This window comes from bacterium, assembly GCA_041648665.1.
GTDB lineage: Bacteria > UBA10199 > UBA10199 > 2-02-FULL-44-16 > JAAZCA01 > JAFGMW01.
Window position 1 is genome coordinate 1 of sequence record JBAZOP010000001.1, and the last position, 57671, is coordinate 57671.

Annotated in this window: 58 protein-coding genes; 2 read left to right on the forward strand and 56 right to left on the reverse strand. The window is 54.5% G+C overall.

The features are described from left to right. Nucleotides 1–1279 (forward strand): sigma 54-interacting transcriptional regulator (locus WC683_00005; protein ID MFA4970961.1); only part of this gene is annotated, 1279 nt, incomplete at its 5' end. On the opposite strand, the gene WC683_00010 is transcribed toward WC683_00005, so the two are convergent. The 23 genes from WC683_00010 to WC683_00120 all read right to left on the reverse strand — a co-directional run bounded on the left by WC683_00010 (nucleotide 1280) and on the right by WC683_00120 (nucleotide 18016). Further along, a complete protein-coding gene (locus WC683_00010) occupies nucleotides 1280–1837 on the reverse strand; it encodes a tetratricopeptide repeat protein (GenBank protein ID MFA4970962.1) in 558 nt (185 codons plus the stop codon). A 20-nt stretch (nucleotides 1838–1857) separates the two neighbouring features. Continuing rightward, nucleotides 1858–2784 (reverse strand): hypothetical protein, encoded by a 927-nt coding sequence (locus tag WC683_00015; protein MFA4970963.1) that lies wholly within the window; start codon nucleotides 2782–2784, stop codon nucleotides 1858–1860. Between the two features lie 8 nt (nucleotides 2785–2792). Further along, nucleotides 2793–3434: a tetratricopeptide repeat protein gene (locus WC683_00020; GenBank protein ID MFA4970964.1), complete on the reverse strand. Its 642-nt coding sequence runs from the start codon at nucleotides 3432–3434 to the stop codon at nucleotides 2793–2795. Nucleotides 3435–3515: 81 nt separating this feature from the next. Continuing rightward, a complete protein-coding gene (locus WC683_00025; GenBank protein ID MFA4970965.1) occupies nucleotides 3516–4517 on the reverse strand; it encodes a hypothetical protein in 1002 nt (333 codons plus the stop codon). Nucleotides 4518–4763: 246 nt separating this feature from the next. Continuing rightward, entirely contained in the window at nucleotides 4764–5663 is a 900-nt protein-coding gene (locus tag WC683_00030; protein MFA4970966.1) for a flagellar biosynthetic protein FliR, read from the reverse strand. A 17-nt stretch (nucleotides 5664–5680) separates the two neighbouring features. Continuing rightward, the gene (fliQ, locus tag WC683_00035; protein MFA4970967.1) at nucleotides 5681–5947 is read right to left on the reverse strand and encodes a flagellar biosynthesis protein FliQ; all 267 of its coding nucleotides are present in this window, start codon (nucleotides 5945–5947) and stop codon (nucleotides 5681–5683) included. Nucleotides 5948–5961: 14 nt separating this feature from the next. Continuing rightward, on the reverse strand, nucleotides 5962–6741 hold the full coding sequence (gene sctR, locus WC683_00040; protein ID MFA4970968.1) for a type III secretion system export apparatus subunit SctR: 780 nt from the start codon (nucleotides 6739–6741) through the stop codon (nucleotides 5962–5964). After that, on the reverse strand, nucleotides 6738–7091 hold the full coding sequence (gene fliO, locus WC683_00045) for a flagellar biosynthetic protein FliO (protein MFA4970969.1): 354 nt from the start codon (nucleotides 7089–7091) through the stop codon (nucleotides 6738–6740). Before fliO ends, sctR begins: the two co-directional genes overlap by 4 nt. An 18-nt stretch (nucleotides 7092–7109) precedes the next feature. Further along, nucleotides 7110–7568, reverse strand: a complete 459-nt coding sequence (locus WC683_00050; protein ID MFA4970970.1) for a FliM/FliN family flagellar motor switch protein — start codon at nucleotides 7566–7568, stop codon at nucleotides 7110–7112. Nucleotide 7569: 1 nt separating this feature from the next. Beyond that, nucleotides 7570–8493 carry a hypothetical protein gene (locus WC683_00055; GenBank protein ID MFA4970971.1) on the reverse strand — a complete coding sequence of 308 codons (924 nt, stop codon included), beginning with the start codon at nucleotides 8491–8493 and terminating at the stop codon, nucleotides 7570–7572. Nucleotides 8494–8555: 62 nt separating this feature from the next. Continuing rightward, nucleotides 8556–9326: a flagellar hook-length control protein FliK gene (locus tag WC683_00060; GenBank protein MFA4970972.1), complete on the reverse strand. Its 771-nt coding sequence runs from the start codon at nucleotides 9324–9326 to the stop codon at nucleotides 8556–8558. Between the two features lie 15 nt (nucleotides 9327–9341). After that, entirely contained in the window at nucleotides 9342–9857 is a 516-nt protein-coding gene (locus WC683_00065; GenBank protein MFA4970973.1) for a hypothetical protein, read from the reverse strand. Further along, complete coding sequence (fliI, locus tag WC683_00070) at nucleotides 9857–11221, reverse strand: flagellar protein export ATPase FliI (protein MFA4970974.1); 1365 nt, start codon at nucleotides 11219–11221, stop codon at nucleotides 9857–9859. The genes WC683_00065 and fliI overlap by 1 nt, the downstream gene beginning before the upstream one ends. A 6-nt stretch (nucleotides 11222–11227) precedes the next feature. Next, nucleotides 11228–11899: a type III secretion system stator protein SctL gene (gene sctL / locus WC683_00075; protein ID MFA4970975.1), complete on the reverse strand. Its 672-nt coding sequence runs from the start codon at nucleotides 11897–11899 to the stop codon at nucleotides 11228–11230. A 15-nt stretch (nucleotides 11900–11914) separates the two neighbouring features. Further along, entirely contained in the window at nucleotides 11915–12958 is a 1044-nt protein-coding gene (locus WC683_00080; GenBank protein ID MFA4970976.1) for a hypothetical protein, read from the reverse strand. Nucleotides 12959–13064: 106 nt separating this feature from the next. Beyond that, nucleotides 13065–13559 carry a hypothetical protein gene (locus WC683_00085; GenBank protein ID MFA4970977.1) on the reverse strand — a complete coding sequence of 165 codons (495 nt, stop codon included), beginning with the start codon at nucleotides 13557–13559 and terminating at the stop codon, nucleotides 13065–13067. Between the two features lie 3 nt (nucleotides 13560–13562). After that, nucleotides 13563–14438, reverse strand: coding sequence for a sigma-70 family RNA polymerase sigma factor (locus WC683_00090; GenBank protein MFA4970978.1), 876 nt, complete (start codon nucleotides 14436–14438; stop codon nucleotides 13563–13565). Nucleotides 14439–14687: 249 nt separating this feature from the next. After that, a complete protein-coding gene (locus WC683_00095) occupies nucleotides 14688–15020 on the reverse strand; it encodes a hypothetical protein (GenBank protein ID MFA4970979.1) in 333 nt (110 codons plus the stop codon). 13 nt (nucleotides 15021–15033) lie between these two features. Beyond that, entirely contained in the window at nucleotides 15034–15456 is a 423-nt protein-coding gene (locus WC683_00100) for a hypothetical protein (protein MFA4970980.1), read from the reverse strand. Between the two features lie 136 nt (nucleotides 15457–15592). Then, nucleotides 15593–16546 carry a hypothetical protein gene (locus tag WC683_00105; GenBank protein MFA4970981.1) on the reverse strand — a complete coding sequence of 318 codons (954 nt, stop codon included), beginning with the start codon at nucleotides 16544–16546 and terminating at the stop codon, nucleotides 15593–15595. A gap of 2 nt (nucleotides 16547–16548) precedes the next feature. Continuing rightward, on the reverse strand, nucleotides 16549–16959 hold the full coding sequence (locus WC683_00110; protein MFA4970982.1) for a tetratricopeptide repeat protein: 411 nt from the start codon (nucleotides 16957–16959) through the stop codon (nucleotides 16549–16551). A gap of 102 nt (nucleotides 16960–17061) precedes the next feature. Then, the gene (locus WC683_00115) at nucleotides 17062–17589 is read right to left on the reverse strand and encodes a hypothetical protein (GenBank protein ID MFA4970983.1); all 528 of its coding nucleotides are present in this window, start codon (nucleotides 17587–17589) and stop codon (nucleotides 17062–17064) included. A 142-nt stretch (nucleotides 17590–17731) separates the two neighbouring features. Continuing rightward, nucleotides 17732–18016, reverse strand: coding sequence for a hypothetical protein (locus WC683_00120; protein MFA4970984.1), 285 nt, complete (start codon nucleotides 18014–18016; stop codon nucleotides 17732–17734). 130 nt (nucleotides 18017–18146) lie between these two features. On the opposite strand from WC683_00120, the gene WC683_00125 reads away from it, so the two are divergent. Next, the gene (locus tag WC683_00125; protein MFA4970985.1) at nucleotides 18147–19034 is read left to right on the forward strand and encodes a DUF4349 domain-containing protein; all 888 of its coding nucleotides are present in this window, start codon (nucleotides 18147–18149) and stop codon (nucleotides 19032–19034) included. A 6-nt stretch (nucleotides 19035–19040) separates the two neighbouring features. Here WC683_00125 and WC683_00130 read toward each other — a convergent pair whose 3' ends face one another. From WC683_00130 to WC683_00290, 33 genes are all read right to left on the reverse strand, one after another. After that, a complete protein-coding gene (locus tag WC683_00130) occupies nucleotides 19041–19916 on the reverse strand; it encodes a YitT family protein (GenBank protein ID MFA4970986.1) in 876 nt (291 codons plus the stop codon). An 81-nt stretch (nucleotides 19917–19997) separates the two neighbouring features. Then, on the reverse strand, nucleotides 19998–20894 hold the full coding sequence (locus WC683_00135) for a hypothetical protein (protein MFA4970987.1): 897 nt from the start codon (nucleotides 20892–20894) through the stop codon (nucleotides 19998–20000). 137 nt (nucleotides 20895–21031) lie between these two features. Continuing rightward, a complete protein-coding gene (locus tag WC683_00140) occupies nucleotides 21032–23707 on the reverse strand; it encodes an MMPL family transporter (protein ID MFA4970988.1) in 2676 nt (891 codons plus the stop codon). 170 nt (nucleotides 23708–23877) lie between these two features. Beyond that, nucleotides 23878–25044, reverse strand: coding sequence for a Wzz/FepE/Etk N-terminal domain-containing protein (locus WC683_00145; GenBank protein MFA4970989.1), 1167 nt, complete (start codon nucleotides 25042–25044; stop codon nucleotides 23878–23880). A gap of 210 nt (nucleotides 25045–25254) precedes the next feature. Beyond that, entirely contained in the window at nucleotides 25255–26385 is a 1131-nt protein-coding gene (locus WC683_00150; GenBank protein MFA4970990.1) for an SLBB domain-containing protein, read from the reverse strand. A gap of 152 nt (nucleotides 26386–26537) precedes the next feature. Further along, on the reverse strand, nucleotides 26538–28370 hold the full coding sequence (locus tag WC683_00155; protein ID MFA4970991.1) for a nucleoside-diphosphate sugar epimerase/dehydratase: 1833 nt from the start codon (nucleotides 28368–28370) through the stop codon (nucleotides 26538–26540). Then, nucleotides 28345–29397, reverse strand: coding sequence for a glycosyltransferase family 4 protein (locus tag WC683_00160; protein ID MFA4970992.1), 1053 nt, complete (start codon nucleotides 29395–29397; stop codon nucleotides 28345–28347). Before WC683_00160 ends, WC683_00155 begins: the two co-directional genes overlap by 26 nt. A 5-nt stretch (nucleotides 29398–29402) precedes the next feature. Continuing rightward, nucleotides 29403–30380 carry an SDR family oxidoreductase gene (locus WC683_00165; protein ID MFA4970993.1) on the reverse strand — a complete coding sequence of 326 codons (978 nt, stop codon included), beginning with the start codon at nucleotides 30378–30380 and terminating at the stop codon, nucleotides 29403–29405. A 580-nt stretch (nucleotides 30381–30960) separates the two neighbouring features. Continuing rightward, nucleotides 30961–32484: an oligosaccharide flippase family protein gene (locus WC683_00170; GenBank protein ID MFA4970994.1), complete on the reverse strand. Its 1524-nt coding sequence runs from the start codon at nucleotides 32482–32484 to the stop codon at nucleotides 30961–30963. Nucleotides 32485–32512: 28 nt separating this feature from the next. Beyond that, nucleotides 32513–33532: a sialate O-acetylesterase gene (locus tag WC683_00175; protein MFA4970995.1), complete on the reverse strand. Its 1020-nt coding sequence runs from the start codon at nucleotides 33530–33532 to the stop codon at nucleotides 32513–32515. Next, nucleotides 33529–34728, reverse strand: coding sequence for a glycosyltransferase (locus WC683_00180; protein MFA4970996.1), 1200 nt, complete (start codon nucleotides 34726–34728; stop codon nucleotides 33529–33531). The genes WC683_00175 and WC683_00180 overlap by 4 nt, the downstream gene beginning before the upstream one ends. Before the next feature lie 12 nt (nucleotides 34729–34740). Further along, nucleotides 34741–35853, reverse strand: a complete 1113-nt coding sequence (locus WC683_00185) for a DegT/DnrJ/EryC1/StrS family aminotransferase (GenBank protein ID MFA4970997.1) — start codon at nucleotides 35851–35853, stop codon at nucleotides 34741–34743. 2 nt (nucleotides 35854–35855) lie between these two features. After that, nucleotides 35856–36941 carry a DegT/DnrJ/EryC1/StrS family aminotransferase gene (locus WC683_00190; protein ID MFA4970998.1) on the reverse strand — a complete coding sequence of 362 codons (1086 nt, stop codon included), beginning with the start codon at nucleotides 36939–36941 and terminating at the stop codon, nucleotides 35856–35858. Nucleotides 36942–36964: 23 nt separating this feature from the next. Then, on the reverse strand, nucleotides 36965–37795 hold the full coding sequence (locus WC683_00195; GenBank protein ID MFA4970999.1) for a GNAT family N-acetyltransferase: 831 nt from the start codon (nucleotides 37793–37795) through the stop codon (nucleotides 36965–36967). Beyond that, nucleotides 37792–38439: a YdcF family protein gene (locus WC683_00200; protein ID MFA4971000.1), complete on the reverse strand. Its 648-nt coding sequence runs from the start codon at nucleotides 38437–38439 to the stop codon at nucleotides 37792–37794. The genes WC683_00195 and WC683_00200 overlap by 4 nt, the downstream gene beginning before the upstream one ends. Nucleotides 38440–38464: 25 nt before the next feature. Beyond that, a complete protein-coding gene (locus tag WC683_00205; GenBank protein MFA4971001.1) occupies nucleotides 38465–39889 on the reverse strand; it encodes a radical SAM protein in 1425 nt (474 codons plus the stop codon). Beyond that, entirely contained in the window at nucleotides 39886–41148 is a 1263-nt protein-coding gene (locus WC683_00210; GenBank protein MFA4971002.1) for a glycosyltransferase family 4 protein, read from the reverse strand. Before WC683_00210 ends, WC683_00205 begins: the two co-directional genes overlap by 4 nt. A 3-nt stretch (nucleotides 41149–41151) precedes the next feature. After that, complete coding sequence (locus WC683_00215; GenBank protein MFA4971003.1) at nucleotides 41152–42309, reverse strand: glycosyltransferase family 1 protein; 1158 nt, start codon at nucleotides 42307–42309, stop codon at nucleotides 41152–41154. After that, entirely contained in the window at nucleotides 42306–43415 is a 1110-nt protein-coding gene (locus tag WC683_00220) for a glycosyltransferase (GenBank protein ID MFA4971004.1), read from the reverse strand. The genes WC683_00215 and WC683_00220 overlap by 4 nt, the downstream gene beginning before the upstream one ends. Nucleotides 43416–43435: 20 nt before the next feature. Then, complete coding sequence (locus WC683_00225; protein ID MFA4971005.1) at nucleotides 43436–44566, reverse strand: glycosyltransferase family 4 protein; 1131 nt, start codon at nucleotides 44564–44566, stop codon at nucleotides 43436–43438. Nucleotides 44567–44611: 45 nt separating this feature from the next. Continuing rightward, nucleotides 44612–45298: a methyltransferase domain-containing protein gene (locus tag WC683_00230; GenBank protein MFA4971006.1), complete on the reverse strand. Its 687-nt coding sequence runs from the start codon at nucleotides 45296–45298 to the stop codon at nucleotides 44612–44614. Then, nucleotides 45295–45882 carry a hypothetical protein gene (locus WC683_00235; GenBank protein ID MFA4971007.1) on the reverse strand — a complete coding sequence of 196 codons (588 nt, stop codon included), beginning with the start codon at nucleotides 45880–45882 and terminating at the stop codon, nucleotides 45295–45297. Before WC683_00235 ends, WC683_00230 begins: the two co-directional genes overlap by 4 nt. Before the next feature lie 55 nt (nucleotides 45883–45937). Then, a complete protein-coding gene (locus WC683_00240) occupies nucleotides 45938–46537 on the reverse strand; it encodes a CatB-related O-acetyltransferase (GenBank protein ID MFA4971008.1) in 600 nt (199 codons plus the stop codon). 120 nt (nucleotides 46538–46657) lie between these two features. Then, on the reverse strand, nucleotides 46658–48088 hold the full coding sequence (locus WC683_00245; protein ID MFA4971009.1) for a surface carbohydrate biosynthesis protein: 1431 nt from the start codon (nucleotides 48086–48088) through the stop codon (nucleotides 46658–46660). 57 nt (nucleotides 48089–48145) lie between these two features. After that, the gene (locus WC683_00250; GenBank protein MFA4971010.1) at nucleotides 48146–49366 is read right to left on the reverse strand and encodes a polysaccharide pyruvyl transferase family protein; all 1221 of its coding nucleotides are present in this window, start codon (nucleotides 49364–49366) and stop codon (nucleotides 48146–48148) included. Between the two features lie 99 nt (nucleotides 49367–49465). Then, nucleotides 49466–50590 carry a UDP-N-acetylglucosamine 2-epimerase gene (neuC, locus tag WC683_00255; protein MFA4971011.1) on the reverse strand — a complete coding sequence of 375 codons (1125 nt, stop codon included), beginning with the start codon at nucleotides 50588–50590 and terminating at the stop codon, nucleotides 49466–49468. Further along, entirely contained in the window at nucleotides 50583–51620 is a 1038-nt protein-coding gene (locus WC683_00260; GenBank protein MFA4971012.1) for an N-acetylneuraminate synthase family protein, read from the reverse strand. Before WC683_00260 ends, neuC begins: the two co-directional genes overlap by 8 nt. A 22-nt stretch (nucleotides 51621–51642) precedes the next feature. Then, nucleotides 51643–52752 carry an N-acetyl sugar amidotransferase gene (locus WC683_00265; GenBank protein ID MFA4971013.1) on the reverse strand — a complete coding sequence of 370 codons (1110 nt, stop codon included), beginning with the start codon at nucleotides 52750–52752 and terminating at the stop codon, nucleotides 51643–51645. 47 nt (nucleotides 52753–52799) lie between these two features. Beyond that, a complete protein-coding gene (locus tag WC683_00270) occupies nucleotides 52800–53513 on the reverse strand; it encodes an acylneuraminate cytidylyltransferase family protein (protein MFA4971014.1) in 714 nt (237 codons plus the stop codon). Nucleotides 53514–53868: 355 nt separating this feature from the next. Further along, nucleotides 53869–54267, reverse strand: a complete 399-nt coding sequence (locus WC683_00275) for a hypothetical protein (GenBank protein ID MFA4971015.1) — start codon at nucleotides 54265–54267, stop codon at nucleotides 53869–53871. 9 nt (nucleotides 54268–54276) lie between these two features. Next, complete coding sequence (locus WC683_00280) at nucleotides 54277–55599, reverse strand: hypothetical protein (protein MFA4971016.1); 1323 nt, start codon at nucleotides 55597–55599, stop codon at nucleotides 54277–54279. Nucleotides 55600–55647: 48 nt separating this feature from the next. Then, a complete protein-coding gene (locus tag WC683_00285; protein MFA4971017.1) occupies nucleotides 55648–56673 on the reverse strand; it encodes a hypothetical protein in 1026 nt (341 codons plus the stop codon). Continuing rightward, the gene (locus WC683_00290) at nucleotides 56663–57577 is read right to left on the reverse strand and encodes a nucleotidyltransferase domain-containing protein (protein ID MFA4971018.1); all 915 of its coding nucleotides are present in this window, start codon (nucleotides 57575–57577) and stop codon (nucleotides 56663–56665) included. Before WC683_00290 ends, WC683_00285 begins: the two co-directional genes overlap by 11 nt. Nucleotides 57578–57671 lie beyond the last annotated feature (94 nt).

Genomic DNA, 57671 nt, shown 5'->3' on the forward strand with positions numbered 1-57671 from the left:
TAAGATCACGCTCAACAAAAATCTGATCAAGATCGGCAAGCGCGAGACCAACGACCTGGCGCTAAAGGACAAGGCGGTCTCCAGAAACCATCTCGAGATCGAGTACATGTCGGACAGTTTCCTGCTGCGCGACCTCGGCTCCACCAACGGCTCGTTTCTCAACGGATCCAAGGTCAAGGAGGCCTACCTCTCGCCCGGAGATCTAATCAAGATAGGCAACACGAACCTGGAGTTCGTCGCATTCGACGAGAAGGTGTCGATCGAGCCCTCGGACAAGGAAGAGTACGGCCAGATGGTCGGCAAGAGCCGCAAGATGCGCCAGATATTCTCGATCCTGGAAAAGATATCCCCCACGCACGCCACGGTCATCATCGAGGGAGAGACCGGCACGGGCAAGGACCTGGTCGCGCGGGCGATACACGAGAACAGCCAGCGCAAGGAGCAGCCGTTCATGGTCTTCGACTGCTCCTCGGTCGCGCCGAACCTCATCGAGTCCGAGCTCTTCGGCCACGAGAAGGGATCATTCACCGGAGCTGTCCGGGCGCGCGCCGGCGCCTTCGAGGTGGCCAAGGGGGGCACGGTCTTTCTCGACGAGATAGGCGAGCTCACCTCCGAGCTGCAGCCCAAGCTCCTCCGCGCGCTGGAGCAGCGCGAGATCAGGCGCGTCGGCTCCAGCACCCCGGTCAAGATAGACGTGCGCGTGCTCTGCGCCACTAACAAGAACCTGCGCCACGAGGTCAACGAGGGCCGCTTCCGCGAGGACCTCTACTACCGCCTCTCGGTGGTCAAGGTCGCCCTTCCTCCGCTGCGCGACCGTGCCGAGGACATCCCCCCGATAGTCGAGCGCCTCCTCATGATCGGAAAGTTCAACAAACAGCCCAACGGCGCGTTCAAGGTCAGCAAGGTCGAGGACGACGCGCTCAAGATGCTCATGCGCTACGGCTGGCCGGGCAACGTGCGCGAGCTCTCCAACGTGATCGAGCGCGCGGTCAGCTTCGTCGAGGGGGACACGATCACCAAGGCGCACCTGGACTTCATCTTCGCCGAGATGGGCCACGGCGGCGAAGAGCGCACCGAGCGCATGGACATCGACACCGACATCCCCTTCAAGGACGCGAAGCAGCAGATCGTGGAGAAGTTCGAGAAGGAATACCTGCTCGAACTCATCCGCTCGCACAACGGCAACCTGTCCAAGGCCGCCCGCGAGGCCAAGATCGACCGCAAGCACCTGCGCAACCTGCTCAAGAAATACGGCATCGACGCGAAAGACGAGGACTGATCAGCGGCGGGGCGGGGCGATCTTTGGGCGACGGGCGTCCGCCTCCATCGAGCGTTTGATGGCGATCACGAGCGAACGGGCGCGGTTGGACCACATGTTCGCGCCCGACATATCCAGCAATATGGCCTGTCTGAAGTCCTCGGCCGCCTTGCGGTAGTTCTTGTGCCGAAGGTACAACTCCCCGCGGTTCACGTACGACGCGATGTCCTTCGAATTGATCTTCACCGCCTGGGTGTATTCCAGGATCGCCTCGATGGGTTTGCGATTTTTCTGATGGACCGCGCCCATCATGGCGTGGAAGTATGCGTTGCGGTGGTCCAGGAGCGTGAGGGCCTTGAATATCTTCTCCGCCTCGTCGAGCCTGCCGTGTTTGAACTTGGTGTAGCCGGCCTCGGAGAGTTTGAAGAGGTCGTTGCGCGATATTCCCTTGAGCTCCGCGAGCGAAACCTTGTCGTTGAGGAACGCGTACAGGACTTCCGTGAGATGCTTCTTGCGGTCGGGTGTGGGGTCGAGGATCTGAGTCCGCTTCCCGCCCTCTGTCTTGACCTCTTCCGCCATTCAACCCCCGCAGACCGCCCTTAGCCCTGGGCCGAGTACTTCCTGATGATCTCCATCTTGGTTTTGTCGATAGCGCTCAAAGTGCTGTGCACGAACTCGAGCGTGCTGGAGACGTCCTGCATCACCTTCTGGATGTCCTGTGTGAGCAGGTTGAGATCAAAGCCACCCTCGCGCGTCTTGGCGTTCGCCGTCGTAAGGAGGCTGAAGTCCGAGCCGCCGCTGTCGCTAAGTTCCTGCGCCACGTTGTTCATAGACTCGTTGATATGGTAGGCCTTTTTGCCGAGCCAGGTCATGAGGCAGCCGTTCTTGGTCTGGTTGACCTTGGCCAGCGCCAGCAGCACGAACTCCGGGCCTATGGCGCCCGACTTCGCCAGGGCGATTATGCGCTGAACCTCGGCCTGTATCTCGCTCATGCGCGAGCGATAGTCCGCCATCATCTGCTGGTCGAAGATCGTGCCCCACGTGTCCTCCAGGAACACATCCCAATCATCGAGCGTGCCCTGGGCCATGCTGGCGACGTCTTCAGCCTCGGTCGTGCCGTCGACCAGATCGCTCGTGAAACCCTCCGTGTCCAGCGTCGATGCCTTGAATTTGTTCTTGGAGAGGAAGTCGGACATCGACTGGCTGAAGGCCTGTCCCTCCTCCGCGTTTATGCTCACACCCTTGTGATGCATGGGAAACTGCTCCATCGAAGGCTCGTGGTAGGAAGCCTCCTGTGATTTGATCTCCGCTTCCTGCACGATCTGGCCCTTGAAGTTCTTCCATTGGCTGGCGAAGAAATCGGAGAAATCTCCGATCTTGAAGACCTTGGATTTGGCGAAGACCTCGTAGATGTTGCCGTGGCGGAGCTCCTCGATCATCTGATCGCGCTCGAGCCCGGTGCGCATATCCGCGTCGCGCAGCAGAAAGTCCTTGTCGGAAACACCGGGGGTTTTGCTTATGGGCATAGTCTACCTCACTTGCCTTTCCTCTGTGGAGCACCCCCCGTTTTTTCCTGACCCCTCTTTTTCTGGATCTGGTCGAGCAACATCCTTGCGCGGTTGGCGAAGCGGTTCTCTCCCGCAGGGTCGAGGACGATCGATTTCTTGAAGTCGGCCTCGGCATCGTCGATGAGCCCGTGCTGCATGAATATCTCGCCGCGGTTGGTGAGGCTCACGATGTCGTTCGCATCGACCTCTATGGCCTGCGAGTACTCGGCGATCGCCTCGCCGTACCGCTTCTCCCTCTGAAGTATGGAGCCCATGACCGAATGGTAGTAGGGATTGTTCCAGTCGAGGACGGTCAGCACCTTGAAGACCCGTTCTGCGTCCTGGTAGCGTCCCTGCTTGAATTGCGCGAAGCCGTATTCGGCCATCTGGAAGAGCATCTCGGGCGTGAAGTTCATGACCTCGGCCCAGGAGATCCTGCCGTCTATGAAGCTTTTGACCTTCTCCGCGCCCCGCTCTATCTCCTCCTTCGGGATGTCCTTGGTCTTCTCTTCAAGGGCCGCGAAGAAGCGCTCCATCTCGGCGGTCGCCTCCTCCTTGGTGTACTTCACGCCGTCGTCGGAAGGATTCTCCGCCTTTTCGGTGATCTCTTTTTCTCTCTTTTTGACCATAACATCTAAAAATTACCATCGGACGGCCCCTTGGGCAAGGCTTTTCCCGGGTCCCCCGTTCGATCTCCCCTTTTTCACCCCTTACCCGATCCTCGATATGCTCCTGAGGATGCGGCCCTCGGTGTCAAGCGCCGCCTTGGTCGTGTTCTGCAGCGTCTCCACGACCTGCGAGAACTCCTCCATCATCTGGCTGATCAGTTTCTGGGACGTCGCGATCTCGTCTGTCTCGGCCTTGACTATGGTCATGGTCTTCATGAGCTCGTTGGATGCGTTCGGGTCGCTCGAATCGGTCGACAGGTTGAGCAGCTTGTTCGTCCACTGTCTGGATTGCTCCTGCAGCTTGATCAGCTGTTTGCCCATCTCGATCTGCTGTTTGGCCTTGTCCTTGGAGACTATGTAGGTGATGAACTTCATGAACTGGTATATGGCGCCCATGTCCCCGGACTCGGCCATCTTGGAATAGTAGAAAAAGAGCTGCATCAGCTGCTTTCCGCGGGTGGTGTTCTTGTTGATCGAGTCCCATGCCGACATGATGCTGCTCTCCGTGGCCATGGTCTGCGCGTAGGCCGCGCTGTCGAACTTGAACGATGAGTCGCTCAAGGTCTGCGCCTTGCCGCTGTAGACGGTCTTTTGTCCGCCCTCCTGGTCGGTGAGGACCTGAGCATTTGCCTCGCCCATGAGCGGGTTCTTCTCCCCAGTCCCCGCCATATTCTTATAGCTGCCAAGCTCGAAAGAGGCGTTCTTGGCCTCAGCCTGCTTCACCAGGGCCGCGAGCTCGTTCTGTTTTGCCTTTATCAATTCCTTTGCAGCGTCCTGCTGCTGGAGCTCCGCTATCTTCTCGACAAGGGCATCCATCTGCCCCTTGAGCACAGTCTCGGAGGAGGCCGACTCGCCTGACTGGGAGACCTGCGCGTTCAGCGCATCCTTTGTGATGGATCCCAGATCCGAGGCGCTCAGCTGCTTTATGAGGTCTCCTTTGCCGTCGATCACCTGGACGTCTTTGCCGGCCTTGAGCTCAGCCTCGATCTTCTTCCACTCCTGCTGATCGATTCCGTTGTTGCCGACGTTTATTATCTTTACCATCTTGTCCTCCGGTCTATCTCCCTTTGGTCCGACAGGCTTATGCTCTGCCGTCGGTAATTATATATGCAATCAAGGTGCCAAGACCCCTCCATAAAATACGGCCCCTCCTGAATCATTTATCATTATAAAACAATGGGTTATAAAATGGAAGGGACACATATTCACCCCTGGCCTGATTTTCACCCCTTTAAACCGGGGGCTTCATTCCCCAGCCTGGGAACTCCATTATCATCGCATCAGGGGAGGTCACTCCACGCTCTTAACATGAGGGATCTCCGACGGCGCCCCCTCTTCCGCAGGCTCCAGGGTGGGCGCCCCCTCGGGCACCTTCCCCTGCATGAGCTCTATGGATTCCTTGATGAGCTGATTGGACCTCTGGGAATACCTCTCGATCTGGTCCGTGACCATGGTGAGCGAGACGAAGAGCATGAGGAGACCCAGCGTGCCCTTCAGCGTGAAGCCCATCATCCAGACGTCGATCTGCGGGGCGATTCGGTTTGCGATCCCGAGCACGATGTCCGCCAGGAATATGGCTATGATCACCGGCATGGAGAGCTTCATGGAGATGAGTATCACCTCTCCGGTGAGCGTCATAATCATGTCCATCAGCGGGAACATCCCGGGTCCCACCGAGGGGAACTCGAGAACGGGCAGGACCCTGAAGCTCTGGAAGAACGCGTCCAAAAACGCGAGGTGGCCGCCGATCGCCAGAAATATGACGAGCGCCAGCTGATACAGGAAGATGCCCGTGATCGAAACCTGCTCGCCCAGCTGCGGCAAAATCGCGCGGGCGATCGAGAGCCCGCGCTGGTTGTCGATCATAGTGCCGACAGCGCTCATCGCGTGAAAGAAGATGGAGGATATGAAACCGATCGCGGCGCCGTAGAACGCCTCCTTGAGGTACAGCACCACCAGGAGCATGCGGTCCTCGGAGAGAGGGGGCGGGGTATCGGGCACGGTGTTGATGTAGATGAAGAGCGCCAGCAGCACCGAGGCGCTCATGAGGACGTAGCGGGGCACCGGTTTACCGAAGAGAAAAGGACAGACGGCTCCCATCGCGACAACCCTGACCCATATGAGGGAATAGAATACGAGCTGAAAGGATACGTCTATGTTTACGCCGAGCTTTTGTAATGTTTCTTGCATAGAAACCGGGATTCAGGTCACGAGACATACATCGGGAACGATTCGTATATCGACGCCGCGAATGCGATCAGCTGCGCGAGCATCCACGGCCCCGCGATGGCCAGCACCGTGACCACCGACACGAGCTTGGGCACGAACGTGAGGGTCTGCTCCTGGATCTGGGTGGTCGCCTGCAGGATGCTCACGGTGAGGCCGACCATGAGCGCAGTCATCACCGGCGGCCCGGTCAATATGAGGGCCAGGAACATCGTCTGCTTCGCGACCGCCACGAAATACTCAGGCATTGATCACTTCCTTCTTATACGTATCCGAGTATCAACCCCTTCGCTATCATGTGCCAGCCGTCCACCAGCACGAAGAGCAGGAGCTTGAACGGGAGGGATATTGTGATCGGCGAGATCTGGAACATGCCGAGCGAGAGCAGTATGTTGGCTATGACGAGGTCGATGACCAGAAACGGCAGAAAGATTATGAAGCCGATCTGGAAGGCCTCCTTCAGCTCGCTCACGACGAACGCGGGTATGATGTTCACGAAGTCCGCGTCCGTGATGCCCTGGCGATCCTCCTCCTTGACCCTGAGCTTGAGCGCGAGGTTGTAGAACAGCGCGCGCTCCTTGGAGTGAACGTTTTTGATGAGGAAGGCGCGCACCGGCTCCTTGCCCTCGTCCACCGCCTGGGCGAGGAGCTTGAGCGAGGCCTGAGAGAGCATCGGCTGATTGGTCCCCTGGTTTATGGTCTTGCCGGCCGCCCTGTACACGTCATAGCCGACCGGGACCATTATGTAGACCGTGAGGATCATCGCGAGTCCGGCGACGATCATGTTGGGCGGGACCTGTTGCGTGCCCAGCGCGTTGCGCACCAGCGCCATGACCACCGCGATCTTGACGAACGAGGTGATCATCATGACCACGAACGGCGCCATGGCCAGCGCCGCGAGCATGACCAGGAGCACCAGCGGCTTGGAGACGCCGGCCTCGCCGGCCTGCGCCCAGGCGACGGTCGAGCAGAGGAGCGCGGCCGCGGCCAGGAAGCCGGCGCACACGCCCTTTTTGCGCCTTTTGATGAATGAGAGGATCACGGATTTTCCTCCACGCCCGGGATGTCGAGCCCCTTCACATCCTCCGGGGAGAGTTCAGCAAGCAGATTTATAGCATGATCCGCAGAGCCGATCACCAGATATCTTTTCCCTATCCTCACGAGGTAGAGATGCTTGCGCTGATCTATGGACTGCCTGGCCAGTATCTTTGCGAACCCGGAGGAGGCCATCTTTCGGAAGATCGGCAGCCTCGGCGCGCCGAACTTGAGCAGAAGGATCGCGACGATGCATACGATTGCGAGCAGGAGCAGCATCTTCACGAACAGCCAGGTGAAGTCCATCGCCGTGGCCGGGTTCGCCGGCACGGTGGGGACTTCCGCCGCCAATGTCATCAGGACAGTGAGCATATGTCATTTCACCAATTTCAGAATCCTCACCCCAAGCGTCCCGTCGATGTCCACGAGTTCGCCGCGCGCGATGAGTCTGCCGGCCGCCACCACGTCCACCGTCTCCCCCGGCGGCCTGCCGAGCTCCACGACGTTGCCCTGTCTGAGCTTGAGCAGATCGCCCACGCTCGTGGTGATCTTACCTATGACCGCCACGAGGTTCACCGGCACGTCGGGGGCAAGCCCGCTGAGCGCGTCCGGAGATTCCTCCTCTGCGAGAGGCCCTTCAGCAGACGCGGGTTTATCCGCCTCCATCTGTTCGAATCCGGAGAATGCGATCTCCTCCTCTTCAGCGGGCGCTGGTTTTTCCTCCTGCAGGGGCGGGACGGTCTCTTCGGGCCCGAGCTCATCTTCCCACTCCTCGAACGCCTCGAGGTCGTTGATCTGAGTCTCCTCTCCCCGCTTATCCTTTGACTTTGCCATGTCAGTCTCCCCTGTGAATTCCTCTGATGCAGGCGTGCGCCCTCTTCTTGTCGAGAGTCACGTCCGCGTCGAGCCCTGCGCCCAGGCCCTGGCCGATCCGGAGCACCACGCGGCCCAGAGAGCCTCCCGACAGCGCCAGGTCCCCTCCCTCCAGCATGACCACGTCCCCCTCTTCGAGCTGGCCCAAATCAGCGGGTCTCACGCTCGTGCGGCCAGCCTCGGCCCACACGGTCGCGCGGACGTAGGAGTATCTCTCCAGGGCCCCCATGAGCCGCTCGCGCTCCACGACCCTCGTCTCGCCCGGCGCCTCGACCTCCAGCATCGCCTTGAGGACGAACGGATCCGGGAAGATCAGGCGCACGAAACCCGCGTGTCTGCCGATGTCGGCGCGGTACGCGAAGAGCGCGCACGGCGTGTCGTCCTTCGCGACACCGGTCACCTCGTCGGGCGAGAGCGCGAACCGCTCGAAGCGGAAGTGCACGCGCTCGTCGCCTTTGCAGCTTCCGTGAATCTTGAGGAATAATTTGGCGATGAGATACTGCACCACGCCCTGCTCGGTCTCGGATAGAGGCCTCGGCTCGGGCAAGGATTTGGCCTGCCCGCCCAGCAGACGCTCCACGGCGAGCATGGCCAGCACCGGGTCTATCTCGCAGACTATCTTGGCGGAATAAGGCGCCAGCCCCACGATCGCGACGATCGGATGATGCGGGAGCCTGTCGATGAACTCCGAGAAGGGTCCCTGTGTCACCGCCTCCAACCGAAGCGAGATCGCCTCCCCTATCTCGTCCGCAATGCCCTGGCGAAGCCCCTCCATGAACCCTTCGCGCATGCCTGTGTCAGGGAGATATGAATAGACCGCCTCGAGCATCCTCTGCTCTTTGCGCGAAACCTTCTTCAGCTTGAGTTTATACGGCTTAGAGGTCATTATTCACGTTATAACATTGAGTTACGACTAAGACCAGTACGAAGTGGCTTCCTACTGGTCATTCAAGCAACCGTTATCTCCGAGACCTCGATGCCCTTCTTGGCAAGGGCCTCGCGGATCTGATCCGAGTTCTTCTCCAGGGCCGCCCTGCCCTTGGCGTCCGCAGTCCTGAAGTGCACGCCCACCTTGCCCTCGCTAGAGGTGATCCTGAGCTTGAGCCCCCTGAATATCCGCTCGTTCAAGTCGATCTGGATCTCCTTCTCGCCCGCGCGGTTGATGCCCATGCGCACGTGCTGGATGATCTTGTTCAGCACCTGCTGGGTGAGAATTGCCTGGGAGGGGTTCTTCGCTGCCTGGGCCTGGATGAGCCTGGCCGCGAACTTCTTCTCAAGATCGGCCGGCAGCGTCTTCACGCCCGCGTCGGAGAGCTTCTTCGAAAGACCGCGCCTGCCTGCGGAGCTGTCGAAGCCCCCCTTGCCCTGTCCGCCGCCCCCGCCGCTCTCCCCGTGTCCGCTCTTTCCCACGATCCCCCTGTCCGTGATCACGCTGCTGTCGCGCTGCTCCTGCTGCTTTGTCTCCTTCTTGTCCTTGCGCTCCTCGCGCTCCTTCAGCCTCTGCTCCGCCTCGCGCTGCTCGCGCTTCGTCGCCTCCTGCATCGCCTGCTCGGTCACCGGCTTCTGCGTGAGTTTCGCGACCGTGGCCTGCTGCTGCATCTGACCGGTCTTGAGCAGCTGGTCGAACTCGCTCCCCTGCTGTTTGGGTTTTGCCTTCTCCGCGGCCTGCTCGCGCATCCGCTCCTCGCGCGCGAGATCGCTCTTTCTGACTTCATCCACCATACGTCCTCCGTGTCACGTCTCGAAGACCGATTTTTCCCCGCGCCAGCGCTTCAGCTGATGGATCGTAGTGCTCAGCTCGTCCATCTCGCGCTCCTCCTTGCGGGTGAGCTCATCCCTCACCTTCTTCGCCCAGAGATCCTTGTGCTTCTCCATTATCTGCAGCTGCTTCGACGCGTCTATGTATTCGCGCCTGGCCTTGGCCACGGCGGTCTCGCAATCCTCGACCACCGCCTTCTGATCCTCGATCTCCTCCTCTTTCTTCTCTTCGTCCTCCTTGAGCTTCCGGAGAAAGTTCACATGCACGTTGCCCTTCTTGACCACGATGCCGGCGGAGAGATCCCTCCGCATCTCCTGCCGCGCCTCGCGCCAGCGCTCGACTATTTTCTTCTTCTCCTCCTTCAGCTCCTCCAGCTTCTCCCTGGCCTTCTTGAGCTCTATGAGGGCCCTGGCGAGCGCAACCTCGGCCCGCTTCTTCAAGCGGGCCTTTATCCTGAGGAGGGCCTCGAGCCTGTACTTGGGTTTCGGCATTACTCGAATATCTCTTTAAGCAGGGCGACCGCCTCCGCGAAGGTGATCTTGTCGTCCACCGCCTGCTTCAGGAACGTGTTCACCTCTTCGATCTTCTCGATCGCGTAGTCGACCTTGGGGTCGGAGCCCTCCTCGTACGCACCGATGAGGATGAGGTCGCGCTCCTTCTCGTAGTTGGCGACCACCTCGCGGAGCTCCCTCGACGCGGCCTTGTGGTCCTCGTCGATGATCGAATCCATGACGCGGCTTATGCTCTCCGATACGTCGATCGCAGGGTAATGGTTTCGGGCCGCGAGAGCCCTGGACAGTATGATGTGGCCGTCGAGTATGGAGCGCGTCTCGTCGGCCACGGGCTCGTTCATGTCGTCGCCCGCGACGAGTATCGTGTAGAACGCGGTGATGGAGCCCTTGTCCGAGTTGCCCGAGCGCTCGAGGAGGCGGGGCAAGGTGGAGAAGACCGAGGGCGTGTACCCCTGCCTGGCGGGCGGCTCGCCGACCGCGAGCCCCACCTCGCGCAGGGCGCGGGCGAAGCGCGTGATCGAGTCCATCATGAGGATCACCTTCTTGCCCTGGTCGCGGAAGTACTCGGCGATCGCAGTGGCGACGTACGCGGCCTTGAGCCTCACCAGCGACGGCTGGTCGGACGTGGAGACCACGAGCACCGAGCGCTTGAGCCCCTCGGGCCCCAGATCCTGTTCCAGGAAGTCGCGCACCTCGCGGCCTCGCTCTCCCACGAGGCAGATCACGTTTATCTCCGCCTCCGTGTTGCGCGCGATCATGCCGATGAGCGTGGATTTGCCGACGCCCGCTGCGGCGAAGATGCCGATGCGCTGACCCTCGCCCACGGTGAGCATCGCGTCGATCGACTTGATGCCGACCGAGAGCGGTCTGGTCACCCTCTCCCTGCTCAGCGCCTCGGGGGGGTTCGCGGTGACCGGATACTCGGTCGTGAACTGCAGCGGCCCCTTCGTATCCGCGTCGAGCGGATCGCCCAGGCCGTCGAGTATCCTTCCGAGGAGCCCTTCGCCCACCCTCACCGTGAGCGTGTGCCCGGTGGGGATGACGTCGTTGCCGAGGCCGATCCCCTCGAGCTCGCCCAGCGGCATGAGGAGCACTTCCTGGTCGCGGAAGCCCACGACCTCGGCCTTGATCGGCGGCCTGTTGTGATGCGGGACTATGAAGCAGAGCTCCCCGATGCGGACGCCCGGCACGACCGCGCGCACCACGATGCCCGTTAGCTCGGTCACCTTGCCCTTGATGCTGTAGGTGGAGACCGACGACAGCAGGTGGCGGTACTTTGCGAAGTCCACCACCGGGAGCTCATCCGTTCGCGACGCCTGCTTGATCTCTTTGTCTTTGTCCATTTGTGATCACGCCATCAAGGCCTTCTTTATGGCCGCCATCTGCGTCTCCAGCTGTCCGTCTATGGTGCCCACTTCCGTCTCGACTATGCAGCCGCCCTTTGAGATCGCCTCGTCCTCGCGGAATGAAAGCCTCTTCGTGCGATCGAGGACCTCGCGGAAGTCGTGGTCCGATTCCATCAGCGACTTGTAGTCCTCCGGGTTCACGCGCACCGTTATCCGATCTCCCAGGCTGCGCTCGAGCGCCTGGCGCACGACGCTCCTTATCATCTCCGGATTCTCGCGCACCATCCTGCCCACGATCTTCTCCGCGATATCGAGCACGAGGTTCACGACGTCGGATTCGGCGTTGGTGTAGAATTCCTCCCTCAGCCGCTCGACCGCCATGAGCTTCTCGGTGACCTGGGCCAGGCCCTTGGTCTCCCCCTCGGCGTATCCGCGTTTCACCTCCTGCGCCGCCTTGGCCCTGGCCTCTGCGAGCACGACCTCGGCTTCCTTCCTCACCCTGCCGGCCTCGCCATCGGCCTTCTCGAGGATCTTCGCAGCCTCCTCGCCCGCGTCCATGACGCGCCTGTGAACGATGCCTCCGCTGTCAGGCAACATCTCGGCGCCGGGCCGCGTCCTGGCCTGCTCGCCCACCTTTGCCTTCACATCGCCCTTCTTCAGTATCTTTCCCGCCATCGATGACCTCGTTGTTCAAATCTTCATTGATATCGTCTCTTCGTCCCATTTTTCCGAGAGCCTGCCCTCTTCGTCAGGCCTATAGTCGGGGTGGAACTTGCGCCATTCCGGGTTGATCCGGCCGTCCTCCGCGAGCTGCGCCACCAGGCCTTCCACGATCCCGCGCCTCTGCGCCGCGACTGCCGGGTTTTGATTCTTGCGGCGTTCGTCGATGAAGCGCTTGAGCAGATACGCCTCGAGCGGCGCGAGCTTCTGCCGCAGGAGCTTTGCTGAATTATCGTGCTCTGCGCCGAAGCAGGAGGCCAGCGCAGCCAGCCCCACGGAGGAGAGCATCTTCTCCGAGCCCTCGTGGCGCCCCTCGATCTCGAGCAGGTTGTAGCGCGCCTGTCTGTGCAGCTCCGACGATACGCCTTCGAGGTGCTTCATCCTCTTCTGCAGGCGCTTCGCGTCCTTGAGGTCGAGCCTGTTGAAGACCATGTGCAACGCGCGGTTCTCCATGCCGGCAAGCGCGATCGACATCTCATAGAGCCCCAGCTCCCGGATGAGCTCGGAGAGCTCCTCGGACTTGAGGTAATACAGGTGCTCGAAACCCGGGTGCGTGACCGAGCGCGTGACCCTCATCGGCAGGAACCCGGCCTCGAAGCGGCGCCTGATCAGCTCCAGGACCTCCGGCTTCACCGCGAACGACTCCATGATGTTGGGCACGCACTCGCGCAGCATGGGCGGCAGGTTCTTGAGAAGATACCTCACGTGGCCGGACGGGAGCGCTCGCAGGATGAGGCCGACGACCCGGGGCGTCTCGCCCTTCAAATGCTCGAGGATCCACGCGGGGTGCACCTCGGCCAGGGAGCTGAAGTGCTCCGACGCGGCCATCTGGGCGATCAGGCTGTCCATGGCGACATCGCCCGATGGGTCGGAGACATAGAGGTCGACCACTGATTTCGCGGACTGAGCCTCCCCCGAACCGAGATATTCGAGCAAGACCGCGGCCTCGTCGCCCACCCCCCTGACCGCCAGGGCCGCGAACATCCTCTGCCTTATGTTTGAACCAGTGGCCATAATAACCATGACAATAAAAAAGAGGGGATGCCTGGCATCCCCCTGTATCTCCCCTGATGGGACGCGCTGCCTCACCATTATAGCGCGCCCGTTTTTTTATACAACCTTACTGGACCTGCGTGTTGAGAACCGATTTCAGCGCTGAGACGCCCTGTTCGGCGACCTTTACCGTGAGTTCGGTCATCTGGGCGAAGTGGAACACATGAGCCTGGATGACGAGGAGCTCCTGGTTGGAGAACTTCTTGCCGCTGTAGAGGATGTGGTTCACAAGGCCGTCCATCTGCATCTGGCCCTTGTTGACCTCGCCCAGCATGTCCAGAACCTTCTCCGAGGCCTCGGGACTGGAGGTCTGGGAGACGTCGATCTCCGGCGTATAGGAGACCTCGCCGGCCTCCATGGTCTGCATCTGGCTGGTGGGCGTAACGTCGTTGTTCATCATGCCCATGGAGTCCGCGAATTCCGTGCCGCTGTTCATCTGCTCGGCCAGCACGTCCTTGAACGGGCTGCCCTGTTCAGAGATCTTCGACATACCCTCGGAATTGGTCACCGCCTTGCCGAGGGCGCTGGAATTCAGCTGAGAGACTACCGCTTCAATAGCCATTGTCTACTCCTCCTCACCATCGTTATCGTCAGGTTTCGACGTCGCGCGATTTCTTATCCTCTTGAAGAGCAGCGAGAGCGCGCGAGCGTGCAGACGCGAGGTCCACGACTTTGAAAGCCCCAGCTTCGTGCCGACCTCTTCGAGCGTCCTATTCTGAAAATAATACATCATGATCAGAAGCTTCTCCTTCTCGGGGAGCGTGCTGATTGCATCCCGCATATGCCGCCTGACCTGCATGAACTCGGTTCGCTGCTCGACGTTGCCAGACTCCGTATCCTCGACGTCCATATCCTCTGTAGCATCCAGAGATATGATGTATATCGAAGCAAGGCTGTTGACCGTTTCGGCGACCGAGTTGTCCTCGACCTTCTCGTGGGCGTTGCGCTGATTTGCGTTCTCTGCGGCGTTTCCCAGCGAGCGGTTCTGAAGGTATTCGTTGGCCGCCTCTTCGAACTTGATCCTCGCGTAAAGCGTTCTGGGAAGCCAGCCGCTGCGGCGGAGTCCGTCGTAAATCGCACCCTTGATGCGGTAATAAGCAAAGGTTCGGAAATCGACTTCCTGGTTGGTGTCAAAGCGCTTTGCAGCCTCCAGAAGTCCCAGCCTCGCGTTGCAGAGCACTTCATCATAATCGACCGCTGCCGAGAGGCTCTGGCAAACCCTGCTGGCGATCGACGCGGCGTAGGGCATGTACTGGCTGATGAGGCCATCTCTGGTCTTGACTGCGCTGGCCTCTTTCTTTGTGAGTATCGTGCCATCTATCGCCCTTACCTTTGCCCCAGCGGCCGCTTTGACGGCCTCTGCCTTTGCCTTTGCACGCGCCTGGGCGGCTATCTCGCCCTTTGTCGGCTTTATCGCCTTTTTTACCGCTACCTTTGACATCTTGCCTCCCCCTGTGGTCGCATATGCGCGTAAGGCGACCCGTTCGCACAGATAAGATGCAGAATCCGTGCCACGTTTTCTGAAGATGGCCGTACGGCTAACCAGTTGATTTATCGTATCTTAAGGTCAGACGGAGCAAATGGACATGGTGATAAAGGTCGCAGAATCGAGTCAAATCGGGGTCTTGAAACCCCAATAAAAAAGGCGCCCGAGAAGAGCGCCTATGGTTATCATCATATTGATTGATTCTTAAGCAGGGGCCTTGCCGGTGAACTCCATGACCTCTTTGAGCAGGGCCTCAGCTGCGCTATAGGCGTTCTTGCCATACACCGAGATCACCTCATCCTTGCAACCCTCCAGCGCCCTCATGAATGATGCCCTTTGGGCAGGGGTCATGTCGCGGTACATATCGCCCCTGGCCGCAAAGAGCGGATTGCCGGAGAGCCTCACCTGGGGGGCATGGGGCTTGGAATCCTTTTCAAATGCAACTGCAGGTTTACCGACGGATGCCGACTCCACAGGGGTAAGTCCCTTGAGCTCCGCGGTCCTGTTTACGACCTTTGTATCGACAACCCTTACCATCCGTCCCTCCGAATTAAAGGCCCTGGGCCATGCTTGTCATCGAGTTACCCCTCGCCCCCAGCACCTGCATCACCTGCTGATCCCTTGCAGACATATCGAAGGAGGCCGGCTGCGCCGCCATGCCCTCGATCTCCAGCCCTGGAAACGCGGCCTGCTGCGGCCTCTCGCGCTGCATCTTCTCTGCAGCGTTCGCGTACGCCTTCTGCTGTACCTGGTCGCCGATCGAGCCCACGCCGTACATGCCGGCTGCCGCCAGCGCGGCGGGCGGGAATATGAACGACAGCGGCATAGCTACGCCGCCCAGGATCTTGCCCACCCCTGAGAGAAAGCGGCCGAACGCACCGGGCTTCTTCTGCTCGCGCACATTGGGATCGACACCCTGGACCATGCGCATCTCGTATCTCACCATATCCGGCTGTATCGTATTCAAAGACATAATTACCTCGTCGTTCTGATAAAACCCCTCTCACCTATATTATCGGGCAGAGACAACCCCGAAGTTGCTTCCCGGACCAAAAATATCTCACCAAATTATCTTATAATATCAACTGGTTATCATGAACTCACGGATTTTATAATTCATCCTCGGGCGGTCCCTCTTCGAGCCTCGGCGGCCCCTCCTCCATGACCTCCCCGTCTATCGCAGGGTGGTCCCCAGCAGGGCCCTTGAGCGCCGCCAGCGTGCGGCGCATGCGCGCCCCCTGCACGATCACAACGATGAGCGCCATGGAGAGCAAGACGAGCACGAAAAAAAAGACGAGGACATAGGCCTTGAGCTTGTCCTTTGATTCCGCGTCGAGCTTGAGTCCGATCAGCTCGTGTTCGACCGCCGGTGCCAACACCGGCGACATCGCAGCCCCCGGCGTTTCGCCGGGCATGGTCATGACGTCGCCCGACTTCGCCTTGCCCGAGGAAGACAGGTAATTGATCATGACCGTGACGTCGCGCGGGTTGAGGCCCTCGACCGCGTTGGCGATAAACTGCTGCATCTTCGCCTCAGTGATCGGCGTGAGGCCGGACTCGTCCGGCTTCACGCGGATCACGGCGGATGCGGTCGGCCTCTGCTGATGCTCCTGATCGGCGCTCGCGAACTCGTCCTTGGTCGGCACGTTGAGCACCACGTCAACATCCACGACCTGCGGGATGCGCCTGAGCGAGTTTATGATCTCGCCCTTGAGCGCCAGCAGATACCGCGCCTTCTGCTCGTCGGGCGTGGGGATGAGCCCCTTCTCCTTATAGACCCCGGTCAACCCCAACTCCTTGCGACGCGGCAGGTTGTGCTGCAGGAGGAGAGAGCGCGCGCGGACCATGTCGCTCTCAGACACCTCGATCGAGTAGGAGATCTCGTTCTGGACGGTCGTCTTCTTCTTGACCGCTTTTATGTTGTTCTCTGAGAGCAACACCAGCATCTCGTTCGCGTCCTCCTCCGAGAGGTTCTGGTAGAGCTCGATCCTGCTGCAGGCTGCGAGCAGGAACACGCAGATCGCAATTGCAAAACACGCGCGCATAAGATGATCGGTCTTCATTTTCACCCCTTCTTCGCCTTCAGCGGCTTGGGCTCGAACCCGGCCTTGATCGCGTCCAAAAGCGCGTTTGCGAACTGCCCCGCCCCGCCCCTGTCCGCCTTCGAGACTTCCTTGAGCAGCGCCAAACCCTCGCTCTTCTTGCCCGCGAATATGAGCGCCTCGCCTAGGTACACCTTCGCGAACACGCTCTTCGGGTCTATCGCGAGGGCGCTCTCGTAGCGCTTCATGGCTTGCGACACGCGGTTCTCGCAGAAATCCACATTCCCCAGGGCCACCAGCGGCACGTCGCTGTCAGGCGCAAGCACGCATAAGCCTTCGAAGACCGCCCTGGCCTCCTTGAAGCGGCGCATGCCGAGGTACACATAGCCCGCCTCCATCATGACCGTGAGGTGTTTTTGATCCATTTCGATCATCGCTGCCCCCCGTCTCAACCGACCACCCGCAGCCGATACAAAACCGCGGACTGCATTTTATGCAATCCGCGGCCAGATTTCCATCCCTTATTTGTGGAGGCTTTAGCCCCTTGCCGTGAACTTTTCGATCATCGCCATGCGGGCGCGATGGTCGGCAGAGAGGATGTTCGACTTGGTGTTCCATCCCTGCATGTTGTTCTGCATAGTAGCCTGCAGCTCCAAGAGCTGGAGGTTGTTCTGGTTCATGGTGTTGATCATGTCCATCTGCGAAAAACCATCCGTGCCGGATATCACGGAGCTGCTGCCGTCGGTCAGGGTGCCGAAGCTGCTGGAGCCGCTGATGGTCTGAGCGCCGTAGCCGCCGGAAAATGACGGGGTCCCGGAGGTCATCGCGGCGTCGGCGCCTGAGCCGAAGTTGGCCGCGCCTGCGGATATGCCGGAGAAGGCCGCAGCAAGGACCGCTGCCGAACTGTTATTGCCGTAGAGCGAACCCGCCGTGGTGGCGACACCGCTCATGGCGCTGGCTGCATCCAGCATGCCGCTGAAGTCCGTGCCCATTGCCTTGGGGCTGGATACCTTGCCCGCCTTGGCGTTGGTCTTTAACAGCTGGCTAAGATTTTCTACCGTCATAAGATTCCTCCTGAATTACCTTTCACCCTTATTATCGGTATGGGGTTCAGGCAAAGTTGCGTGGCGGGAGAAAAAAATCGAGATTGAAAATTATTCAGTGATTACAAGAGATTGGCCGGCTCTCGGCTGATGGTTTATGGCCTTACTGTTGTTTTTGTGCCCTCTTCGCCGCCTCCTCCTGGAGCCTGTACTTTATGGCCAGTAGCTCGCGGAAGAGGTCCAGGGTGAGTTCCAGGGAGCGCATGGCGGTCCTCGCATCCTTCTGGGTCTTGAACCCCTTCTTTTTCTTGGCGATCTGATCCAGCTCGCCGTAGGCCTTCTCAAAGGCCGAGTTGATCTCGTTGAAATCCTCAGTATCTATTAGACGTTCAACCGCAGGGTACCCTGCCTGCCCATACTTGCTTTCAGCCTTCTTATGGATAGCCATGAGAGGAAAGTAGCAAAAAGCCTCAAACATGGCAAGGCTCGCCCATATCCATGACCATTACGAAGCCGCTTTATTGGCAGTTGCGATATGAACGATGAACTAATAGTCTTGCCCGGCATAAGGGGGAGACATGAAGATCCGATCATATCTATTGATAGCCTTCATCGCCTTGATGTCGTTCGTCGCCTCGTGCGGCTGGGTTAACCGGCAGTTCGGCGGAGATGGCGGCGAAGAGTTCATGGCCATGAGCGACGCAGGGCCGGATGTCATGCGGCCCGGCCTCATGCGGGCAGCCGCGCCAGAGATGGCGCCTCCGCCCGCACCCATGCCTTCGGCCCAGAAACTGATGCGCAGCGCCTCCCTCACCGTGGAGGTGAGCGACATTGGCGATGCGTCCGACGAAGCAAGAAAACTGGTGGAAGAGATGGGCGGGAACGTGGCCAACTCCTCGGCATATGAGGACAACGCGGGCGTGAAATCGCTGCATCTCACGCTCAAGGTCCCCTCCGACAAACTCGACGCGGCGATCGCAGCCCTTAAAAAGATGGGTCGCGTCCGCACGGAGGACACCTCGGCAATCGACGTGACCGAGGAGTACATTGACATGGAGGCCAGGCTCGCCAACTCAATCCTCCTCGAGAAGAGGCTCGTCGAGCTGCTCAGCTTCAAGACCAACAAGCTGAAGGACGTGCTCGAGACCGAGAAGGAGCTGGGCCGCGTGCGCGCGGAGATAGAGAGCCTGCAGGCGCGGAAGCGTTATATGGACGGCCGCATCGACCTCGCCACAATCGAGGCCACGTTCGTGGAACCGCAGGGATTCGGCAGGGGGATATTCCAGCCGCTCTCCGGCGTCCTGCAGAAGGCGCTCGGCGCGTTCACCGCTTCGTTGGCCGCACTCGTGATCGTGCTCTCGGCGCTCATCCCCTGGATCGCCATCTTGATACTCGCGGGCTGGGTGATGATCAGGCTGCTCAAGATCTACCTCAAGCACAAGAGGCAGAAGAAACAAAATCAGTGACGGCCTTCAGATCGGCATTTGTTTGAACCCTTCGCCGGAGACCTCGTTGACGTCGGCGACGGTGACGAACGCCTTCGGGTCCGAAATCCTCACGTAGTGCTTCACGCGCGCCAGCTGCCTCAGCGTCACCACGCAGTAGATCACGCGCTCGCGGCGGCCGGTGTAGGCCCCCTCGCCGTCGAGCAAGGTGACCCCTCGGCCGAGCTTTTCCATGATCATGTACGCTATCTTCTCCGGCTCGGCGCTGATCACGAACACCCCGCACATGGTGTCCAGCCCGCGCATCACGCGGTCGAGAGAGAGCGCGGAGCACAGATACGATATGACCGTGTAGAGCGCGACATGCAGGCCGAACACAAAGCCGAGCGCAGTCACGACCGCGAGATTGACGATGAACGATACCGTGCCCATGGTGAGCGACCAGCGCTTCTTCACTATCGCGGCCACGATGTCCATGCCGCCGTGCGAGCTGTTTGCGCGGAGCACGAGCCCAGTGCCGCCGCCCGAGAGCGCGCCGCCTATGATGGCCGAGAGCATCCTCTCCGGCGCCCAGCCCGTGTGCGCCATCCACCCGGTGGCGTAGAGCGAAACCGAGAACGTGAGCATGCCGACCGCGCTGCCGACCACGAAGACGCGGCCCAAGGTGAACCAGCCCATGATGAATATCGGGATATTGAACAATAGCACGTAGGTCGCGACCGACAGCGGGGTCATATACGAGAAGAGCTGCGATACGCCGGTGACGCCGCCGGAGAGAAACTTGTGCGGCACCAGGAACGCGTTGATGCCCGCCGCGCTGATCACGGAGCCCAGCACCACGAGAAATAGATTGAGCGCCATCTCCCTGCCGGTTATCTTGTCCAGCCCGAACAACCTCTTCACGGTTCACCTCAAAAAGAAAGCGCCCCTCTCAGGGCGCCGTTTTTCTATCTCAACAGCCGACCGATGTAAATACTCAACGCGTCAGCTTCCGTCCCATCCGGCAAGGCGCGCAAGCAGCCACCAGAAGGCCTTCCCTTTCTGGTAACAGTTGAAGCAATGCGAGTGAGCACAGTCGCTGCAGGCCGGACACGCGTTCGCCCCGCACCAGTCCGTGCACCAATTGCAGCCAGCGTGCGCCGGATCGGCGAGATGATCCGCGCCCGAGGGATCGAAGGTCTCGATATCGGCGAAATCGAAGAGCGCCCTGTCGTTGGTCTCGGCATATGCACGGATCTGGTCGTTGCGGACGTTGAGGTTACCGGCTTCGCCCCCGCCGTCCAAGTGCCCTGTCATGTAGACGAAGGCCACGTCAGGATAGTCGACCTCCAGTGCCGCCATCGTGTCTATGTAATCCTGTATATCCGACGCGGACGCGCTCGAGACCTGGCCGCACCACGACCAGATCACCAGGTTGCAGTCCGGATGGGCAGTGAGATACGCGCGCGTAGTCGCCCCCCATGCCGAGTCGCCCAGGTCCGTGCCTTCTTCGTAGTAGTTCGGCGGCGTAGCATACTTCACCGCATCCTCCGCCGCGAGCATATCGAGGCCCGTGCTCAACTGACTCCCGTGCGAGGTGTGTCCGTAGAATATGTTGAAGTTGGTCCTGACCTGGCCGAAATACTCTTCCGGTATCTGATCGAAATCAAATGCGGAAGCGTGATCCGCAATGAATCCTGAATAATTCGCCACAGGCGTATCGCCGTCAGCGACATCGTCTCCATCGTCATCGCCGCTTCCGCCGTCGTCACCGGACCCGTCGTCGCCGACTTCACCGCTCTGATCGTCCGCGTCGCCTGTGCCCGTGGTCTCACACGCGCAATAGAGACCGATGATGAGCGCCAGCGGTACGACAATGATGATGAACCTTTTCCAATTCATATACGAATATTATAGCATCTGAACGCCGGATCTATCGGTCAAAATATAGATAATTTTTAAATAACAAGAGACTGGGGACGTTCCACCCTATCCCAAGTCGCCGGAATCACGAGAATATAAAGGACAAGTTGAAAAAGTTAGTCACCAGTCACGGACTTACTCCGGCCCCAGCCGAGCCACCTGGCCACCGGCGGCGTGGGGATGATCGCGGCCAGAAGACAGCAGACGCACCCCAGCGCCAATATCTTTCCCAGGCTCGCCACGCCGCGGTGATGCGCGATCATCATGGCGCCGAAGCCCACGCCGTTGGCGATCGCGGTCATGATGAGCCCCTTGCCTGTGGAGGTGCCGAGCGCTGCGAACGAACCCTCCTGCCTGAGGCGGTGCACGACCTGCACGCCGAAGTCCACGCCCGTACCGATGAGTATGGGGATGGCGAAGAAGTTGGCCATGTTGAACCGGATGCCGGCGAGCCCCATGCCGCCGAACAGCCAGACCATGCCGAAGCAAAGCGGCATGATCGCGAGCGCGGACGCGCGCAGCTGCCGGAAGTCCAGCCACACGAGCAGGCAGATCACAATGAACGCGAGCACGGCGGAGCGCGCGAAGGTCTCACGCATGAGCCTCCCTGACTCGTGCACCTCGATCGGCGTGCCGATCACGGTCGGGTCCACGCCGCGGATCTCGCCGACAAAACGCTCCAGGGCTGGCGGGTCCCAGATGTTCTCTTTGGGATAGATCATGAGCGAGTAACGGCCCGTATTCGGGCTCACGAACCTGCTGCGCACATCCTTTGGCAGGTCCTCGAGCGAAATCGTCGTCGGCTCCATGCCCGTGGCCAGGATCTCGAGGTTCTTCCTCAGGTCGCCGAAGAACGCTCGCTGCATATCGCCCAGGCCCTCCAGCCTTGCGTCGTCCGCCGCGTCTATCAGGGCGACGAGCTTTCGCATCTTGCCCGCAAAGAGCCCCAGTTCCTCGACCGCATCCACCCTCCCGCTCTTGAACGCCTGCTCCTCCAATCTCTCGAGGCCGCCGGCCAGCCGCCCAAGCTCGAACATGAGCCTCCCGGCTTCCACGGTCCCGCCCACATCCGCGAACGCGAGCCCCTGGAAGGCCGGGGCCATCTCGCGCACCGCAGCGATCTTCTTCTCCTGATCCTCCGGCACGATGCGCTCCACGTCGTCCACGCCCCTGACGGTCGAGAGCTTTCTCAAGTCATCCGCCTTCTTGTGCGATTCCGCGACCGTGTCCGCCGTGGCGCGCGCAAACCACGTGGTCTCCGAAGACTTCTCGATTATGAGGTGCTCATACTTCACGGACTCCATGCCACGGGCCTGGAGGTTCAAGAGGTTGTTGTCGAATGAGGTGCGGAAGATGAACGGCGCGACCGCGAGCGTAGCGATCGCCGCAGCGGCGACAAGCACGCCCGGCCTCTTGTACAGCGGAAGCAGCCCGGGCATATCGAACGCGCGCACCTTCTTCAGCGCCTCTTCAGCACGGCCCTGATCGCGAAGCATGAGGAGCGCGGGCAAGACTATGAGCATGGCGCCAAGACAGAGGATTATCCCTGCTGCGGAGATGACGCCGAGCTGTGCTATGGCGATGAAATCGGTCCAGATCAGGGTGAGGAACGCGGCCGCGGTGGTGAGCGCGCTGGTCATGTTCGCCATGCCAGTGGTGGAGAGCATGCGCGCGATCGCCTCGGCTGGACGACCGGATTTAGCGAGTTCCTCCTCGTAACGCGCGACGATGTATATGGAGTACTCGATCGAGGCGGCGATGAGCAGCAGCGCGAACACGCTGGAGAGAATGTTGAGCGTGCCGACGGCCAGCGCCACGAAACCGAAGGTCCACGAGATTCCCATCACGAGCGCCGCCACCGCGAGCAGGGGCCTGGCCACGCCCCTGAAGAACACGATGAAGATGAGGGAGACGAGCGCCAACGCGAGCATCGTCGCGACCGTCATGTCGCGGTTCGAGGTCTCCATCTCGTCCGCGTTGAGCACCGGCCTCCCGGTGACGCCTGCGTCGATATCAGGAAACTCCTGCCTGGTCTCAGCCAACGCCGCGCGCAGGTCCGCCAGCGGCTTCTCTATCACGGCCGCGGTGGCGTAATCCTTGGCAGGCATGACGAGCATGAAGAGGAGCGAGCCGTTCTTCAAAAACCCGTCCGGGTCGAATGTTTCGCCGTCGCCGAAAAAGAGGGCCTGCAACCTCGACCGATAGGGAGCTCCCTTCTCAATCACGGCGATCATGTCGTCCAAGAGACCGTCTATGAACGTGAATCCGGTGGAGAGCTCGGACTCGTCCTCAGTCGAGACAGGTCCGGCGATCCGGTCCGCCAGCGCGCCGAACATGGGCGCGAACCCCTCCCACGTGGCGATGTTGCGCACGGAGAACGGACCCCTGGTCGTCATCGCGGCCAGGACTTTGAGCTGCTCCGGCGTGAGATAGAGCAAAAAGTTGCGCTCCAATGCCGGATTCTCGATCTTCCAGATCACCTGCTCGAGTCCCGGGTTGCCCTTGAGCCTTGCGCCCAGCGCCTCCAAGAGCTGTTTTGCGCGCGGCAGGTCGTCGCTTGCGTCGACCACGACATAGAGATATTCCTCGTCGCCGAACTCCTTCAGAAACTCGATGTAGCGGCGGTGATAGTCGAGCTTCATGGAGACCAGCTCATCGAGGTTGGCGTTGAGCTTTATGTGCGTGGCCGCGTACGCGCCGCATGCGATCGTGAGCAGAATTGCGGCCGCCACGATCCTGCGCGGGTGGTGAGCTGCAAACTTCGCCAATAAAGTAAAAAACCGTTTACGCATTTATGATCAACCTCCCCGCCATTCCATTGCAGTTTGGACTTTCTAACACCTTCGATCGAGTTAGAAAATACTTTTTAATATACCATTCTCGCACAAAAACGGTGCGACCGTTGGGCCGCACCGTCATCACTCTCTCAACCTTTTTCCTTTGACGACCATCAAGCGCTAATTCACGCCTCCGCTCTATTCTGATGCAACTTCTTCATGCGCCCCAGGTAATCACGGAAGAATGCGAGGAAGACTGCGCCGAAGAGGGCGGCCATGAAGGACATGATGCAGATCTGGGAGCGTTTGGGAGAGGCCTTCATGACAGGAGGCACCGCGCGGTCGATGACTTGGAATGAGAGCTCTTCCTTCGACTCTTCGATCTTCGCCATCTCGTACTGACTCGTCAGCAGCGCATTGACCTTGGCGAGCAACTCACGGCGGAGCATCAGATAGGTGAGATAGACCTGCTGCGGCACGTCCTCGACCACCCGCACCTCTGCGATCTTCTTCTCTATATCGGCCTTTTGCGAGATGAGAGTATCCAGCTCTGAGCCAGGGACCAAGGACCCGGCACCGGGAGAAGAGACAACCTGTTCCGGATTCCGGGTTGTTATGGGGACATCCACCTGGGCCTCCGAACTCGACACACGGCCGCCATGGTAAAACGCATTGATCTCCTTGCCGGCCTCCAGCAGATCCGCCTTGTTCTCCGCGAGCTGGCCCTCTATGAACAGGCGGTTGCGCTTGGCCGTGGTAAGCGCATTGGCGTTGATGAAATTCTGGAGTTCTTCTATGTAATAGTTAACAAAACTTGCAGCCAACTCAGGTGTTCTATATGTACCTGTAATGGTAATTGTCTTCTCTTTTTTTTCATAGCTAACCTTAACTGCGCCCTTCATTTTCCTGACCGCAATCTCCATATTAGGTATTTTTTTCGGGTCATTCGATTTCCACTTGCCGGCAGCCGCATCCCACGATTTTTCAAAAAGGATCGGCATAAGGTTCTTGCGATTTATGACGTTTTCGACAATGGATCTGCTCTTTAGAATCGCCATCAACTTATCGGCATCTCCCACAGCTCCACTTGGCATTTTAACACCCGCCAGCTTAGCAAATCCACCAAGATCTCCCGCCAATGCTGATATGGCACCACCGCCTCCACTGGATGATACTGGTATAATTACCGCTTCTGCTTTATACGATTTTGTCATCAGAAGGCTCACCACCACCGCCACCACCGACGCCGCCATCACGATCCCGGCGATCATCTTCTTGTGATGATTGATGACTTTGTAATAGTCGAGGAGGTTGATCTCGTCTCTGTGGCCGGCGTTATCGTCATGATGCATAGAAGACCTCCGTCTTATCGTTTGACACTTCTGATCGCCTGTTGCTCATTCCAAAGCACTTCTAAAAACCTCTGATTCATAAGAATTGTCATTCCCGCGAAAGCGGGAATCCCTTGTAAACACTGGATCCCCGATTAAAGCACTCGGGGATGACAAACTAAAAGACAGGTTTTTAGAGGTGCCCTCCAATCAACCAACTTCCGGTCCCGGCTATTTCGAAATCGCAATCACCGTCGCGCTCGCAGAGAGCCCGAAGCTGGCGATGCCGAGCGCAAAACCCATCCACGCCGCAGGGCTCATCCAGCTCTGCTTGACCATGATCGTGTCTCCCGGATTCACGCGATGGTTGCCCTTTGTATGCTTTGATTTGCCGTCGATGTGTATGACCTTGTATTTCTCCTTGCCGCGGTCGTTGAGGCCTCCGGCCAGGGTGACGTATTGGCTGACGGTGTAATAGGGACTGAATGCATAGGCGCCGGGGAACGCCACGCCTCCCAGCACAAACACCCTGTCCTCGTACGATGGATAGAAGACCTGATCGCCGGGTATCGATGCAACGTTGTAGTCAAACTTGGTGTCCTTGGTGAGGAGGTCCGGCACGAATATGACGTCGCCGCTGTTGACGGCAAACTCCTTGATGTTCTGTTCTTCATCTACAACATCAGTGACGGTCTTCTCGCCGTTGCTGAAGCGGATGATCTTTATCGGCATGCCCTTTGCAGCCGCCGTGCTGAAACCGCCGGCAAGGCTGATGACGTCGCTCAGGTTCTTCTCATTCCTCAGCTCATAATAGTCCGGTCTCTTCACAGCGCCCACGACCTGGATCACGCTCTTGCGAAGGGGGACGAATATCGCGTCGTTGTCCGTCACGTACGGATTCTGATCGAGCTTGCCCAACAGTTTGAAGGCGAGCAGGTCCACGACCTGAACCCCTCCGCCCCTGCGCCTGAGCTCGATCCAGCGATCGGAACCGTTCAACGCCAACCCGCCGGCCTTTTTTATCACCTCGGACACCCTGTCTGAGGCCGTCACACGATACGTGCCCGGATTCATGACCTCGCCCAGCACGTGCACCTGATAACCGAGATTGATGAGGGAGGAGCCTGAATCCATTCCCATAGCGCCTGAAGCTCCGCCCTGGGCAGAAGGCAAAGGTATGTAACCTGAGCTGCCCTGCTGTATCGGAATTTGGTCAGGCAGACTCTGTCTCTCGCCGCCGCGGAAGCTCGGCGCAGGCCCGAGTTCCTGTTGATTCACTTTCGTTCGATACTGGGAAAATGCCGGAGAGGCCGGGGCCAATACCACCAGCAGACAGAGGAATAATGCGATGATGCGGTACATGCGGAAATCTCCTTTACTCGGAACCCGAGACCGGTGACCCAAGAAAATCATGGGTGTGGATATAAACCTGAAAAGCGTTTCACTTTCAATGAATTATTAAGAAAAATGCGAAAAAATCCCTGTATTCTCAAGTGAGATATAACCTTTTAATATCAAATGGTTATCCGTGCGCCTGTCGGGTTGTATTCCGGGACCAGATTCTTGAGGATCGCGCGTATTTGAGAGGCATCGCCCCTTGCAGCAACATCCAGCAATGAGCCGAGTTCCGCACGCAGGATTTCCGGTTCCACGTGGCCCACCCTGCCGATGTTGATGTCCTTGAAGCGAGTGGTCCTGTCTATGTCGCCGAGGAAGAGCTCCTCATGCAGTTTCTCGCCCGGCCTCAGCCCCGTGTACACGATAGGAATTCCCGAATGAGGCACGTGGCCCATGAGGGAGATGAGGTCCTCGGCCATCTCCGCAATACGCACGGGCCTTCCCATATCCAGGACAAATATTTCGCCGCCTTCGCCGATGCTCGCAGCCTGCAGCACGAGTTCCACCGCCTCGGGTATGAGCATAAAGTAGCGGGTGACATCCGGATCGGTGACTGTGACGGGACCGCCGTCTTTTATCTGAGAAATAAACTTCGGCACCACGCTTCCGGAACTCGCGAGCACGTTGCCGAATCGCACGCCGCAGCATTTTATCTTGCCTCGGCCGTTGGCCGCCTGGATTATGAGTTCGCCGATACGCTTTGTAGCGCCCATGACATTGGTCGGACGGACCGCCTTGTCGGTGGATATGAACACAAACTTGGAAACACCGTGCTTTTCAGCTGCCTCCACCACGTTCTTCAGCCCCTCGACGTTGTTGCGCACGGCCTGCCTCACGTCCTGCTCGAGTATGGGCACATGCTTATAAGCCGCGGCATGGAATATAATCTCGGGCTTGAACCTCGCGATCACATCCTCGACGAGATCGGCGCATTTGATATCGACAAGCGTGAAGAGACACCTGTTTTTGTACGGATGTTTTGAGAACTCCTCGTCCAGCTGATAGAGCCCGTATTCCGAATGATCCAGCGCCGCCAAAGCCGACGGCTCAAAATCCAGCACCTGTCTGAAGAGCTCGGAACCTATCGAGCCGGCGGCCCCTGTTATCAGCACACGCCTGCCTCGCAGAAAATCGCCTATCATCCCCTTGTCAAGGCTGCGCTGCGGCCTGCGCATGAGGTCAGCGATGTCGATGTTCCTGACGATATCCTTGCCGGATATGACATCATTCATTCCCGGCACTATCCTGCAGCGGACATTGTATTCACGGCACACCTTGAACAGATCCTTGACCAGGTCGCCGTCAGGGTTCGCGAACGAGACCACCAGTTCCTCGACCGAATATTTCTCTATGGCCTCGCGCAGATCGCCGACACCGCCCAGCACAGGAATGCCGTGGATCTTCTTGCCGTTCTTTTCAGGGCTGTCGTCTATGTACCCCACTACCCTGTAACCCAATTGATCGTTCAGCGTCAGATGACGGGCGACGGCCGCTCCATGTTCGCCTGCGCCGTACAGGAGCGTGTTCTTGCCCGACGATCTGGACAAACGCCCCTCTTTCACATACCGCCAGCCGAATCGCGACGCGCCGATCAAAATACAACTCACCATCCAGTCCACCATGAGCACGGGCATCTCAATCTCGCGGCGGAACACGTGTATGACGCTTATTGCGATCAACGAGCCGAAGACGGTGAGTTTCACGAGCTTCACCGCAAAATTTATGCTCACATAGCGCACCAGCTCCCTGTAGAACCCGCTCTTCACGAATATGAAGAGCTTGACGCCCAGAAGGACGCCCAGCATCCACAGATATTCGTACCACGAATAATGTATATCCGCTATCTCGCGGCTGGCGAGCTGCAGAGCAAGATAGAAGGACAGCATGATGATGATCGAATCCGTCGCCATCAAGATGCCCTGCCTAAGATGTTCGCGGTTGACGGTCATGTCTCACCTCTCCTTTAAAATTGTCGTCTACCCCAGCCTCAAACCTGATGGCCAGCAAGATCAGGGGGGCATAAGCGATAACTGCAAATAGCGCCCCCATTGCAGGCCGGAGCCAGGCAGCCACCGCCCAGGGCAAGAGCCATAGCACGTTGATGACGGTCACAGCCATGGTTATCTTGCCGTGGCTGTTGAAACGCGACACGGCATGCTGATAGGCATGGCTCCGATGGGCGGCATGCCAGCGAGCCCCTTTTAACATCCGCCTGAAGACCGTCACCGTCGCGTCCGTCATAAAAGAACCGAAGAGTATCGCCCACACCCACATATTCAATGCGCCGTTGCCGGCAGTCAGTATCGCCATTGCGCCGAGGATGAGCCCAAGGAAACCGCTGCCCACGTCGCCCATGAAGATGCGCGCCGGAGGGAGGTTCCAAAACAGGAAACCGGCCGCGGCCGCGCAAAGGACAAGCGCCGCCAACGCGAATTCATGCGCCCCGCCCAGGAAGAGGAGTGCGGCAGCCGCGCCGGAGATGAAGAGGGCTTCGGCGCCGGCGATGCCGTCGATGCCGTCCATGAAGTTATACGCATTGAGGAACCAGACGAGCGCCACGAGCCAGAAGATATTCTGGAGCACGCCCGATACCGTTACGCCGGAATCGAGTGCCGGGAAACCTCCGAGCCAGAAAAGAACCCAGGCGGCCGCAAAAAAATGGACCAGGATGCGAACAGCAGGCCTGACTCCGCCATGATCATCCCAGAACCCTACGGCAGCCGCAAGAAAAGCGCCGCCCGCAAGCGCGACAAACTGATGCGAGGTCAGGAATGACCGACTGCAGAAGAAAAACATAATGCCCGCAAGGAATACCAGCGGCAACGATAGCCCGCCGCCGCGAGGCGTGGGGATATCATGCGAGCTGCGTTCATTGGGCACATCGACGAGGCAGCGGCGCGTAGCGTAGGCAAGCATCGCGCGAGTGAGAAGAACAGATGCCAGAAGCAGAGAAGCTAAGAAGCTGAGATAAAACATCACAATCATTTCCTCCTTCGACAGGAGTCGGCATACCACTTCGCCGTGCCGGCAAACCCATCCACAAGGGAGATGCTGGGTTGCCAGCCGAGCACCCTTCTCGCCTTTTCAGAACTGACCTGAAGCGAATTGCACAAACGGTCCACGACATCCTCCATGCCGAAGAGGGCTGCGCTCTTGCGCAGCACGCCCACCGGGCAGGGAAGGATGCGCGCCGGCCGGCCGAGGAGAGCCGCGATCCTCTGGATCAGGTCCGGCGTCGACAGATCCTCTCCGTCCGCAACCAGGAACGTCTCACCGGCCGCATCAGGGTGCTCCACGCAACGGACGATGAGATCCGCCAAATTGTCGATGCCGATAAAGCTCCTCAGGTTGTGAATGCTTCCCAGCGGCAGGGGCCACCCCTTGTCGGCCCAGCGCATGAGCCGCAGGAAATTCCCGCCGACGCCGGGGCCGTAGACCAGCGGCGGCCGAACGACAACAAGTTCCAAACCGCTTTTTTGGGCGATTCGTCGCAAAACGACTTCAGCTTCCCATTTTGATATTGCATAGGGGCTATGAGGATTTGCCTCGTCGTCCTCAACGTATGGTCTCTCATCGGTGGAATTGCCGTGGATGCTGATCGAGCTGATATAAACGAACCTGCGGACCCCCGCCGATGCCGCCAGCTTGGCGAGGCGCCCTGTCCCCAGGACATTCACCGATCGAAACGACTCAAGGGGATTTTTCGACACCTCCTGAAGGATGTGAACGCGGGCGGCCAAGTGCATTACGACGTCGACCCCATCCAAAGCCCTCGACCAATCGGTGCTCCCATCTATATTCCCGACGCAGATGACGTCATCGATCACCTGTTGTATGAAATCGACGCCGTTTTCATTCATATCGCGCACAGCGGCCCTGACTGCATACCCGCCCTCTTTCAACGACGAGCAAACCCTTCTGCCGACAAAACCATTTGCACCCGTAACCAAAACTTTCATCATAGGGACCTTTCAGTCAATCATTCGTTATTGTCAGGCAAACTCGACACACATGAAGAACCAGTGGCCCTGTGACCAATGGGGCGCGCAGGGACCCCAGCGACGATTGAATAGGATTCCACGTCGCGGTTCACAACTGCACCTGCCCCTACGATACTGCCAGTGCGTATCCGCACACCCTTCGTTATTGTCGCGTTGGCACCGATCCAGACATCATCCTCAATGACAACCTTACTACAGACCCAGGGCTGCTGAACCATGGGTCTCGTCAGGTCAGCTACGCCATGCTCAAACGCGACAATTACACATCCGGGTGCAATCATGACGTTCCGTCCAATCTCAATCCCCTCGTGCCCTCCATTGAGGCAAGTGTTATCAGAAACCGAACTGCCGGCACCAATACTGATCCTACCTACAAGATTGACATTCCGATAGAGAATTGCATCTCTGTCGATGGCAAAACCGAGCCAGCGATGGAATCGGACCCTAGCGCTACAGAAAAGCCGATCATTCGGCCCGCTGACAAGGATGAACCTTACAAGGTTGACGACTATTCGGCCTAATGACCTTATATGTCGCATCACGCCTTTCTCTTCGCAAGCCAGCTCATCGGCCACTGCGACCAGCCGAAGGGACGTGGAAAACCGGGAAGCAGGCACGCCCCACAGATAACGGAGAGAACCACACCTCCCGCGGCGACCGCAATGGTCAGAATCGACGAATCCCCCTGCGGAAACAGCATTTTCATCAGGTAACCAATGACGAGGGCCACTGCCAAGGGAACCCCCACTGCCTCAGAGTAAAAAATATGCGCATGCTCCGGCATGAATCGTCTGTGCAGAAGGGTGATATAGGGGAAAAAAATGATCACATTCAACAATGCCCATGCAACCGCGCCCCCAATGGCACCGTATCGCGTTATCAGCACGATCATCAAGGGCACGAACAACGCGAGCGAGCAGACGCTGACCACGATGTTGATCCGCACATAACTGTGAGCCAGGGCCAGCTGAAACGGAATATACATGATGGCCTGAATGGCGAAACCCGCGACGAACCATCCCACCATAGGAGCAGCATTGGCCGCAACCTCGGAAGAATGCGTCCAGGCGAAGATCAATCCTGGCGCAAAAAACCAGATCATCACGCCGACGGATATGGCCAGCAGTGAAACCAGCTGGCACGCTCGACGATACAATGATGCCATTGCGTTCAGGTCTCCCATGGCCACCAGCGCCGTAAGCCTGGGGAACACGGCGGTGGAAATAGGGCCTGCCAGCAGGATGGGAACCTGCGAAATCATACTCGCCAGCGAGTAATACGCGAACACCTTCAAGGGGAGGAGATTGGCGACCACGAGTTTGTCTACCTGCATGGCGAGGACTGAAAGCAGGGCGATGGTCGCCATCCCGGCCGCATATTTCCAGACGTTACGCACGCTTTGCAAGGTGAACGAAGGTCTTTCCGGGACCGGTCCACGAAGCGACTGCCACAGGCACACCCCCAGCACCACGGAATACAGGGCATTGCAGAAGATGTGCCAGCGAAAGAAGTCCTGCAAGGTCGGCGAAACGAAGATCAGGACCAGGACGCCGCCGCCGTTCCGTATCACGCTCCAGGAAATCTGAAGAACATTGGCGAGGACCTGCCGCTGCAACCCTAACAATCCGCCCTGATAGAGCGATGAGGGAAGCTGCAGGACGACCGCCCAGATCATCAGTCTCAGAGCGCCGTCCACGACCTCTGGCGACAGCGATCCGGGATTGATCCACGTGATCAGGACCGGCTGCAGAAGGGCCTGCAGGAGAAGCCCGAGGGAGACGGCGATGGTCCAATAGATGACCTCGATCGTGCGGACAAGGTTGTGCCTCTCTTTTTCCCTGCCCGGCAGCGCCGACAGTCGTGCTAGCTCGCGATTGAGCGTCGCCGTCAGACCGGCATCGGCGATGATGAGGACGCCCTGAAGGACTGCGTAAAAGCCAACGATCCCGTACGCTTCGATTCCCAGATAGCGAATATAAAACGGGATGAATAGATAAATGGAAACGACCGCCCAGAAGCGGCCGATCACGTTTGCTAAAATATTTGAGTAAACTTTGTTCACAAAAGACAACCTCATTTGACAGCCGACATCATTGACTCAGGAAAGTCTCGGCCATCAGAGCCAAGCGCGAGCCTATACGCTGGTATACATGAGTCGGATGGAGACATCCCTCCGGAGTCAGATCGACCGATCCGACGAGGAAGACATTGGGGACTTTCTCAGCAATGCGGTACTGCGCCGCGCGCACGATTTCCCACGATGACGGCTCCGACGATTCCGGCGTCTCCTGGTAGTGCTGCAGTTCCACAATGAAAAATGGCAGGTCCGGGTCCTGAAACTGTTCCCGCCATTGCTCGATGAGCATATCGAGCTTTGTCTCGTAGCCAGCAGGGCCAGCATCTTGGATCTGCAGGGCCTCAGTCTCACCCTGCCACAAGAGCACGCCGTCGATGTGCTGCTGCGTGAACGGCAGGACGTTCTTGTCAAAACAATCGCCCGACTCCATCCAACAGGAAATCGAAGTCGCCCCTTCTGCAACCGCCACCACATAAACTGATTCTCCTAGTTCCTTTGCTAGATCGATCGCAAAGCTCCCTCCGACCACTGAAAAACAGGCGACGCTGGCAATCGGATTCCATTCATGACGGACGTATTCTCCACCCTTGAATGCAGAATAAGTCAGAACTTCAACATCGACATCTGAATCATTGAATGAGTCGCATGCCTCCATGTTCGACTGGCCTGCAGCTAGCCAAACAGTGCCATCCAACTGCCACAGCTCCCAGCAAGAAACTTGTATATCCCGTATGTCCTCACCTGAAACAATCCCCACACCTTTACTATCGATTGTGCAGTACTTATTTTCGGGCAGAGCCGTTACGGTGACGTCATAACGATCGCCATCAGCAATTTTTGATGAAAAGGCAAAGGCTCCATCCCCAGATACAGCAATATCGTCTTTCCCATTGTTCTGCAAAATCACCGTTTCACCAGCAGCCAGCCCATCCAAAAAACCCCCAATCGTATGACTGTCTTCGCACGCAATCAACCCAATCGCAAGAAACGCCAGACTGACTGAGAAGATCCTGCGATACGAGCTCACGATCATGCCCTCCCCAAGAAATTCTCTTCTGACAATTTGAGCTCGACACGCCTCGAACAAAGATGACGTTCCATCATCCGCAAAGCACCCCGCGTGTCCGGAATTCCGCCATATTGGAAAGCAGCGCCCCCAGGCTTACCCCGGAGAAGCGTCTTCATCAATCTTACGACAGTCGTGGAAATCTCTAAGACGAGTTGTCGCATCACCTTACCCAGCGCCGAAAGAACACCAACGTCCTGCGCCCATACTTTCCAGGCGGCCATTGTTTCCCTTACATGCCCAGGAGATCGAAGCAGGCACTTTGCGTAAAGACTCTCGAAGGAAATAGACTTGCTGTATCGTGGAGTCAACGCCACTGCAGCCAGATGAGTGAATGCCCAAACAGTATAGGGGGAATAAAAGCAGGGGACCATCGGATCCCAATCTAACTGCTTGAACCGTTGTATATGTTCGGTGCTCCTGATGGAGCCAACATCGGTTCGGGCTGCACGCTGTGCCGATGTGCTCGCGGAGAAAGCCCCCGGGATTACGAAGGGAAAATCTACTACCGCGCTTGAGCGCGACTCCTCGGCAATGAGATGACTGCTGAAGATGTCTGGGCTGACACCGCCAAAAACACTGCCATATTTTGCTCGAACACGCGCCAGCAGTGATCGCGCCACGATACCAAGATAGACCCGCGGCAACGACATAGGACCGGCACCCAGATCGCTAAGCGCCTCTTCGATGTCACTGTGATGATCCACCATTTGCGTCGTCCCCGTAAAACGTGAGAGCACGAGGCTTCCTGCCAACGCTTTCCCCCATCGCTGCGACCGCACGCCGGGCCAGAAATAGTGAAGCACCGTACCCTGATGCTTATAGTTGACCGTCTCAATACCCAGCCGCTGTGCCCACTTGACTATGCGCATTATTTCAGGGCCCACCGTGTCGTCGTCGCCCAAAAACATAACATACTCGCCAATTGCGAACTGAAGCGCCCGCTCGAAGTTCTCCACAACGCTCATGAGCTCAGGCGTGTAGATATAGATAACACGGGGATCCTCTGCCAAGTCACAGATCCGCCCCCGCAACTCGTTTGTATCGCTGTTGTCGGACACCACAACCTGGACGTCATGGCACTCCTCTAGCGCCACACGGATCGCGAACTCTGCACAACTCTGGCGATTGCGAGTCGGGATAACGAGCGAAAGCATCGGCATATACGCAAATCCTCAGAATGATGTGATCATTGAGGCCACAAAACCGAGATCTTCAGCCGTGAGCCACCATCCGCAGGGAATGGCAAATATAGAATCCATGAGTTCAGAGCTTCCGGGCAACTCCGGGGCCTTCACCTTGAAACCGCTGTAACGCATGTTGAGGTAATGGTGTTTCGAGGCACCCACGCCCACGTGCTTCAGCGTCGCTATAAGCTCGTCACGGTGCGCGGCACGGATGAGATAGCTCCAGTAACTCGGTGCCGCTCCGGGGAGGGGGTCGACTGAAGAGATCGACCGCGAGCCCGCGAATGCTTCATCATAGAACCGTGCATTTCGGCGCGCCGCTGCAACACGCTCCGCTACCGTGGCAACCTGTTCAAATGCCAGCGCAGAACAGAGGTTGTTGAGGGTGGATGCCCAGCCGACCTCCGGGATGTCGCATGCAGGATCGATCTCTCCGTCCGCACCGCGGAACGCTCTGAGGTCGATACCGAGCCGCCGCAGCCGGATGGCCCGCTCCGCATCGCGTGGGTCGCTGCAGGCAAGCGCGCCACCCTCGCTCGCGTTGATCTGCCGGTTCGGATAGAAGGAATAGATGGAGAATCGCCCCCACTGCCCTACTTGTTTTCCATGAACCGTAGCAAGCAAGGCATTGTCGCAGTCTTCGATTAGAACGATGCCATACTCGTCGCAGAAAGCTTTCACCTCTTCCACCGGTCCCGGGTAACCGGCAACGTGGTAGAGCAGCAGGGCCTTGCACCGGGAGGTGACTGCGCGCCTCATAGAATCGAGATCAATCGTAGCGGTATGAGGGTCCACGTCGACCCACACCGGCCGGGCGCCGGATGTCGCAATCGGAGCATTGGTAGACATACAAGCGAATGGCGTCGTAAGAACTTCGTCGCCTTCGCCGACACCCGCCAGTCGCAGCGCAATTTGGATCGCACTCGACATATCGTTAGTCGTCACGACATGAGGGCGCTCGATCAACTCCCCAAAGGCGCAGCTAAATCGCTCATTGTAACTTCCCACTGCAATCGCGCCGGAACGCAGCACCTCTAGGGCCCTGACCTCCATGGCGGGCGTATGATAGACGCGAAAAATCGGAACGTTTCTTTTCTCCATGCTCACCCCTTGTGCAGCGTCTCGACGATACGCTGTCTTGTCTCGTCGTCTACCCACCACCCGCAGGGGATGTGAAGCAGCCGGTCATAGAAACTCGCGAGTCCCGGCAGGTCTCGCGAACTGGAGCGGAAAATGGAATGGAGATTGTTGGGTTTGTGCAGCTTCGAAGCCATCACACCGACGCTCTCGAGCGCCCGCGCGGCGCCACCCGCATCATCGCAGAGAAGCGTATAGAGCCAATATGTCGGTCGGGCCTTCGGATCGAAGCGGGCGGGCGAGAACCCTGGGATGCGCGCAACTTCCGCATCGTAGTAACGACCGTTCTCAACATGTCTTGAGATGAGACTTTCGATGCTCGAGAGCTGCGAGAGTCCCAGGGTCGCCCCGACGTTGGTCATGTTGTACTTGTAGCCTACGGCCGTAATATCGACTTCCGTGCGGGACACCCCTTTCAGCATCCCGAACCAGCGGAATTTTTTCGCGTCAGGTACCTTGCCGGCGTCCTTGAGCACCAAAGCGCCCCCGTCCACCGTGGTCATGTGTTTGATCGCCTGGAAGGAGAAGATACCGTAATCGCCGATGCTCCCGACGCTCAAACCATCATAGGAAGCACCGAGGGCATGGGCGCAGTCCTCGATCACCGGGACGCCCTTTTCCTCCGAAATCGCCATGATCTCGTCCATGCGCGCCGGATAGCCCGCATAGTGGACTACCATGATGGCACGGGTCCTCGACGTAATGCGGTCGCGCACTGATTGAGGATCTATTGTGCCATCGAGCGGACTCACATCGGCCCACACGGGAGAGGCCCCCGAATGCAAGATAGCGAGGTTCGTGGGCTCGGCTGTCATCGGTGTGGAAATGACCTCGTCGCCAGGCCGCACACCTGCAAGCACCAGCGATGTATGCAGAGCAGCTGTGCCACTGCTCATGCTGAGGGCATTCGGCAGCTTGAACTTATCAGCAAACGCAGCCTCGAACCTGTAGACGACCTCCCCCTCAGCGATCATGCCACTGTAGAGCGTCTCCTCCAAAGCGGGCATCAGCAGATCTTTGGGCGGCATCGCGACCTTTACCAGCGGTATCATTGATACGCTCCTCTCATTCCTGTTCAGATGCGGTCCAGGACTGTAAAACGTCCGAGGTCCGCAAGAACTTTGGGTGCGAACTCTTCACTAAGGGAAATCCACATCTGCAGATGCACCTGTTCCAGCTCTATTTGCCAGCCCTTATGCCGCAGGAGCGACAGGATCGGATCGCCCATAAGGGCGTTCATGCGCCACCGCCTTGGCATTGCCGACCCGAGCAGTTCTACAACGTCATCTGCCTCCCCGCCAGTTTCGGCAAGGATAGGACCAACATTGTCAGCAACAATAGTGGCAGCGGCGTTTCCATTCCGGAGAATCACGCCCGCCGAAGCAAAGGGCGGAAGTGCGATATTCATGCTTTTTTCGCACACCGTTCCATCGCACGAGCAATCGTAGACAAACGGATCGACACCATCTGAAGCATCCGGGTTGACCACCCAACCGAAAAGCGAGCGGTCCTCGAGTTGAAAACCCAATCTCTCATAGACCTGTGGCTTGCCCGTCCAAAGCGTAAGAGCATCGTACCCGTCACCACGCGCACGCTCGATTGCTGCCGTGAGCAGCTCCCTGCTGAACCCTCTTCCGCGATACTGGGGTCGTACACATACGAGCCCTATCAAGGCAACGCGGGGAAATCGACCCCGCATACAGTATGTACCATCTTTCATCACGAGTCCGCTGATAAATTCAGAGCCTTCCTCAATCCGTGCATATAAGGTGCTTGCGGATGAATCCGCAATCCATGGAAAGTGAGCACGAAGTGAACAGCCTCGATTGCGCGCACGGAAGAACTCATCCCAGACTAAGTCAAGGAATCGCGGGTCGGGCGTTGTGGAGAACGAAACCAGATTCATATCCATCGGCGAATCAATCCGTACCAGAGGATTCCTGCATATTCGTGCAGCATTGTTGACAGGTCGAGCTGCCGCAGCATCGGCAGCCAGACGACAAGTTTCTCAGAAAGTTCCGGCGAGAAAAAATACGACGGAGCCGCCGAGACGTCCGGGAACACACGGCGGAATTCGATCAAAGCCCGCCGCAGGTGCCACGGCGAAGTAACCACTACCAGACGCGACTCTGAGTCGAGAAAACCCATCGCCTTGAGTCGGATTGGATGTTCCTGCGTATTGAGAGACTCTGTCTCCATGACAATGCGTTGCTGCGGTATACCCATGGCCACCGCCAGGTCGCGCATAAGCTCGGCGTGCCGTTCCTTGCGTGCCCATCCTAGACGACCGCTTACCACCAGCCACTTAGCGTTGCACTCCTGAAAAACCTGCACACCCTTGGCTAATCGCAGTATCGATTCGCCATTAAGACGATCTGCCTTCGTATAATATCCCGCTCCCAGCACGACGACGGCATCCACCGGGCAAGCGAAGTTATCCCGCTGCCCGACACCAAGGAAGCCCCACAGCGCCGCCTTGGTTTGCGCCAGCCAGCAGGCAGTAGAGCACGTGACCACCAAGACAAGCACAACAGCGAGCCACCTCTTCACGATTCACCTCTGCGTCGCTGTGCAATCATGAAAAGAGAATCCTCAGCGCCAACCTCGTCTTCTTCATCCATCCCTTGAGCCCACGAGTTTCGTGAATCTCACGCCAGATAATCCGGGGGCTCCAGTAGAACGACCGCTGCATGGCGTTCTGCATTCGCCGCAACTCCTCTCCGCTGAAAAGGCTGCTGGCAAAACGCGTGCGGAAAGCCGGGTCGGGACAGCGCGCAAAGGCACGCCAGTAATCCTCGATGACCACGCCCTGCTCCATCAGGTTGTGATACAATTTTGTTTCGGGCATCGGCGTACAGATAGAGCACTGCAGGTGTCGCGGCCGAAGCTCTTTTACAAATCTACGCGTCTGCTCGATTTCCTCTTTTCCCTCGTCAGGTATTCCGATCATAATATAGGCACAGCAATCGATGCCATGGACCTGAGCGAGCCGAAAGGTGTCACGCGTCTGCTGCAACGTGACTCCTTTCTCCAGATAATCGAGCATCTTCTGTGAACCGCTTTCCACGCCGAGATAGATGCGGGCGCAGCCTGAGGCTTTAAGCGCAGCCAATAAGTCGTTGTCGAGGTGATCGACGCGGCTGCTGATCTTGTAGGTAATATCGAGCCCGGAAGCGGCAAGCAGCCGGCAGAAGTCGAGGGCCCGCCGGCGGTTCATCGTAAAGTTATCGTCCTGGATGAAAAACTCGCGCACGCCGCGGCCGTGCCAATGCCGTATCTCCTCCAGGATCGCGGCGGGGGTCCTGGAACGGCAAGGAGTGCGGCGGAGGTCGCAGAAGCTGCAGCCGTGGGGACAACCGCGAGATGTCATGATGCTCACAACATGGTCTGTGGTCGCCAACAGGTGCGAATACCTCTCCGCGTCGATCAGTTCATATGCGGGAAACGGCAGACTGTCCAGATCCCGAATCGGCTCGCGCCGAGAACCTATCCGGACTTCGCCACTGCGTGTGCGGTAGCCTACGCCCGCTATCCCCTCCAACGCCGCCAGGTCCGCTTCGCCGCGCCGATCCAGCGCGCGACTCAGCTCGCAGAAGGACTGTTCTCCCTCGCCCATTACGATGCAGTCAGCGACACCGAGGTTAAGCGTCTCCTCGGGATAGAGCGTAGGGTGCCACCCGCCAAAGCAGATCACGGTGGCGGGGCTCGCACGGCGCACCACCCTGCAGACCTCCATGCAGTTAAGGAGATTGAATGTCAGCACGCTGAATCCCACAATGTCGGGCTGCTCCCTACGCAATTCCTCCTCCAGACCCGCCAGCGAGGCACCGCCGATATTGAGGTCCACTATCCGGAGATCCGCATCGCACGACTCCCGCACCGCGGCTGCGACGTACAGTATGCCCAGGGGCGGACGGCTGACGTTGCTCTTGTCCGCCTCCACATAGGCGTAAGGCTCGATATAGTGAATGCTCGGAGGAATTATGAAAAAGATCTTCACAGCTCTCCACACTGAGAGACTTCGGAACGCCGGCAAGCTTCAATGCCAGCTACACGATACAGAAGCCTTTCGTACTGACCCACGACGTCTCTCTTCTGAAAGAGACGTTCATAGGCCTTTCTGGCATTATTGCCGATTACCCTACGCTGTTCCGGAGACAGCTGATACACTTGAAGAATCGCCTCTGCCATTTCAGCCGGCAGTTCGGGTCGACAGGTGACCCCGGCACGCGTCTCATTGATCAACTCAGCTGCATCACCGCCAACCCCCATCAGTATCGGCTTTCCACAAGCCATATACTCCTGCGTCTTGCGAGGGATCGTCATTCTGAAAGCCCGGTGTTCTCGGAGGTGGACTACCAGGAGGTCAGCCACTGAGAAAAGCAAGGGCATGTCCTCCACGGGAAGTCTTCCTGCAAAAATTACATTGGTCAGACCGCTGCGTCCGCATCTAACCCTCAACGACTCCAGTGCAGCGCCATCCCCAGCCAGCAAAAATCGGATATCCGGTTTGTCCCGCAGTAGCTCAGCGGCATCCAGGATCGTTTCAAGCGACTGCGCATGGCCCAGGTTTCCTGCGAAGACGACGGTAAATGCCCCTTCCAGGCCGTATTGCCTCGCCATGGTTGCGTCATAGGGCAACGGGCGGAAGATGTGTTCATCAGCCCAATTTGGAATAACTTCTATACGATCTCCCTCTACGCCCTTGCTGATAAGATTTCTTCTGTAGCCGGCCGAGGGAACGCTGATGGCCTTCGCAAACGGGTAGACAAAGCTGGCTATAAGGCTGATGGCACGCTTAAAAACCTTCGAACAACTGAAGGAACTTGCTTCGATCGCATCGGGCCAGATATCTTGAATGTCATACATCAGCGAAATCCGATGAAAAAACGAAATGACCTTCGCCGCAAGCCCCAGCAAAGGAGGTGGCAGGAACACGTACATGCAGTCGGCCTTGCCGATCAGCGCATTGCCGATGGTCATGGCCGAGAACATGAAGGAACAGTAATTGAGCACGCGCAGCACTGCCGATCCCTTGCCATGGGCAAAGTGAGGAACCCTCACTATCTTCACTCCCCCACATTCCTCCCTGAGAAACAGGCGAGGCCGGTAGCCCTCGTAAAAGCGATCGGACGGATACGTGGGAAACCCCGTAAGCACAGTCACCCCATGACCTCTCGACACGAGTTCTTCCGCAAGCTCATGCACGTGCGGCCCCGGTTCAGGGTAATACCATTGTGTCAAGAGGAGGATCTTCACGTCTTAAACCAGACTCCGATCATCTACTGTATGACCTGCTGCCAGCTGCGAAATAGCGCTAACGGTAAGGGCTGCCGTACTCTTCCAGGTATACCGTTCGGCCCTCTGCCCCACCATTTCCGACAACTTACGCAGGAGCGTTTCATCGTCGATGACAGAGGCGATCCGCTGTGCGATATCCTCGGGATCATGAGGATTGAAATACACAGCGGCATCCCCGCCAAACTCCCGCATGGTATCGAGCTTCGATGCCAGCAGCGGACGGCCGGAAGCCATCGCCTCCAGCATGATATTGGGACAGTTTTCACAGGAAGAGGCAAAAAGGTTGATCTTCGCATGCTGATAGAGCTTCGGGAGCTCTTCATAGGCGACCGTCCCCATCAACAAGACGTCTTTCTCAAGCCCACGCCTTCGGATCTCACGCCTGACCTTCCTGCCATAGGGTGTCTCGCTGTGGCCGACGAGGACCAATTTCTCTGACGTCCTTCGGATCTGTCGCAGGATGCTGTACCCCCGTATGACCTCGAGCTGGTTCTTATAAAGCTCAAGAAAGGAAACGTAGAGGAGATATTCTTCCTTCGGGATCCAGGCGGGGCGCACCACCTGCTGAACCTGGGGCCCCCTGAAATCGTCGGCAACGCCGTGCGAGATCGTCACCATCGCACCCTTGCGATCCCCCAATCTCTTCTCAATGAGGCCCCGCGCATACTCCGAAACGCAGATCAGCAGATCGGCATTTCTCATGCTGTTGAGCAGCACACCCTCGAGCAGAAGGTTTCTGACCTTCATATAGCCGAACCCATACCGTGATCGCGTTTCCCGATCAAAGGGGAGCATGTTTCGAAACATCACCACCGAGCGACACGCGGAGGGCACCTTGACGTTAAGGACGCCGCCGGGACAGAAGTAGATATCGGCTCTCTGCTCATTGAGAAGGCGAGGGATATGGCATCGTTCCCACACTGATCGGTAAAAGGGATTAGTCGTTTCGGGATGCTGCGGAAGCCTCTGGATATTTTTCTTCTCGGGAAGGACAAGCGCTGGTTCTGCAAGGACTAGTATTTGCCAATCGCTCCGCTCCTCGACATGTTCGAGCAGATTCCACAGATAGGTTTTCCCGCCGCCATACCTTGCTGACAGCGCGTTAATGACTACTCTCATGAGATGACGCTTTCAATGTGATCAACAAAGGTTGCCCAGGAATTATCCCCGCAAAGGGCAGGCACGGAAATTGCGCTTTCCGCGGGGAACGCCCCTTCCCTCGCCATAATGCTTTCCATATGCGTCGCCAGTTCATCGGGAGAACAGGGGTCGAAGAAGCGCACCCTCGGGTAACCATCGAGGACTTCGTGCGAAAACGGGCGGTCGGAAGCGATGATGTCGCCCCCCAGCGCCCGCGCTTCAAGCAGCGGCAGCCCGATGGTTTCCACCAGTGACGGAAAGATCAATATAGAATCGCGATAACACAGCATCACCTCTGAACGAGGCAGCGGACCCAGAAACTCCATTTTCAGCCCCTCCCTCTCGGCGTGCTGCTTCATGCGACGAGCATAGCCATTTTCGTCTCCCCTGATCGTAACGCTCACGCGTGGAGCAATACCCTTTGACTTAAGAATCTTCAGGGCCTGAAGAAGCACATCGATATTTTTGTAAACAAACGATGTGGTAGGATAGAAGAACTCCTGAGACTGCCTGCGCCCTTTCAGTCTCTCAGCACCGTCGGTCGCAGGAAGGCTGATCGGCGGCATCAAGGCAACGACCTTGTTATGTGAGATTCCATACGCATCTGCCAGCGCCCTCTTCATCCACATCGTCTGGACGACGACAGTATGTGCACGATTAGCGGCCTTCTTGATGAGATAATAGAACAATTCCGTATAAAGCCACAGGACACGCTCCCCGTTCTTCAGAAGAGACCACTTTCGCTCGCGTAGAAAAGGCAGAGATTGGTGAACATAGACTACCTGCGGTTTTTTCGTAAAAAGAATGGCTGTGTTCTGCAATGACACGACGACGTCTGGGTTCAGCTTTCTGATCAGCCGTGGTGCCATGAACAACTCCCACAGGATCCTCCGACCCCAGCTCTTCTTCGGGTATTTCTCGACGATAACGTGGACATGGGGCCCGGCGGACTTCAGGGCATCCGTGCTCACGACAAAATACCACTCATGTTCCTTCTCATGCGCGCCGACATGGGAAAAGAAACCCTTCAGAATGCTGAGAGCACCGGTCTCGCTTGCCGGGACATCAAAGACCGCGATACGCATCAGTTACCCTTTAGCTGGTATTACGAGAGAGCGGCCACATTTATACCACGCAATACATTCTTTGCCCTAACATCCCATGTATATTTTCTTTCAAATTCAGAGCGAGCAGCATCTGCATATCGTCTTCGTACGCAAGGATCCTTGAGCAACGTCACAGCATTAACCCACTCGTCAACATTGCCAGGATGTACCAGAACGCTATTCGTTTTATCCAGCACCTCGCGAAGAACAGGGATATCCGATGCTACAATGGCTTTTCCTGAAGCCATATACTCGAACATTTTTAGGGGTGACATCCAGCGTGAAGTGTCTACCTTACGCCCTGTCACCTCCAATTTATTTTGATATGGCATCAGCAAGACATCGCACATTGCACGATAGCGCCCAGCCTCAGCCGGCGCAACATACCCATGGCAATGCAGATTGTCGGGAACAGACGAAACATACGCAACAACGTCATCCTTCGTCCCACCGATTATATGAAAGGCAACGTCAGGAAGTTGATTTGCCATTTCCACTATCAGTTCTATTCCACGTCCGAAGAGAACTTTACCGACATAACCCACCTGCAATGGAGAGGCCGCTGAACCGTCGCACGATCGTTTCTCATACAACTGATCGTCACAATCCGCTGCATCATGATGCACTTCGATCTTTTCAGCCACAGCACGGTGCAACCTGCAGTATTCCGCTCTCAAAGCTTTAGATATAGTAACACATTTAACAAGCCGCCTCTGGCGCAGCAACCAGCCCTCTAGCACCCTGCGAGCAACATTACGACCAGGCGGGGCATGAGTCTCATAAATCACTCGAAAACCATTATGCAAAGCAAGACATACACCATATATATCACGGCCATAAATCAGCACTTCGTTCGACCGATATGCTTTTATCAGACATCTCAATTTTGTCAGGGCAAAGAGGCTCGATCCATACCGAATATTCGGCGCCAAAAATGTTTTTACTTTAAAGTTATGATCCACTCCATAATACGAAAATAAATCGACATCCTCACCGCACTGCCTGCGTCGGCGAGCAACCAATGTTACCTCATTGTCAGCCCTGGCAAGCGCCGCACACATGCGCATCACCTGAATGCTGTTTGCGCTTTGAGAGGGTACTATTGATGATGACAAATAGATTATTTTCATTTTAGAAAGGAATAGAGCGAATGGAAATGATCAAATTGGCGATTATCAGACAGGTTTACTACGCTTCACCTCAATCAGATCGTATCTCAGGCCCTTACCAAGGGCCTTTAAATAAAACTCTTCACCAAATGCTTTTGCTAAAACCTCAAGCGTTGGACTTATCACAAAATCACCACGTTTCGTAACGCGTATCTCGGCAAATGCCTTTGTCAGTTCCAAAGGCCTTGTTCTTCTGAACCAATGGCGAATCTGAGGCAAAAAAAGCATGGGCCGCGCCAAGTCAAGCTCCAGCAAGGCATAATCTCCTATAGCTTCACGCAGCGACCTCACCGTACCAAAGAGATCCGAAATCTCCGTAAGCACGGCAAAGCAAAATACAATATCGAAACTACCAAGGCTTTGAATCTCCGAAGCACTCATTGTCTCATATATAATATTATATCCTTCATATGAAGCCAGCGTGCGGGCCTGAGCGAGACGACGCTCATCGATATCGACACCTACAACCTCCGAAGCTCCCATCTTTTTTGCGAACAGACAATATTGTCCAGAATTGCAGCCGATATCCAAAACCCTTTTATTAGTGAAATCTACCTTAGTCAATTCTGCAAGCCGGAGCCTCGTATTAACCTTACCTGGTGTATACAAGCCATCATGAAGATCAATAGTTTGATACCAGGACTGTTTTTGAATCCACTCATTCATTTGATCACGTGACATTAAATCAATCATTTTACTATCCTTCGCAGCAATGTTAGTGCCCGATAATGAAGATAATTTCTGCACAAACAGACATTATTAACTACTTCAAAGCCTAGCGCCTTGAGAACAGCGCATCTGTGATGCCCATTCTTCAAATAAACCAAGCCATCCCTTTCAATGCCCATAATCCAATCAGATCCCGATGAATCATAGCCCTCTTTAGCAATGCATTCTGCCAATGCGAAGCGCTGCATAACGCGCTCACATATAGCATTTCTGACTATTTCATTATACTTTTCGTCTCCAGACGAATAATCGTAAGACAAACATTTATCTGCCAGCCTGGAATTAATCAGTGTATACAATGAGCCCCTAAACATTCCTCCATATCTCTTATTTGTTTCTCCATATTTCTGAAGCTGTTCAGCATACCAGCGACAATACTCTTCTCGTGCCGTCTTTTTATTACCTAACAAATAATTTCTATAGAAATTGTATATAGGCCAGCGGTCAATACTAGTTCCACCCCATCCCTCATTATTATAGCACGACAAATCGTCGTGACGAATTTGGGCGATTGAGACATTGATTATTCTAACAAATATATCAATCATGATGTATAGTTAATTACGCATTAGAAATTATTAATGCCAAACGTTAAGAATGTCTTCATTCATGTCTATTTAGCGGCAGTCTAGTGATGCTCTTCAATACATCACCAATATTGTCGCAATTCCAACTCTCGCTGAGCGCCCTCGGGTCCTTTCTCCACCACTCCGATGCCAGAAGCAGATCAATAATTTCCTTTGGGAAACGGTATCCAATGATCCTGGCAGGAACGCCCGCTACAATTGCGTAAGGAGAAACATCTTTTGTCACGACAGCTCCCGCTCCAACGATGGCTCCTGTCCGGATTCTAACACCACCAAGGACTACTGACTTTGCGCCAATCCAGACATCATGTTCAATGATGGTCTTCTTTGTCTCATTGAACCTCTCACGCAAATCAGTTTTCACCAATTTCCAGACTGGAGAATAAAAACAGGCGGACGTAGATAGTCTATCTGTGGGATGATTGTTGGCTCCGATTATACTGTGCGCGCCAACTGAACAGTATCTTCCAATGCTCTCAGTATTTATGCCTACCATAGAACCTTCCGCAAGCACAGTATATTTGCCTACCCTAGTGAAAGATGTTAGCGAAACGTTCCTGCCTACCCGAATCGGATGCTCGGCATTTGGTTTAACCCCAATGTATGACTTGATCATAAAACCACGATATCTTACCGGATAGCAAAAATACTTGATGACCAATCGGGCCATATCTTTTATGAAGTCCATATTGTTCCCAACTCGCTTAGAGTTAACTGCCTCATTACAATGTCCGCACTATTGTGAGTGATTATATTCTGTCGACGCTCTGCTAATACGAAAACCATCTGCATCCAGCCTCTCTACAACTATATGTGCAAACTCAGGATTAATCTGAGCAAGAGATGATATTTTACTTTCAAGTTCATCCTTCTCTATCCCTGGCATCTTTTGACAAGCATACTCACGACGCCTCATTCGCTCGGTGACATCCCAAACACAACAACGATTAGCAATTCGCCTTGCCAACAACCTGATACTGCCTAGCAAGGCATACATCGATATCTTTCGCACCCTTTGTGAGCCATGCCTTGCTATTCTCTTCTTCGATTCTTCAACAAAGAACAGCTTCTTTTCCGCCAAACATGATGCAATTCTCGTGGCAGCATCATAATCCACGTTGGCAATCCAAGGTCGTATGATATCTTTCTTCTCTTCCAGAATATCACGCTCGCGCCGCTCACTTATGTACTTGTCAACTAAGCGCATTAACTCAGCCTCGCTGCTCGCAACATCACTCACGAGCATTGGCAATTCCGGAGCAAAGTTGTTATCCCGAATAGGACAATAGGAAATAGTAGGTATTCCAGAAAATGCTGCCTCAACTGCAGTCGTGCAGTCATGATGAATAACCACTAACGCAGACATGTTCCATTCCTGAACACAACCTTCCTGAATAATGGAAATATTGTCATGGCCCGAAAAAACGTCCTCATAGAATCGTACTAACTCTGATGGATGCGGACGAACTACTATTCTAATATCAGGGTGCTGCTCGGCGATGTGCAATATTGCTCCGACAACATAATACTGCACAAGTCTGTAATATGCCTTATCGATCCCATCCTTCCGATGATCTTCATTGCCAAAATGGCCAGGTAGTGCCCTGATCCCCTTCTCATATCCAAGCACATGATTCGCATATGCGAAACTCGTATTGACTAAGATATAGTTACCATACTTCTCTCGTAACAAATCGGCTTTCTCTTTATAGAGCACCTCGTACTTCTTTTTTCGCAGATCAAACCGAGGATGGCCGGTTACAAATAAACGTGTTGCGTCCACACTCTTTCTATTTTCCAGGAGGCATTCTTTTAGTGCGTGACCCCAAAGAAAATACATATCGTAGAATGGCACTAGTTCTTCCGGATACCTGGCAATGAACGTGAACATACCTTTCTCAATAATCCCACCCTCTTCATCCAAATTTATGATAAAGCCGCCATTTCGATGAATGTCCTCGCAAAAATCGCGCTGCGCCGGTGTAAGCCCTTTGTCAAAATACAAGAATGGAGCCATATTACCCATTCTGCGATGCACGACGCTCTTAGAGCCCAATAAACATGTAAATCCAGCGCGAGCAAGTTCACAAGCTAGAAAAAGTCTGGCATCAAGTTCTCGTGATTTTATCTCTATCGGCAAACAGCACGTTATTGTATTGTTCTCCATCTTATCTCCATAATTACTTAGCGACATTTAGAATGAATGCGGCTTGTTTGATAGATATTATGAGAGGATCAACTTTTTCATTTTCGCCTGAAACAGAGTTGTCTGTTCATCCAAGTCTCTTGCCACTTTTTTGTAACGAGCGTTGACTTCGGACAAACGGCCGAGGATATCAATAACGCGCATAAAGAACATGTCCTCAAAATCATCTTCCAGCACATCCATACAATGCTCTTGCAATCCCAATTCATCATAGAGTCCTGGGAGTTGCGGGTGAGTGCCCAATCCAAGAGTTGGAACCCCCATGCCAATGGGGCACACGTTGCCATGAAATCTCATACCCACCACCATGTCCACATGCCTGTAAAGATCAAATGCTTTACGGTAAGCCGAGTCCGCCGAAACAACGGGCGCCACTGTTGAACGCAATCTAGATATATCCCTAGGCAATGTGGATAACACTTCAGAAATAATTTCCAGATCGGCCGGAATATGCGGCACAAAAACTATTCTGATATTTTGCTCATTAACTAGATGCACTAGCGCGCTAGATAACTGAGATAAGAATATTCGTCTTCTTTTGCCACCGGCCATCTTGTCCGCAAGACCCACTCTGGCCATCAGCCTATAAGAAATAGACGGCTCTTCTCTGAATCTATACCGCTGTTTATCTCCCGCTAATTGCACTGTAACCAGCGGTTTCTCATCAGAAAGCTCTTTGTGCTCTACGTTCAGCGTGGCCATATGAAAACCACCATCAGGCACTGTAGTTATATTCTGCACTGCAGTATGTCCGAAGATCTGTCCAAGCCTTTTAAGAGATCCGTCATTTCGCACGCTGATAAGCGTATTGGGCCGCTTTGTTAAATATTCTAGATAAGATCCAAATGCCGATTTAGCCTTATACTTTTGTCCATAATATGAGGCAAACCCCAGAGCATAATAAATGACAGGCACCTGAATTCTTTCCAGCGTCTCAATATCAAGGCCAACATAGCAACCGGTCTTGTCATGATGAGATAGCCCCGAGAAAAGACCGCCGCCTCCTATTATCATGGCATCATGTGAATTAGCTAACGCCACAAACTCACGACAATCATATCGTTTCTTCCCCATAAATTCGGAGTAACCGATCATGTCTTCGTCGGTGAACGTAATCTCACAATCTGGCAAATTACGCTGTAGAGTCCGACGAATTCCGTCGATATTGGCACAATCACCAATGTTCGTCGAATAACACGCCAAATGTAATATTTTGATTTTGCGCATCCACTTGCTCACATGTTCTTTTCAGTCAGCGCCACTTACAGCGACAACTGCTTTATAGTAATATTGCCATGACACATATTACCTGCTTTGTTTCGAATACAGCGCATCAATTTAGTCAATATCGAGAAATCTCTTTTGAATGCTTATCTTCCAAACATCATCTCTCCTCAATAATTCAGCAAATCTATCAGCGCTTCTTCCATCACCAAATTTGTCACTGGGCATATGGGGAACATCGCTGATTCGATTGAGCGAATTCAATATCTTATCCTTATCCTCTTTCACATCGATTATTGTTGGATGCCTGAAGCGACACTGCTGTCTGGTGCCGATATTAATCGATGGAATCGAATAGAATGGGGCCTCTCGGACGCCTGCGCTTGAGTTCCCAATGATGAATTCACAGTTTTTGAGCAACACCAGGTACGCCTCAAATCGAATGGAAGGGAACAACTTGATTCTCGGGCTCTTCTCAAGCTGAAATAACTCATTGAGTATGATATCTGAGCCAGGATCATTGTTCGGATAAATGGCAACATAGTTACGCTTTGATTCTATAAGCGCGCTTGCCACTTCGACAATGTTTCTATTCAAATCATGTAGACTCGATGTTACCGGGTGATATGCAAACAACGAGTAACGCTCATAGGGAATATCGTAATGGGCTTTAACTTCTGCAAGAAGGGGAAGATCCGTTGACAACATGAGATCAATGTCCGGCGATCCTATGACGAATATGTTCTCTTGAGCCTCACCCATCTGAATCAATCGTTTCTTTGCCTCATCATTCGCCACAAAATGAATATGCGCAAGTTTTGAAACGGAATGTCTGATAGACTCATCGATTGTACCGGAAATCTCCCCGCCCTCTATATGGCCCACTAGAATGTTATTCATCGCCCCCACTATCGCCCCTGCAAGGGCTTCACATCTGTCTCCATGAACAATCAGCATATCCGGTTTTACAAGGATCACAAAATTGCTGAGTCCATGAATGGTGTTTGCCAATATTTCATCAAGGGAATCGTTATGTCGCTGATTGATAAAATAATGTATGTTTTTATATCCGCATTTTAGGACCTCATCATATGTGCTTCCATATTTTGGAAGCATGTGCATACCGGTAACAAATACATGCGCTTCCAGCGTGGCAGATCTTTCCACCTCATTGATAAGAGGTTTTAGCTTGCCAAAATCTGCACGCGTGCCTGTGAGAAAAAGAATCTTCTTATTCACTTATTTGCTCCCATGTTAACTGCAGATCCTTTCTTATATCGCACGCCGCCCTTCTGCCCAACAACGACTTGAAATCCTTGGCCTTTATGCCCCCTGTCCCTGGCCTCTTCACCCAGATATTTTCCAGACTGAGAGTTTCTCCGACTGAGATATCTCTTATTGCAACAACGCAGGCATATGCGAAGTCGATAGTTGGCTGTTCTTCAGGCAGGATGGCCTTTTCTCCCCCCAAGGCTCTATGAATTGCATTTGTCCCACAAATAAGATCCTTCAACTCATTGGGATCAATAGATATCGGGATATCCGGACCAGGCCAGCACTTATCCGAAGTGAAATGCTTCTCCAGGATACTTGCTCCGAGTGCTGCTGCAGCAAAAGACGTATAATTTCCAATTGAATGATCACTGAGTCCAATCACAGCATCTGGAAATGCCTCTTTAAGTTCTACAAGAGCACCCAGCCTAACCTTGTTGTAGGGAGTCGGATAGATCGATGTGCAATGTAATATCGCATATGGAACGCAGGCATCCTTCAGAATTGCAACCGCCTCACTGATAGAATGAATATCGTTCATTCCGGTGCTTAAAATGATCGGTTTTCCAAAGGCGGCTATATGCCTGATAAGCGGATAATTATTACATTCGCCCGACCCAACTTTATAGGCGTAAACACCCATCGACTCAAGACGGTCAGCCGCCGCACGTGAGAAAGGTGTATTGAGGTATATCATCCCCTTCGCTTCGACATAGTTTTTGAGCTCAATTTCCTCACTTTCACTCAGGGCGCATCTTGACATAATCTTCCATATGCTTTCCTTTGCATTTCCAGGAATCACGTCATTGGGTATCATCTCATCGTCGATCACATGACACTGAAATTTTACACACTCGCATCCAGCGCCGTAAGCATCGTCGACCATCTTTACCGCCTTATTGATACTGCCTTCATGATTAATGCCTATTTCAGCAATAACCAATGGAGGACTACCCTCACCGACCAATCTTCCTGCCACATTAATGTTCGGACTCATATCAGCGTAGGCCTTTCATCGACTACTCGACGATAAATTTCTCTTTCCAGATACCATCTGTATCTTGTTTAAATAGTTCGCGATTATACCACTTATCCATTACGCTCCAGAATTCCTTCGACGACGTATTCGTGAAGCCGCAGAACCTGTCTACGATGCCCTGGTCGAGCTTCCTGTCATATTCCCTCACGTAGGGGATCATCTCCTCGCGCGTCTTAAGACCCGATCGAATCCAGCGAGATGCCATTTCAGTTGCAGATGCATGACCGTACTTGGGATATTTCAGGTACTGATTCAGCAGATAGCCGATCGAATCTATCTGATTGTATTGTTCAAGCGTTCCCTCCCTGGTGTATTCGTGACCCAGGTGTCTGAAACCCCACCGCTTCGCAACCTCGTAATTGTGATGGCTGTCCCACGGAACGTAATAACTCAGGTATATGGGCTCGAGTTCATGTCTCTTGCACTCCTCGTATGAGGGCTGCCGTGCCGACTCGAGGTCTTTTAGCGTTACCTGTCCGTCGGTAGTCCAGCGATCGAAATTAACGGGCTTAACAACATCATTTAAGGGCTGCATCATTGCCGACGGTGTCTCATCGTCGTATTTGCCGCCATACGTATAATTTACGTTCTCACCATAGACCAGAAGTCTCGTGCCGAGCTTCATCGCCATGCGGTATGGATAAGCATATATGAGCGCATCCGCATACCATGTCGGGGATCCCAGCTCGACAAAGGCCTTCTTTGCCATAACCTTTGCTACGCGGCGATTGGGACTCATCTGAATTATATCACACCCGAACACCTCCGATATATTCTCGACATTCTTTCTCCCCGTTTCAGTCCAGTCTGTATTGCCGACGGCCAAAAGGACTGGATTCATCTTCATCAACTCCTTCATGACGTATACTTGATAATGTGAATCTTTGCCTCCCGAGACTGCTATAGCGCAGTCATAATAATTTCCGTTACACCCACGGTACTTCTCACATAGAGTCTCCAACTCCTTCCTTCGCTGATTCCAATCTGTAGACTTCTGCTTCTCATAATTAATACACGCTGCGCAAACACCATCGACAAACGTTATTCCCGGACGCGTATCCGGCATCAGACATTTTTTACAATATTTCATATTGGCATCTCCTTATTTCCTTCATGATAGAAAGTCATATATTCCATTCATACGTCGCACTTTTTCGACAATAGCATATCGATCATCTCTAGCTCCCACTGGTCATCAATTTGCAAAGAACGCGATGCCGGCATTATATATGGATATGTTTTAGGAGGTGTTAATGTCCTGGCGGCGATCAAAACCTCTCGCCGGGTGAGATAAATTGCACCATTCTGAAAATAGACAGGAGGCATATCCTGACGGCGGATATTTGACGAGCCGGCTGCAGGGGAACGCTCAAGATAATCAACAAGTATTCCATCTGAATCAATGTTGCTCAACAGATAGGGATGATGATGAGTCTCACATACGCTCACGACGCCGTCTGCCTCATTTTTATACGCCAATTCAACGGCGCCATCAATATCCTGGGATGTCCTCATTGGTGATGTCGGCTGTAAAACCAATACATAATCAGGAACATAACTCTCATTCGTTTTAAGCCATTCCAAAGCATGGATAACTACCGACATATGATCCGATGTATCAGTTGCGAGTTCAGCTGGACGCACGAAAGGAACTTCCGCACCATATTTCAATGATATTTGGGCTATTTCTTCGTCATCGGTAGAAACCACAACTCTAAGTGATGCTCGCGATTGCAATGCGGCTTCAATTGACCATGCAATCAACGGCTTACCTCCGACATCCAAAACATTCTTACGCGGAATACCCTTCGATCCGCCACGTGCTGTTATCAAAGAAAGAATAGTTTTCATCGCAAATCATCTTCCATAAACTTTACCTATTTTTATTAAACCGCAAATACTCAATTGCTTGAATGTCAAGCAAGTGACATAATGACATTACCAATTAACCTGCGCTTAGACTTCAAATAATTGATGGATATCCTCTTTAATACATTTTCACGTGCCCGTGCCATAAATTCCGCTCTACAAAAGCCATTCAGATTAGTCGCAACGGCAATATAACCAATCTTAAAATGACCATTAATAATGCATGCAACCAATCCAGTTATCAGTTGGATATATCTGCTATCAGTAGAAGAGTAATTGGCATACCTTACAGGGAACAATAATGAATAGCGCAGTCCATTGTCCATGTAGACAACCTTCACGCATACGTCGGTAACTCTCCTATTGTTTGAAAGATCGCCATATAATTGTTGCTCCGTAACAACCTCATATTGCCCCCCCCCCAGATATACATTGAATTTCTTTCAAATTGTTTTGGCTTAATCGCCTTCCAACTAATAGTGGGTTGAGCAGGAAATTTATACGTTTTCCTACCCGAGGACAGGACCATTGACTCACCAACATTATTCGGATTAAAGATAGTAGCACATTTTTTAAGGCAGATCACAGACTCTTTAGCGCACTCAGCAGCAAGATAATACCACTCATTACCATCGTGAAAAGCAGATTGAATTTTCGTCTGCCATAGATTTCCGCTCGTTGGAGGAATCCCATTGATCAAAAAACCTTCATTTATATTTGGTAGAGATTTATTCATTTGAGTTCCTTATAAAGACATTGCACTGAGAATGTCATCAGCGACAGTGCTACTTACATTATCACCTATCTCGAAAAGTTCATTATGACGTTTTTGAAGCTTTAAAACGACATCTAACCTATTACTGAGAATCATGTCCACATGACATCTTAAATCAGCATAATCGTTTGCACCCAAAACCAAGCCCCAGTATCTGAAGCTCTTGACCGGATCGCCATTCTCGCCCTTAAGCTCATTTGAATAATCGTAATTGGGAATATCGCGAAAGTCGAACAGCTCAATGCTTGGAACTCCGATGACTGTCATATCAGCAATGAGACTCGAGGAACACAACGATATTGCACAAAGAGCACCTTGACCGATCTTGAAGGCATGGCCCTGCGAATAGACCCATTTTCTATCATAACAATCTTCTCCGAATACCTCCTCATACAACCCTTCCCTTTTCTCCTTCGGATGCAATTTGACCACAACTCTTCTCTTCAAATATTCAAATGCCAAACGCCTGATATCCTGCAGCGCCTTATATTTTCTATCTCTTGGATAATAAGTAGTGTTTGCCGGTCTCGAGATTACTAAAATATGTCCTCTAGCATTATCCCAATTATTATCGCTGCTGATAATATTATTGATCCATTGGGAATCATGTCTGGGGATACCTACAACCGGCATTTCTGATTCCGACAATGCATATCTAGCTCTATAATATGGCCTTTCCTTATAAGAATACAAATATGCCCGTCTGACTCCCTTCCTTTCCCCCGTACCCCTGAACAAAGATATTTTCTTTGCCTGAATGCTGATTCCGTGCTGAATCGAGAAGAGTGGTTTTTCAGACAACGCTTTCATAAGTTCATTATTAAATGCCTTATGTTCTTCATGAATATCCATGAGCACTGCATCAACGGATCTTAACAAATCCGACAGCCCACTCTCTGTTAGCCTACCCTTTGATTGTATGACTCTACCCCACTTCTTTCTGATACACACAATAAACCTTTTGACATACATATTCTTTAACCAATGTTCAAAAGCGTAAATACATTTCGTTATAAATCCCTCACCATTTGAATTTACAGCGTCCACCAATGATGGTGCCCTCAGCCATTCATCTGATATGGACCTGAATATAACTTCATCGAACAATGTATCCGCTATCTCTATGAGAATGTTCTTATCATCGATTTCATTTACAGAGCGTCTCTGAGAGATTATGCACATGAAACGAGTATCCGCTATTTTATTGCGGATCTCATGAACAACTGGAATCCAGCTGTCCAATATTCCAAGGCTCGGAGAGCAGATGAATGCGATCTTTGGCTGTTTATTCACTTTGATTTATGGCTAGCCTACTGTTACGAGGATTCTATGACAATGGAATCAGTTCTGAAACATCCATCCGTACTTAAATAGTCCCTTTCTCAATCCCCTTCTCATAAACCATTCACCCCATGAGTTCGCGATTCTTATACGACTTCTTAATGCCTCTTTATGAATATTATCGATATCTTCGATTGATCCTTCCCTGTCAGAACCAATTTGCCTGCCAATCCATTCGCTTACTACACCCGATTCCCTGGCATACAGTTCATAATGTTTTAGCAGGATGCATGGCATTACCATTGACCCGCTATTTCTCTCAAGTGCAGGAGACGCACCAGGCTTAAAATAGCATACACCGCCGCCAGGTATTACAGCACGCCTTTCCCCATTAAGGTAGGTTCCACCGTAAGTATTCCAATCGTAAAGAGCGCCAATAAATCCTTTTAACGCGGCATGCCCAACATCCAGTGCATCATTGCAGCAATCAAGTATATCAGTCCGCTCTGGTACTACGTTTATCTGAAAGGCTTTCCGGAGGCCTTTTATTTTTTTCACGAACGACGCTTTTGACTTAATCTCCATGCTGCACAACCGCTCCACTCTTTTCACAGATTTATTAAGTGAATTCAATATCGCAACACTCTTTTTCGCCGGAATATTACCCTGTAAAATATCAAAGACTCTATAAAGTCTCTCGGGGAGCCAATCAATAATGCGCGCAATTTCCAACTGAGCATATAATTGATCGTACGTTTCAAAATTTATTTCTTCGCCATAAAGCAGCCCGAGTTTTATATCATCCCATATCAGCACTGATTCAGCGTTCTTCCTTGGTATCAATATAATATTAGCATCATCTATAAGTTTGAGCGTATCCCTTCTAAGCAAAGACTTAATCGATTCTATTTCTGTCGGAATTCCTGTGGTGTCATCGATGACCAATATGATATCGATATCAGATGCTCCGGGGTCATCGCACGTTCCGTACTCGTAAATGGATCGAACACCCGTTAGCCCGCCATATGTCGCGATAATGTCTTCGCGAGCCCTGTCATAGTTCTCTCTTGTAACGTCAGGCTTCATAGGCTTTCTTATTATCAAGAGCGATAATCGACTCCCTTATCAGGGCAATAAATCGTTCCATGTAATCATCTCTCAATGTCTCACAAACCCAATCAGGAATTGTATTACCGGTATACCCCGGATATTCCCGCTCCTGCCACTCATTCCTTATCTCTGTCGCTTTTTCTACAAGTTCCCATGCGCACGATGAAAACAAGCATCTGGCCTTATCGAATGATTCGCTTTTACGCGTAGGCATCCCGATTCCACTCAGCACGAGCGCCGGTAATGTCATTGTATATCCTAGAAAGTAATGTAACTGATACATGTTATCACGTCTGTTTCTAAAAGGTATTTCAAGATATTTACCATTTCTCGAATGATGTTTAAAATAACCCGTCTTTATTGATTCTATTGCAAGATTCTCTCTATTATAAAGATCCCTTAGCAGTGCATCCGAATTGAATGGTCTCTTGTGAATATTGAATTCTTTTGCATTGCCAATCATATCAAGGCTTTCCATCAATACCTCAGTTGGCAAATATGTTGAGGGGTAGTCCAGCAGAGATGCATCTGTCACGACCATTAGCCCGTGATGTTGCAGCGGAGCCATTTTATCGATCATCTCTCTGATCTCATGACATCTGGCCCGCATATCAACCAAAGAATCTGGATCATTCATAGTGGAGGCTGACACTACCACAAAAGTATCCACGTCGCTCCAGCCTCTCCTATAATTACCATCCGCCATGCTGCCATGAAGCAGAAATAGATCCACATACTGACTCAGCTCGCCTTTAATATATAGCTGTATGGTATTTAGCTGACGTAGATAATCTGGATCATGTTTCCAGTAATTCTCGTCTATTTCCAAAGGTTTCGGAATTACACTAATATCCTTGTGCGGTCGGTCAACTCCCGCCATTTGATACACGCACGATAGATGCCTGGCGAATTCTCGCGGTCTATGTTCTCCCTCAAACGATAAGACCTCCGACTTAATATCTAAAAACCAATTA

Bases quoted from the DNA above. Each gene is read 5' to 3' on its own strand.
- WC683_00175 (MFA4970995.1), bottom strand. From the start codon at position 33,532: ATGATCGTGAGCTCGTATCGCAGGATCTTCTCAGTCAGTCTGGCGTTT.
- WC683_00220 (MFA4971004.1), bottom strand. From the start codon at position 43,415: ATGCGTATCGCGGTCTTTGATGTCCCGGCAAGCGAGACCGGTGCTCTC.
- WC683_00115 (MFA4970983.1), bottom strand. From the start codon at position 17,589: ATGACGGTAGAAAATCTTAGCCAGCTGTTAAAGACCAACGCCAAGGCG.
- WC683_00215 (MFA4971003.1), bottom strand. From the start codon at position 42,309: ATGAGAGTAGTCATTAACGCGCTGTCAGCAAGGTATGGCGGCGGGAAA.
- WC683_00235 (MFA4971007.1), bottom strand. From the start codon at position 45,882: ATGATTGATATATTTGTTAGAATAATCAATGTCTCAATCGCCCAAATT.
- WC683_00095 (MFA4970979.1), bottom strand. From the start codon at position 15,020: ATGGTAAGGGTTGTCGATACAAAGGTCGTAAACAGGACCGCGGAGCTC.
- WC683_00065 (MFA4970973.1), bottom strand. From the start codon at position 9,857: ATGCCGAAACCCAAGTACAGGCTCGAGGCCCTCCTCAGGATAAAGGCC.
- WC683_00010 (MFA4970962.1), bottom strand. From the start codon at position 1,837: ATGGCGGAAGAGGTCAAGACAGAGGGCGGGAAGCGGACTCAGATCCTC.
- fliI (MFA4970974.1), bottom strand. From the start codon at position 11,221: ATGGACAAAGACAAAGAGATCAAGCAGGCGTCGCGAACGGATGAGCTC.
- WC683_00080 (MFA4970976.1), bottom strand. From the start codon at position 12,958: ATGGCCACTGGTTCAAACATAAGGCAGAGGATGTTCGCGGCCCTGGCG.
- WC683_00150 (MFA4970990.1), bottom strand. From the start codon at position 26,385: ATGTACCGCATCATCGCATTATTCCTCTGTCTGCTGGTGGTATTGGCC.
- WC683_00230 (MFA4971006.1), bottom strand. From the start codon at position 45,298: ATGATTGATTTAATGTCACGTGATCAAATGAATGAGTGGATTCAAAAA.
- WC683_00025 (MFA4970965.1), bottom strand. From the start codon at position 4,517: ATGGTAAAGATAATAAACGTCGGCAACAACGGAATCGATCAGCAGGAG.
- fliO (MFA4970969.1), bottom strand. From the start codon at position 7,091: ATGACATTGGCGGCGGAAGTCCCCACCGTGCCGGCGAACCCGGCCACG.
- WC683_00110 (MFA4970982.1), bottom strand. From the start codon at position 16,959: ATGATCGAAATGGATCAAAAACACCTCACGGTCATGATGGAGGCGGGC.
- WC683_00225 (MFA4971005.1), bottom strand. From the start codon at position 44,566: ATGAAAATAATCTATTTGTCATCATCAATAGTACCCTCTCAAAGCGCA.
- WC683_00140 (MFA4970988.1), bottom strand. From the start codon at position 23,707: ATGCGTAAACGGTTTTTTACTTTATTGGCGAAGTTTGCAGCTCACCAC.
- WC683_00085 (MFA4970977.1), bottom strand. From the start codon at position 13,559: ATGGCTATTGAAGCGGTAGTCTCTCAGCTGAATTCCAGCGCCCTCGGC.
- WC683_00195 (MFA4970999.1), bottom strand. From the start codon at position 37,795: ATGAATCTGGTTTCGTTCTCCACAACGCCCGACCCGCGATTCCTTGAC.
- WC683_00100 (MFA4970980.1), bottom strand. From the start codon at position 15,456: ATGTCTTTGAATACGATACAGCCGGATATGGTGAGATACGAGATGCGC.
- WC683_00120 (MFA4970984.1), bottom strand. From the start codon at position 18,016: ATGGCTATCCATAAGAAGGCTGAAAGCAAGTATGGGCAGGCAGGGTAC.
- WC683_00265 (MFA4971013.1), bottom strand. From the start codon at position 52,752: ATGAAATATTGTAAAAAATGTCTGATGCCGGATACGCGTCCGGGAATA.
- WC683_00180 (MFA4970996.1), bottom strand. From the start codon at position 34,728: ATGCCGATGCTTTCGCTCGTTATCCCGACTCGCAATCGCCAGAGTTGT.
- WC683_00135 (MFA4970987.1), bottom strand. From the start codon at position 20,894: ATGAATTGGAAAAGGTTCATCATCATTGTCGTACCGCTGGCGCTCATC.
- WC683_00050 (MFA4970970.1), bottom strand. From the start codon at position 7,568: ATGGCAAAGTCAAAGGATAAGCGGGGAGAGGAGACTCAGATCAACGAC.
- WC683_00165 (MFA4970993.1), bottom strand. From the start codon at position 30,380: ATGAAAGTTTTGGTTACGGGTGCAAATGGTTTTGTCGGCAGAAGGGTT.
- sctL (MFA4970975.1), bottom strand. From the start codon at position 11,899: ATGGCGGGAAAGATACTGAAGAAGGGCGATGTGAAGGCAAAGGTGGGC.
- WC683_00015 (MFA4970963.1), bottom strand. From the start codon at position 2,784: ATGCCCATAAGCAAAACCCCCGGTGTTTCCGACAAGGACTTTCTGCTG.
- WC683_00190 (MFA4970998.1), bottom strand. From the start codon at position 36,941: ATGATACCGCTGGTAAAGGTCGCGATGCCGCCCAAAGATCTGCTGATG.
- WC683_00155 (MFA4970991.1), bottom strand. From the start codon at position 28,370: ATGACCGTCAACCGCGAACATCTTAGGCAGGGCATCTTGATGGCGACG.
- WC683_00160 (MFA4970992.1), bottom strand. From the start codon at position 29,397: ATGTTTTATCTCAGCTTCTTAGCTTCTCTGCTTCTGGCATCTGTTCTT.
- WC683_00290 (MFA4971018.1), bottom strand. From the start codon at position 57,577: ATGGCGGGAGTTGACCGACCGCACAAGGATATTAGTGTAATTCCGAAA.
- WC683_00125 (MFA4970985.1), top strand. From the start codon at position 18,147: ATGAAGATCCGATCATATCTATTGATAGCCTTCATCGCCTTGATGTCG.
- WC683_00285 (MFA4971017.1), bottom strand. From the start codon at position 56,673: ATGAAGCCTGACGTTACAAGAGAGAACTATGACAGGGCTCGCGAAGAC.
- WC683_00090 (MFA4970978.1), bottom strand. From the start codon at position 14,438: ATGTCAAAGGTAGCGGTAAAAAAGGCGATAAAGCCGACAAAGGGCGAG.
- WC683_00185 (MFA4970997.1), bottom strand. From the start codon at position 35,853: ATGGAGAAAAGAAACGTTCCGATTTTTCGCGTCTATCATACGCCCGCC.
- WC683_00260 (MFA4971012.1), bottom strand. From the start codon at position 51,620: ATGAGTCCGAACATTAATGTGGCAGGAAGATTGGTCGGTGAGGGTAGT.
- WC683_00245 (MFA4971009.1), bottom strand. From the start codon at position 48,088: ATGGAGAACAATACAATAACGTGCTGTTTGCCGATAGAGATAAAATCA.
- WC683_00105 (MFA4970981.1), bottom strand. From the start codon at position 16,546: ATGAAGACCGATCATCTTATGCGCGCGTGTTTTGCAATTGCGATCTGC.
- fliQ (MFA4970967.1), bottom strand. From the start codon at position 5,947: ATGCCTGAGTATTTCGTGGCGGTCGCGAAGCAGACGATGTTCCTGGCC.
- WC683_00020 (MFA4970964.1), bottom strand. From the start codon at position 3,434: ATGGTCAAAAAGAGAGAAAAAGAGATCACCGAAAAGGCGGAGAATCCT.
- WC683_00030 (MFA4970966.1), bottom strand. From the start codon at position 5,663: ATGCAAGAAACATTACAAAAGCTCGGCGTAAACATAGACGTATCCTTT.
- WC683_00275 (MFA4971015.1), bottom strand. From the start codon at position 54,267: ATGAATAAATCTCTACCAAATATAAATGAAGGTTTTTTGATCAATGGG.
- WC683_00145 (MFA4970989.1), bottom strand. From the start codon at position 25,044: ATGCATCATGACGATAACGCCGGCCACAGAGACGAGATCAACCTCCTC.
- WC683_00055 (MFA4970971.1), bottom strand. From the start codon at position 8,493: ATGACCTCTAAGCCGTATAAACTCAAGCTGAAGAAGGTTTCGCGCAAA.
- WC683_00240 (MFA4971008.1), bottom strand. From the start codon at position 46,537: ATGATCAAGTCATACATTGGGGTTAAACCAAATGCCGAGCATCCGATT.
- WC683_00270 (MFA4971014.1), bottom strand. From the start codon at position 53,513: ATGAAAACTATTCTTTCTTTGATAACAGCACGTGGCGGATCGAAGGGT.